The sequence below is a fragment of the Pelagicoccus mobilis genome (genome assembly GCF_016595505.1).
Classification (GTDB): domain Bacteria; phylum Verrucomicrobiota; class Verrucomicrobiia; order Opitutales; family Opitutaceae; genus Pelagicoccus; species Pelagicoccus mobilis.
Genome location: NZ_JAENIL010000059.1, coordinates 1 through 40,599, shown reverse-complemented (window position 1 = coordinate 40,599; position 40,599 = coordinate 1). Strand labels below are relative to the sequence as shown.

Below are 40,599 nucleotides of genomic sequence, written 5' to 3'. Positions count from 1 at the left end.
TCCAGCGATCGCGTGACAAGCACGCTCCCACATTTTTGGGATATCCGCTAGTAGATCAAATTGTAGTTGATAATAGAATACGATGAGCTCTGAGCGGGGTAAGGCTTAACCTTGCTTGTCTCCACCGAACATGGTGGCTGCCATGCGGAGTTGGGAGAGCTGCATGTTGCGCATGCCTTCCAAGGCGTCTACGAGGGCGGCGAGCTGTTCGGGATCGAGCAGCATTTGGGCTTCCTCGGCGATGATGTTGTGCAGTTCGCTGAGGTCGGTCTCGAATTGATCTATGTTCTCGGTGCTGAATCGACCTGGCCCCATGTCGTAGTTTTCCTCGTCGTGGAGATCGCTTCCGAATTTGTAGGCTTCTTTTTGGTCGGCCATGATTTCGAGGAGGCTGCGCTCGGTCTTGGCGGTGATCGGTTTTCCGGCTTGGGCCATGCTCGATTTGAACCCGGAAAGGGACATGCGTTCGGCGATGGTTTTTTCGTAGAACTCGAATTCTCCCATATCGTTCTGATTGTTGAGGAAGGTTTCGATTTCCGCTTTGATCGTTTGGTCGTACTCTTTCATCTCCTCGCCGAGGAGCTTGGCTTCTTCAGGCGAGCTGGCGCCGCCCATCATTTTCATGCTGGTTTCGACTCGGAACATCTGGCGGGCCATGAGGAGATCCATGAGGTGGGTACGTTCTTCGGGTGTGAAGTCGTAGGAGTCGAGCAGGTCCTTGTACATGATCTCGAGGGTCGCTTTCTGGCTGGCCTGCATCATCTCGTTCATTTGAGGGTTGTCCATCATGGCGGAGAAGTCGCGCATGACGCGTTTCCGCTTCGTCGGCTCTGTTGGCTCGGCTTCGACTGGCGCTTCAAGGGGGCTTGCGAGCTGAGGAGGAGTTGGGGCTTGGGCGACCTGTATTGGCTTTTCCGGAGTCTTGGGCTCGGTGGTCTCGCTTTCCTCGGTTTGGAGTTGAGCGACCTGTTCGCGCAGGGCGCCGATTTCGGCGTGTTGTTTGTAGCTGTATGCTGCGAGGGCGAGCATGGCTATGGCGAGCAAGGCGGAGAGGGATTTCGAATTCATGTCACCCAGTCTAAAGAATGGGTGTTACCGCTGTGTTACCTCTAACTGGGAGAGGTGTGCTGGGCTCAGGTTTTGACGACGAGTTTGCCGACTGTCCGTTGTTCTCTGATGCCGAGCAACGCGTCTGCAAGTTCGGCGAAGGAGACGGCCTTTAGGCGTGGTACTCGGATTTTGCCCTGTTCCACCAAGGCGGAAAACGCTTTGCCTGCATTTACTAAGTTGGCTTTGGCCGCGTCTCCGTTTCGATGCCCGGCTCCGAGGCTTAATTGATGAAAGCTAAGGCCTTTCATGAAGCTATCTTTGTATTCACTTGGTCTGACAACATCGACCAGTTCGACCATTTGCCCTTCGAAGGCGAGCGAGTTGGCGACATCGCGGTCGTTGTCTGGGCCTACGGTGTCGAGGCCGATGGATACGCCTTGGCCGTCCGTTATTTGAAGAACTTGGGCCACGACATCTTCTGTTTTGTAGTCGATGGCATGTGTGGCGCCTAGCTCTTTGACGTAGGGGTGGTTGGTCGCCGAGCAGGTGACGATGATGGTCTGCACTTTTAGGTGGGCCGCGATTTGAGTGGCGAATCCTCCGACGCCTCCGGATCCGCCCGTTATGAGGATGGAGTGGTTTTGCGAGGCGTGTAGCTTGTCGACCAGCGCTCTCCAGGCTGTCCAGCCGGCGCAAGGGGTTGCCGCGGCGGTTTCAGCTGAGAGCTCAGGGTGGGGAATGAGTGCTTCGCAGTTTTGAATCGTGTATTCGGCGAATCCTCCGTGCGGCCGAAGCATGTCTCCGTGGCAGAGGACGCGATCGCCGACTCGCCAATTTTCAACCTGGTCCCCGGTGGCGACGATGTGCCCGGAAACGTCTAGTCCTGGTGTCCAGGTCTTGTCCATCTTCGGCGCCATGGATTTCCAGAGATGGATCTTGGCGTCGACTGGGTTGAGCCCGCAGGCGTCCACTTTTATCAGGACGTCGGAATGCTTGGCTTCTGGGACGGGTAGTTCGGCGACGTTGAAGCGATCTGTTTGCGGGTCGAAGGTGAGTGCTTTCATGTGTTCCTGGGGGCAGTGGTTGAGTTTATGGAAGAACGAGAAAAGGGCGAATTTGGTTTTCGAATTCTGGATGGCCAGGGGCTGTGAAAACGCTTGGTAGGGCGTGAGACCCGGCACGCTGCAACGGAAACAGACATGCATTTTGCAATGCGGTCCGCCACGGCGGTCGGACCCTACCTTTTTTTTGAAAAAGGATGTGCCTTATGGAGACCGACTCGAGGAGGGCTGGCCGCAGATGCCTTGGAGTTGACTTGAGGCGGCGGCTGGGGAGAGTGGCGGCTATGGATTCGCAGGATCAAACAGCGCCAAAATCGGTTGTCGCCGTGTACTCGGGGGGAATGGACTCGACGGTTATGCTTTACCGGATGCAGGAGCTAGGGGTGGAGATAAAGGGGGCATTGAGCGTCAACTACGGCCAAAAGCATGCCAAGGAGCTCGATGTGGCGGCGGAGATTTGCAGGGAGCTGGGGATTCGGCATCAGGTGGCTGATTTGACGGCTTTGCAGGTGTTGTTCGGCAAGAGCAGTTTGACCAATTTGGACGAGGACGTGCCGGAGGGTCACTATGAGGAGGACCAGATGAAGTCCACCGTGGTGCCGAATCGGAATATGGTGCTGCTCTCAGTGGCGACGGCTTGGGCTGTGTCTCTGGAGGCGGAAGCGGTGGCCTATGCAGCTCATGGTGGCGATCATGCGATTTATCCGGATTGCCGAGAGGAGTTCGCGGAGGCCTTGGACAAGGCGATCCAGCTGTGCGACTGGAGCAAGGTGAGCTTGTATCGCCCCTTCGTGAAGTCGAACAAAGCGGAGATCGCGGCGGAAGGCGCTCGCTTGGGGGCGAAGTTGGAGCGGACTTGGTCCTGTTATAAGGGCGGGGCGCTGCATTGCGGTCGTTGTGGGACCTGTGTGGAGCGTCGGGAGGCGTTTCACTTAGCGGGAGTGGAGGATCTGACGACTTACGAGGCGACGGCTCCCAGCGTGGAGGAGCTGGTGGCTAGCGGTTGGAAATTGTAGCAGGGCTTTTGATGGAGGCTTGCTCCGGGAGCTATGGACGTTAGGGATAACGGCCGCTACCTGAATTGAAGATGTTTACTTGTACGAAGACTTACCAAGACATTCCTTTTGCTCACCGTCAGCATAGGCACGACGGGCATTGCGCGCAGATTCATGGGCACAATTGGAGCTTTACCTTCACCTTTGGTTGCGAGGAGCTGGATGAGTGCGGGTTTGTGGTCGATTTTGGGAAGCTAAAATGGATGAAGGCCTGGATCGACGAGAATTTTGACCATGCTTGTCTCTTCAACGAGGACGACCCTTTGCTCGATCAAATCCTGGCGATCAATGAGCAAAGTGGCTGCAAGATTTACCAGCCGTATATCGTGGACCTTTGCTCTAGCGAGGGAATCGCTCGGCACCTCTACGATGTGATGGATCCGAAGGTTAAGGAGATGACGGACGGGCGAGCGTTCTTGATTTCGGTAGATGTGGTCGAGGACGCGCACAACAGCGCGAAGTACGAGCCTGCGCGCTCGTAGTTTTATTTTGGATATGGCTGACGGGCTGAAACGGCTCCCTGTTCACGAATGCTTCCATTCTTGGCAAGGAGAGGGAGTGCATTTGGGGCGTTCTGCCTACTTCATTCGATTGTTCGGGTGTCCGGTGCATTGTCCTTGGTGTGACTCGGCGGGAACTTGGCATCCGGATCATGTGCCGGACGAGGTGGCGCGGCAGAGTGCCGTGGAGTTGGCGGATCAGGCTTTGGCGAGCGGAGCGGAGTTTGTGGTCGTGACTGGCGGGGAGCCGGCGATTCACGATTTGTCTTTGCTGACGGAGGAGATTGCCAAACGTGGGATGGGGCGTCACTTGGAGACGAGCGGAGCGTTTGAGATTCGTGGAGATTTCGATTGGATCACCTTGAGCCCGAAGTGGCAGAAGCTGCCGCTTGAAGAGAATTTGGCCAAGACATCTGAGTTTAAGCTGATCGTCGAGGACGAGCAGTCTATAGCGAAGTGGGTGCAGGAGCTCGGCGATTATGTTTCGAAGGCTTCCACGGTTTGGCTTCATCCGGAATGGTCGCAGAGAGCGAACTCCGCGGTGCTTGAGTCGATCACTCGCTGGGTGAAGGAGAAGGGGGACCCGTATCGTGCAGGTTATCAGATGCACAAGTTGTTCAATGCGGATGTACTCGATCCTAATTCTCGCAAGTCCGCGCCTTTGGGTGGAGACGAGGCGAAGGGATACTAGCGAGCGGCGATGAGGTTCAAGACTGTAGCTGTATCCAATTATCGGAACATAAAATTTGCCCGCCTCGATGTAGATGCGGATCGAGTTTTTTTTCTGGGGCGGAACGGGCAGGGGAAGACAAATCTCCTCGAGGCGATTGGGTACGTAACATCACTCCGGGCGTTTCGAGCCAGGGAGAACGAGACGTTGTTGGGGCCAGAAACTGCCCAGGCTGAAATCGTTTACGAAATCGAGCATGAGGATGTGGGGGAAGCGAAGGCTCACGTGCGCATCAAGAAAAAGGGGAAGGAAGTCTCGCTCGATGAAGAACCGGTGCGTCGCGCTTCGGATTTTGTGGGGCGTTTCCCAGCTGTTACTCTTTCTTCTGAAGATCTAAATATTGTGCGTGGCTCGCCGGGGGGGCGTCGTCGTTTCATCGATACGTTTCTGTGTGGCATTGATCGACAGTATTACGTCGCTCTACAGCGGTATCAGAAGTGTATTCAGGAACGGAATGCGCTTTTGAAGAAGGGGGCGTCTGCGGCATTGATGAAGCCTTTTGAGAAGCAGCTAATCGATCCTGCTTTAGAGGTGATCGGCAAGCGACAGAGGGTGATCGCCGAGCTGGGAGGGATGGCGAGTCGTTTTTACGAGACCTTGTCAGGTTCGGCTGAGGAGATTGGAGTGAGCTATAAGCCGAACGCTCTTCCCGAGGACGAGCAAGGCTATTGGGATTTGCTAGAGCGGAACCGGAGGCGCGACGAATTTTTGCAAAACACGGGCAAGGGGCCGCATCGAGACGATTTCGAGTTGAGCTTAAATGGAAGGTCAGCTGCGGATTTCGCCTCTGATGGCCAACAGAGGAGCATCGCCTTGTCTTTGGCGTTCGCGACGATTGCCTATTGGCGAGAGCAGTTCGGGGTGTGTCCGGTGTTGTTGATTGACGATGTGCTCGGTGAATTGGACCCAGCCCGGAGAGAGCGTTTTTGGAATGCTTTGGATTCTGGTATCCAATTGATCGCTACTGGTACGGAACTTCCGGGTGCGGCTGCGGGAAAGGAATGGCTGGTCTACCGCGTAGATGCGGGAGCGTTCGCGCCTGCTGATTAATTCGCGGCGTAGAGCTGGTTCCAGCGCTCTGTCAGGTTGTAAGCGGTTTGGTAGATGTCGCCGATGGTGGTTGGTTTGGGTAGTATCTTGAGCTTCGTGTCTTCGTCGAGTCGCTTGTCTGCCTGAGCTTGGGCTATTTCGGGGAAGCCGGTGACGATCACGAAGTTGATCCGTGGATCGTGCTTGTGGAGGTTTTGTATCGTTTCGACTCCATCCCAGCCGTTCATGCGCATGTCGACGAATGCGATTTGAATCGGGTCTTCTTTTTCCGCCTGCTTAGCGCAGATATCTAGGCCGTACTCTCCGTTGAATGCGTTGTGTACTTCGAAATTGTATACGGGGTTGTCGTCTTCTTTCTGCTTGGAAGCATCGCTTGAATACTCTTCAGGGTGCAGAAAAGTGGTGAAGAGATGGTGTATGGAAGGTTCGTCATCGATGATGAGAACGTTCCTGTGTTGGAATCCAGAAAGGTCTAGGGGCGTTTGCATCGTAGTGGGGTTGCGGCTACGAATATCTTATCGTATTTTAGCCGGCCCATGCAACGGGGAGCGCTTGTTTTGACCAGTGATTAACCTTTGAAGCACGGTTATTAGTCTAGGCGCTTGCGAATATGAGGGGCGCTGTTGGAACTCCGTCAGTTGTCTCCGTGCAGACGGTTCCAGCGTTTGGTCATTGAATAGGCCGATTGGTAGATCTCTTCAAGTTTTGTCGGCTTGGGAAACACTTGTAGTTGGGCTGCTCCGATGCGTTCGGCAACCTGTTCGCGTGTATCGTCGGGGAAACCTGTTATGATAATGAAGGTGATGCGTGGATCGTGCTCCATGATGTTTTTCACGGTTTCGACTCCGTCCCAGCCTTTCATCCGCATGTCGACAAAGGCGAGCTGGATGGGGGCGTTGCGTTTGGCTTGGGCCTTGCAAATTTCAAGTCCTTGCTCACCGGATTCGGCGGTGAAGACGTTGAAGTTGTAGATGGCTTTCCTGGAATCGACCAGGATTTCGCCGTCGTCTGAAAGGGAGTAAGAGTCGTCCTCTATCTCTGGGTGGAGACAGGTGGAGAACATCTGGTGCATCGCTGGTTCGTCATCGACAATGAGGATGTTGCGATGACGGAAAGCCGATAGGTCGTAAGGCGTTTCCATGGGGATAGCTAAAGGGGTGTTTGATCAGGGGGCAGTTACAGGTATCGGATATACGTGAAGACACGTAAGTCGACCTGGTTCGTTTTTACCGAAGTTTAACTGCTTGAAGGGGCTCTTTGTGTGGCGAAGAGGGGCGAGCGCTTTCGCTAGTTTTCCTTTTCTTGAAGCAGGAGTTTGCCGAGGATGATCATGGTCTCGCCTTTTACTACAGCGAACTCCGTGAACTCGCTGGTATTGGCAACCGTCACTTTGTAGGTTCCGGGGGTGAGGCTTGAAGCCATGAAGCGCCCGGCGCCGTTTGTAAATGTATCCACAATCTTGCCACTGTCACTCGTGAGTCGGACTCCTTTGTATTTGACGGGTACTTCGTCGGAGTAGAGGAGGGTTCCGCGAGCGGCGTAGATTGCGTCGTTGCCGAGTTTGAGTTTCGTGCCTCGTTTGTAGTTCGGGAAAAAGTAGTAGTCGTTGCGTTCGAGGAAGAGGTCGCTGTCGACGGTTTGTACGGTGGCTGCTGCTTCTCGGTAAGGTAGGAGCGATGGGAGCACGGCGGAGAAGATGGGGCTGGTGTTGTTTTTTTCGAATCCTCCGACAGTTGGGTTGATGCCGAGGTTTACTTCGGACCAAGCGTCGTGCTTGCTGATGATGGCGAAGCTGTTGCGGATACGGTTGGCGAAACCAAAGGCTCCGTCTGCAAAGGCTATCGCGGAGGTCGCGGTGAGGTTTGTTTGAGTGCCTTTGTTGACGTAATCGTCGATCGCTCCGTAGACTTGGTTGTGGGAGAATGCTGCTGAGTAGAGTCCTGCTTGGTAATCGAAGGAGCCTCCGAGGTTGTATCCAGTGTCGCTGTGGAGAGCGTTGAGGCGAAGGTTGAAATAGTCGTCGGCTCTACGGTTGGCGTAGTCGATGTTGGTGGAGACGGAGGTGGCCCCCGGGATGTTTGACGAACGGACTTGGGAGCGGGTTCTCCATTTTCTAGCAGGATTCCAAGTGCAGGTGAGGTAGGCGTTGTAGTCGGATGAATCGAAGGTTCTGGAGTGCCGTAGGCTCAAGGATGTGTAGATCTTTCCGATGCGGCGTCCTAGGGTGAGGCTGAGGTTGCGAGTGCTTGTTCCGTCGTGCTTGTTTTGTTGTAAGAAAATTGTGGATACGTTGAGTTTCTCGAAAAGGAGTTTGGAGATGTTTAGGGAGTTGCTGGATTTTATGGAGAGCGGGCTTGCTGTTTGGCCTGAGCGGGTCAGGTGGTAGCCCGATTGGGTGTAGAGGGAGTTGAGGGAGAGTTGATAGCCTGCAATGCGGCGGGACCAATTGAGTCGCGTTGATAGAGCTCCTGGCGTGTCGTTTGTTTGGTTGTGGCTAAGGGCGAGGCTGATTGCTCCGAAACGTTCGCTCGCGGCCGAAACACTGGTCCCGAGACGATTCCATTCAGAGGAGCCTTGGGCATCGAGACTGAAGGTGAGTTGGTTTGTGAGGCCGCGCTTGTAGTAGCCGCTGAAGATTGGGGTGCGGGAGGTGTATCGTTGGTACCAGTTTGATGAGCTTATGGTTCGGGCGTCTGTGGCCGAGGCAGAAGTCCGGGGAAGGCCGTAGGAAAAGGAATAAGTGGATACGCCAGCGTCGAGATGGTTGAGGGCTCCGAACTCGCTTACGGAAAGAGTGTCGATGAGTCCGGACTGAGTTTCGATTTGCAGGTCCATTTGATTGGGACCGGCCACGAGTTTGAATTCATCGATGTTGTAGTTTCCCGGATCGAGTTGGAGGGTGCGGGTGGTGGCTCCGTTGACCTTGACGGTGACGGTGGCAGGTTCAGCGATTTCGAAAGCGGCGCTGCCAGTTGGCGTGAAGGTGCGGTAGGGTTGGATGCCGAACTCTTTGGAGAGGTTTGCTCCGAAAATTTGGAATCCCCGCTGCAGTTCAATGACTGGGGTGGATACATCCCCCGCGCTGAGGCGCCATAGGTGTTGCGGGAAGTCCTTCACGAGGCGAAGTTCGCTGGTTTGGAAGCGATCGTTTTCGCTCCACCGGCTTTCGCCCTCGAGGGCATAGCCTTTGAGGTTGAGCACGTGGCTGATGCCGAGCTGGTTTCGCGTTGTCGTTTCCGCTCCCTCACGCGCGCTTATAGTGGAGCGTAAGCGAAAATTGGCGTATCCGCTGAGGGTGGCCTGGCGTGTGTGGGCCTCGTAGTTCGGGGCTTTGTGGTAACCGAGGCTTATGCGCTTGATTCCCTCGTCTAGATAGGCGGCACGCTCTTGTATTTGAAGGGCTACGACGAGGCGTTCGAGATCGAGGGCGATTTCGAGTCCAAGTTCCTGATAGCTTTCTAGCGTATGGAAGCCTTCCGGTAAGGCGGCGACGAGGTCGTTGAGGTCGTCTACGACCTTGCCAGTGAGTAGCTCCTTGAGAATGGAGCCTTCGATTTCAACGATTTGAAGCGAGGCATCCGATCGGATGATAATCTCGCCCTTTGGGGTACCGTTGATTTCGATTTCGAGCGGCAGTGTGACGGCGTATGGATCCTCTGCGAGGAGGGATTCGCCACATGTCGCGGAACGGAAGACCAGCGCTAGGACAATCAGAAAGAATGTCCTGGCTGGCCTGGAAATCACCGGCGACGGATGGTTTTCATGTCTATGCGAGCGATCTCATCGATCCTAGGGAACTCCTCGCTCCAATCGACCTTGAACTCTTTCTCGCTGTGCGGAAAGACGACTTGGCCGGAAACGAATTGGAGGCTGTCCTTACTAAGCTCGAAGCGGCTGCCGTCGTGTTTGACGAGGGCGATCTTGGGATACCTGATGTATCCGTGAGCGGCTCCTGTGTTGGCTACGGTGAAGCGTAGCATTGGCTTTGTGGATACGATTTGATCCTGAGGCGTTTCGTCTGCGGTTGCGACGGTGGGTGATGGTTCCTCGAGCTTGCCAAAGTCTTTGATTGATAGCTCCTCTTTGAGATGTCCTGGGGTGAGCCAGACGCGGGTGTTGTACTGCATGACGATCTGCATGCTAAAAGAGTTTTCTCCTTCGGGGAGGGCTTCTCTCGGGAGCTCGACAGGGAGCTCTTTGAAGATGAAGCGATAGGTGTCTTCCTTTTCGCGGGGATCGCCGACATAGAAGGCTTTGACGGAGCGTTTTGAGTTTGGCGGGAGAACGAACTGTTGGGGAATGATGAGGAATTCGTCTTCGCCGTTTCCAACTTCCATGCTTTCGACGCCGTCTTCGCCGACAGTTGGCTTGGCGACGGTGATCTCGATCGGCTTTTCCTGATCGGATTGGTTGGAGAGAACGAACACTTGCTGGGAGCGGGTGGTGTTCGGGTCGAAGTCAGCGACCATGGGGCTTACGCTGAACGCGTGAGCGATAGCTGGTAGAAGGAAGGAAGTGAGGGTGAGGGCGAGTCGTTTCATGATGATGTTGTTTTGTGGGAGATGTGTGAAAGTGGGATTGGGGTGAAGGGTGCTATTTGGATTGGGACTTCCTATTGTACGATAAAGGTGGATACGCAGTCGTAACGGTCCGCCGCTGGGAAAGGGGGGACGTCGTAGCGGATTTCGAATTCGATTTTGTATTTTCCGACGCCGAAACCTGGGTCTGCCTCGATGCGTTGACCGTCTGGATAAACGGTGATGCCTGCTGCGGAGCCGTTGCCGCCGCTGATCCAGGTGATGGATTTGAAGCTTAGCGCGGCGGGGATCTGTTCTTCGGTGTAGGAGCCGATGAGAGCGTTTTGAGCGATCTCGCCAGTGAGGAGCCAGCCGTTTAGCTCGGACTTGTTGGTAAGGTCTAGGGTTAGGCTTCCGGAGTAAACGGTTTGTTGGGAGTCCTTAACCTCGACTTCTGGCAGGGTAACGCGGCCGGGCCCTTCGACCCTGATGGTATCCGACCCGACCACCGAGACGGAGCCGATGATGAATGTGAAAAGTATGAGGGCGGATGTGGTGGGGCTGGTGAGTCGTGTGGGAGCGGGAAAGATGGTCTGGCTGTAGCACTTCATTGTGCGGTAATAGTGAATACGACGACGCCTGTGTATTCTCCGACATCTGCGAATGCGGGCACGTCGTAGGCGAGTTGGTAGTCGATGGTGAAGTTCGAGGTGCCGAGACCGGAGGTGTAGACGACGCTGTTGGCGGATTCGATGAGTGTATTGTTCTGATCTGAGGGATTGGCGAATCCGGCAACAGAGCCGACAGACAGTGTGGCGGATCCGTTTGAAAGAAGACCCGGGGCGGCGCTTAAACGCCACCCCAGGCCGTCTCCGTTCAGATCGTTGACAACGATGTCTGGGATCTGGAAAGAAACCGCGTCTGCTTGCTTCGCGCTGGTCACGACAACCGCACCACTGGTTGGCGTGAAGGGACCACTGACCGAAGACGGAGCTATTTCCAGAGTTCCAGGATTGACCGTTACCTGGAGTCTGGCCTCCTCAATCGCTCCAGATTTAAGCGAGGAGGAAATCGCAACGCTCAGCGCGCAGACGAGGGACTTTCTTTTAAAGAACATTAAAGAGCGGGGGGCCGCTCTGGGCGATTAAAGTGATGTGATGGCGAAGGCCACGGTGCCGGTGTATGTTCCGGTGTCTACGAGAGCTGGAACGTCGTAGGCGACATCGTAGTCTACTGTGTAACCGACTACGCCGGAACCGCTGCCGTAAGTGATTTGGTTGACGCTATCGACAGTCGTGTTGGGGCTATCGGATGGATTGTTGAAACCACCTGTGGTTCCGAGAGGAAGGTTGTTGCTTCCGTTGACGAGGTTGGCTGCTGGAGTTGCGGTGAGCGTCCAGCCTGTGCCGCTGCCGTCGAGGTCGTTGATTTCAACGCCGTTGATTTCGAAGGCGAGAGCGTCGGACTGTAGGGCGCCGGTGATGGATACCGCTCCGCCTACTGGCGAATAGGTGCCAGAGAGGGATGAGGCTACGATTTCGAGCGTTCCAGCGGAGATGGTGGCTGAGAGAGAAGCGTTCTCGTTAGGGCCGCCAAAGGCTACGGTTGATGCGAGGAGACCGGCTGCACCGGCGAACAGTGTTTTGATATTCTTCATGATGTTAGTTCGGGATGTTTATATCGTGATGTTATGTTCCTATAGTGTGCTTGATGGGCACGGCTCTTAGTTGGCTGGCGAGATTGGTATGGTTGGTGGGATGGATGATTTGGATGTCTTTGCCTCTGAGATTTGAGGTCTCTTTAGCTGTTTGTGCCTCTTTGAAAGGGGTGAAAACCCCTTTTGATTTGGCGATGCTCAAAGATATCGTCTGGGGTAGAAATAGCTTGAGTAAAAAATACCCCATGCAGGAAATCGGAAAAGCCTTATTGGGTATTATGATCAGGATACTATTAATAGTGTAGCAAATGGGTGTAAAATGGAGCTATATGTGGGGTATAAAAATTTTAACGAGGGGCGAATAACCTAAAAACCTTTCAGGAGTTTAAATGGAGTGTAAACGAAAAGAGTAGGTCCTAACCATTACGCGAAATAAACGCCCCATATGGAGTGAGGGGACTAAACCCTAGAAGAGGTTTGTTAGGAAATAAAATGTAGGGTGTTTAATTATGAGAGCGGGTGGTTGTGGTTAGGATAGCTGAAATTTCGGGTTTCGGGGCTCCGTTTTGCTTGCTTGGCTGCACATTTCAGAGGTGAGAGTCGCGTTGGCGGCCCTAGCGAGTTCCGAGGATGAGGTTCAGTCTTTCGTTTGCTTTCGGAAATCTGTTGAGAGCGAGTAGGGCTAGCGGTGGGTATGCTCGATCGTTGGGAACGTTCGCAGGGTGATCCTGAGGATCACTCGCGGATAGCGTTTCCTGCGGCAGAGAAGCCTGTGTCGTGACATGCGTTGGATCTCACATACGGTAACGCGGTGCTTTAGACCGCGTCGCCCTTGCGGGATCAAAACTCTCAGAGTCGCGGGCTAAAGCACCGCGCTACCTTTTATGGATGACGCACTCTAGAGCGCGGCTTCCAGAATTTCGATCAGCTCGAACTTGGTGAGCTCGATCGGGTTGCCCTTCATGCTGCTTGAGCTAGCGGATTTGCGGGCTGCTTCCTCGAACTGTTCTTTGGCGAGACCGAGTTCGCCGAGTGTTTTGAGAGGGAGCGCGTTGGAAAGTGATTCGAACCAGGCAACCGCGTAGGAGGCTTTCGCTTGCGGATTGCCGGTGAGGAGGGTGGCGACGTCGTTCATTTTCGAGCGGCTCGGATTTTGAGGATCTCGGGAGTCGAGAGCTCTTAAGTTCGCCGAATAGCAGGGTACGAGCAGGCTGGCGCAGATGGCCCCGTGGGGCGCGTTGATCATTCCTCCTAGCGGACCGGCAAAGCCGTGGATGGAGCCTAGTTTGGCGTTGGCGAGGGCGATGCCGCCGCAAAGGCTAGCGGCGCAGAGGTCCGCTTTTGCGTGGGTATCCAAGGGAGCCTTGCAGGCGGCTTTGATAGACCTGGCAGCCAGGCGGAGGCCTTCGCGGGCGATGCCGTCAGTGAGAGGATTTGAGTTTTTCGAGAGGTAGGCTTCGAGACATTGGATGAGGGCATCCATGCCGGTGTAGGCCGCGATTTCTGGGGGCAGGTCGTAAGTGAGCTCGGGGTCCACGACGGCCCAGGTGGGGAGCATGCTGGCGGAGCGGAGGCTGACTTTGACTCCGGCTTTAGGGACTCCGATCACGCTATTGCGGGTGACCTCGGATCCTGTACCCGCGGTGGTGGGGATTGCCATGAAGGGCAGGGAGTCCTCGGTGAGGGCTTTGCCTTTTCCGACACCTTCGAGGAAATCAATGAGTTGTCCAGAGTTCGTGGCGAGGGCGGCGACTGCCTTGCCGGTGTCGATGACGCTTCCGCCGCCGATGGCTAGGATGCACTTGGCTCCGGAGTCTCGGGCGGCGTTGGTAGCGAGATTTATCGAATTGAGATCCGGCTCTCCGTGGACGGGATGAATAAACACTTCGAATCCGGCCTGAGTGAGTAGCCCCAGTGTTTGGGCGTGCCGTTTCGAGTCGCTTCCGGTGAGGACGAAGAGGGGGCCGTGTGACTCCTGGAGTAGGCTTGGAATGGTCTTGGCGACGCCTTCTCCGAAGTGGATGCTGTTTGCGGTGGCGAAAGAGAAGGCGGACATGGGGAGCGGCTGTTTAGGAGTCGAGCTTTGCTTTGAGGGCTTCGTTCACGTTTTTCGGCACGAATTTGGAGATGTCGGCTCCGTAGCGGGCGACCTGCTTGACGAGGCTGGAGCTGGTGTAGTTGTTGCCTTCGCCGGTCATGAGCAGGATGGTTTCGATGTCGTGCTCGAGGTGGCGATTCATGAGAGCCATTTGAAACTCGTATTCAAAGTCGGATACGGCGCGCAGGCCGCGGATGATGGCGATGGCTCCTTGTTGTTTGGCGAAGTCGACGAGGAGTCCGTTAAATGATGTGGCGCTCGCGTTGGGGGTGTTGGCGAGGTTGGATTCGACGAGGGCGAGGCGTTCTTGCTGGCTGAAGAAGGGGTTTTTGCCCGCGTTTTCGGCGACGGCGACGATGACCTTGTCGAACATGCGGCAAGCGCGTTCTAGTATATCGAGGTGTCCGTGAGTGATTGGGTCGAAAGTGCCAGGGTAGATGCAGATCCTCATAAGCCGGTAAAAACGAGGACTTTGCGAGCGATGTTGGCGTTTGGCAATGTCTGATTGGGGCTTTGCGGGAACTGGTGGCAAGTATTAGATGGAAAGCAAAGAGGAGGCTGGGCTTTACTTTGGCGAGGGAACGTTCTTGAGTGCGGCCGATGAACTTGCCCAACATTCTGACCCTTTCCCGCATCCCGATGATGTTCGTCATCGTCTGGCTGATGCGTGAATCGTTTACGGGGGCAGCGACGGCGGCCTTTGTGTTGTTTGTGCTCGCGGGGATCACTGACTGGGCGGATGGCTACGCGGCTCGCAAGCTGAATCAGGTCTCGAATTTCGGGATCTTGATGGATGCTTTGACGGACAAGATCCTGGTTTTGGGCTTGATGGTGGCATTGGTGGACAAAGGGCCGGAAGATGGCGGAATCCGGATGTTCCTCTTTTTGCTGATCCTCTGTCGCGAGTTCATGATCACCGGGTTGCGTCTGGTGGCGGCGACGAAGGGGGTGGTCATGGCTGCCGAGAGCGCGGGCAAGCAGAAGACGGTCACTCAGATCATCGCCTTGGGCGGCTTTTTGCTCGCGGTGGTGTTTAGCGTGGATTGCGCCCGCTGGGGTGTTGGCTACGCGGAGGAGATCGCGTTCTACGTGGAGTGGATCGGGCGCGCGTTCTTCTGGATTTGCACGATTATGACCCTGTATTCAGGGGCCAAATACTTCAAGAAGTACGGCGACTTGGTGTTCCGCGATTAGCATTCGTTTTTTTCTGATGATAAAGAATCCGAGATGGGCCCGGTATTGGCCAAACAAGGTGGTGGTGAATTTGGCCACTATTGGCAGTTTGGGGCAGTTTAAGGCTCCTGGAACTTGGGGCTCGCTAATGGGGCTCGTTTTTTACGTGGCGTTCATTTCGCACCTGACCGATTTCGCTGCGGCGTTGCTGCTGGCTGTTTTGAGCTATGTGTCGATTGGGATTTGCGGAGAGGCTGAAAAGCGTCTCCAGAAAGTGGATCCGGGAGAAATCATCTTGGACGAGTTTGTGGCGATGCCGATCTGTTTTATTGGGCTTAGCGCGTATGGCTCGCATCCGATGTTTTTCTGGATTGTCGCTGCTGGGTTCGCTCTGTTCCGCTTTTTCGATATCGTGAAGCCGCTCGGGATTAAGAAGCTGCAGCGTTATCACGGCGGTTTCGGCGTGGTGGCAGACGACGTGGCGGCCGCTTTGATCGTAGCGGTGATCTTGAACGTGGGCGTCCGCTTCTTTGAACATTTTTCTTTTGTTTAGGCGCTGAGAATCGCGGCACAAGGCCGCTTCCCACTTTAAGATGCCTGAAGTGAAGTGCGACTGTTCAAAAGAAAAGTGGTCTAGGGGTGCCGCCTAAAGGCGGGACTAACGGTTGGGGGCTCTTCCAATTCTTTTGGTGAGGATACAATTTAGAGACAGGCCCTGCGAGGGATTCACGCCTTCGCTTTTTTGCGGGCGTAGGCGATTATGGCGAGGCCAGCTGTTCCCATGAGGATGGATAGGATGGCTCCTCGGTTGAGACCCATTAGGGTGTCGATGCCTTGGTCGGGCTCGCGGAAGTGTTCGCCGATGACACGGACGATGGAGTAGCCGAGGAGGAATTCGCCGCCGAGCTGGCCGGGATTGTTCTTGATAACGGGCGAGGTCCAGACGCGAACCTGCGTGTAGATTAGCATGAGCAGGCCTTCGAGTCCGGCTTCGTAGAGCTGGGAGGGATGTCGCGGCGCGGGGCCGGCTCCGGGAAATATGACGCCCCAGCTGCCGTCGGTTGGCTTGCCCCAGAGCTCGCCGTTGATGAAGTTGGCGATCCTGCCGAAGAGGAGGCCTGGTGGGGCGAGAGTCGCAAGGAGGTCTCCGACTTGGAAAAAGGAGAGCTTGAAGCGTCGGGACATGATCCAGCCGGCGATAATGACGCCTAGGAATCCGCCGTGGCTGGCCATACCGCCTTGGTTGAACTTGAAGAAGACCAGCGGGTTTTCGAGAAGGACTTGAGGGCTGTAGAAGGCGAAGTAGCCGAGTCGCCCCCCGATAATGACGCCGGCGATGATGGCGAGAAAGAGGTCGCTCTGCTTGTTCGAGTCGAGGGGGGAGAGACCTTTTTTGTAGTAGATGTGTAGCAGCCATGCTCCGGTCATGAATCCGAGCACATAGGCGAGGCCATACCAGCGAATGGCGAGGGTCTCGGTAAATTGGTAGATGATCGGGTTGAGATCGTGGGTCCAGACTTCAGCGAATGGCATGGGATTTATCCAATGATTGGATACGTGAGGTTCAAGAGTTCGCTCTGTTTTTCGCTTCTTCGGCAGCTACCTCGGCGTCTTCGGTCGCGGCGTCTGGAGTTTTGCCTTTGGCTTCTTCTCGAGCGAGTTCTCTCATGTCGATGGCGACGTCGTCCTTTTCGAAGATCTCCTTGCCGAGAATGTACTCCATGATGTCTTCCATGGTTACGACGCCAGCGGTGGAGCCGAACTCGTCGACGACGACCAGAAGCTGTTGGTGCGTCTTTAGGATGGTTTGGAGGGCGGCCGCAACGGTGACCGTCTCGGGCACGAAGTGGACTTCGTTCATGATCTCGCTGAGGCGAACCCGGTCTTGGTCCTCGGCCACGTATTTTAGGAGGTCGCGGCGTCGGGCGATACCGACGATCTGGTCGATCTCCTCGTCGTAGACGGGCATGCGGGCGAAGGGGATATTTGGATACTCCCGGAAGACGTCTCCGATGGTGAGGACCTTTTCCAGGGCCGTGACAACTACACGAGGCGTCATGATGGAGCTGACGATTACGTCGTCGAGCTTGAGGGCGTTGGTGACCATATCTGACTCGCTCGTGGTGAGCGTGCCGTCTTTAGCTCCTTTTTCGGCCAGTAGGATGATCTCTTCTTCGTTTGAGGCGGAGTCCTCGTTTGGTTGCTCTTCGCTCATTACGAAGCGAACGGAGAAGTTTGTCAGCCAGGTGGCGGGCCAGAGAACGATACGCATCCAGCGGAGGGGGGAGACGACCCAGGGCTGAATTTGGGTTTTGTAGCGAACGCCGAGGTTTTTGGGGATAATCTCGGAGAAGATTAGAATGCTCAGGGTGAGCAGGGCGGCGACGACTCCGAGGTAGGTTTCGCCGAAAATCTGGGACGCGAGGGCGCCGACGAGGGTGGAGCCAGCGGTGTTGGCGATGGTGTTGAGCGTGAGGATCGCTGATATGGTATCGGAGAGCTCGGTCTTGTGCTTCTCGAGCAGGAGCCCTTTTTTCGACTGACGCTTCTTGAGGGCTTCAATGTCGGCGACGGTGGTGCTCAGAATGAGGGCTTCGAGCATCGAGCAGACGAAGGAGACGCCTATTGTGAAGGCGGCGGCGAGGATGAATTGGGTTATCATCGGGCTCGCCGTTGTGGGGTGGCGCGGAGCTCTAGGCTCAGAGGGCCGCGGGGGGCAATTGTGTTATCCTGGCTAGGACTTCGCGAGTCAGGGTCCTCGTCGGTCTCGCCATCAAATTGGAGACTGGTGGAGCCAGGGCTGCTATCGGCGTGAAGGGTGTAGGTCATTGATTTTTTGCTAGGATGGTGGGCGTTTGGGAAAAATCAAGGGGCATATTTGGGCGGTGCTGGCGTGAAATGTAAGGGGGAAAGGGGCATCGGAGGGTTGCAAATTGGGCTGGGGCGAGGCTGATTTTGCGGATGGATCCCTTTGTTTTTGACCAGCGTTTCGCCCGTTTCGTGGGGCAGGTGGGTACGGCGGCTGCATCGAAAGGCACTGAGCTGTACGATTCGGGGGCGGTGAGGGTGGATGCTTTGGGCAAGGGGCGGATTCGCGGAAGCGTGCATGAAAAGCGGGAGGGGAGTTTTCAGGTGACGTTGACGGCGAATGACGACGGTGGCTTAAGCGGGAGTTGCAGTTGTCCGGAGTTTTTCAATTGCGCTCACGCTTATGCGTTGGCGAGGGCGGCTCGGGAGCGGATCGTCGGAGCGGGTTCGGGGGCTTCGAGGAAGGGGGCTGAACCCGAGAAGTCTCTCGAGTCGAAGGAGTGGGAGCGTATCTGGAAACTGTCAAAAGGTTCGGGGCATTTGTTGTATCCAAAGGATTTGTACAAGCTTGTCTCGGATCGGCGGAGTTTGGGTGTTTCTGGGCGGGAGCCGATTCGAGCTTTGAAACGAGCCTTGCAAAAGGAGAATCCGCAGAGCGTCGAGGCCTTCGCGGAGGTGGTTGTGGACTATTTTGAGTTCAAAGGGATCGGGTATCACGAGAGTTATAGGGTGGAGCGTTCTTCGAGCGGGAGCTCGGGGGGATTTGAGGAGGAGACGAAGGAGGGCCGAAACTGGGATCGTCCTGCTCTAAAGTTGAGGGCTCGGATTCGTTTGGAGGAGTCGGCAGATCGGGATTGGTTTCAAGCGAGCGCGGTTTGGGAGATCGAAGGAGGTGGATTTTCAAAGGAGGACATAGAGAAGCTTCGCGAAGCGGGTGGCGGGATGGTGAAGCTAGGCGATAAGGGGTGGTTTCGTCTCGGCTCGAAGTTGCCAGAAAATGAGAGCAGGGCGCTGTCGTCGCTCGGCTTGGATCCTGATCGGGGAAATGCGCAGCGAGTTCATTTGTGCCAAGTCGAGGATTTGCTGCCGAAGGAGATGCTCGAGGAAAAGGCTTGGAGTGAGGTCAAGAGGAAGGCTGAGCGACTGCGTGAGATCGGGGAGCCAGAGGTTCCGGCTGAATTGAGGAAGGTTTTGCGCCCTTATCAGGTGGCTGGTTTTCGCTACTTGGCTCGACTGAGCGAGTTGGGCTTGGGTGGGGTCTTGGCGGATGATATGGGCCTCGGCAAGACGCTTCAGACTCTGGCCTGGATGCTTTGGTTGTCTCGGCAGAAGGGGGTGGGGTTTCGTGCACTGGTGATTTGTCCCAAGTCGGTATGCGACAATTGGGTACAGGAGCCGGGCAAGTTTAAGACCGGATTGCGGGCGAAGCGATTTAGGAATGTGGATGACGATTGGGGTGGGGCGAATATTGTAGTCGCCAACTATGCTCAGCTCAGGATTCGGTCGGATTATTTCCTCGGTGAGGATTGGGATGCGGTGGTCTTGGACGAGGCTCAATATATAAAGTCGCCCACATCTCAGACGAGCAAGGTTGCCTACAAGTTGAAGGGATCGCATCGTATCGCTCTTACGGGTACGCCGATAGAGAATAGTCTGACGGACTTGTGGAGTATTATGCGTTTCGCGATGCCTCGACTCTTTGGTCCGCTGGCAAGCTTCAAGGCGAATTATGAAGGCGGGGAGCGTGCGGAGCGTCTTGGTGATTTGAGGAAGCGGATGCGGCCGTTTTTGCTGAGACGTCTGAAGCTCGAGGTAGCGAAGGAGCTTCCCGAGAGGATTGAGGAGGAGCTGTATTGCGAGCTGGAGGGAGAGCAGCGAAGCCGTTACGAGGCGTCTTTGGCTGAGGCGAGGCAGTTGCTCAAGGGCGCGAAGCGCGGGGCGGGGAACGGAGCGTTCAACGTGTTGCAGGCGTTGTTGAGGCTGCGGCAGATCTGTTGCGACCTTCGTTTGGTAGATGAGGACGAGGAGGGGGAGTCTGCCAAGATGCAGGCGATGCTAGATCTTGTTGAGCCTTTGGTTGAGGAAGGTCATCGGGTTCTGGTCTTTAGTCAGTTTGTTAAGCTTTTGGAGATCGCGGAGCGAACTTTGAGCTCAAAGAAGATCAAGTACCTTAAGTTGACCGGACAGACTGGTAACCGCGGCGAGCTCGTGAAGCGTTTCCAATCTGAGGACGCCGAGGAGCAGGTGTTTCTACTTTCGCTAAAAGCGGCGGGATCCGGGCTTACGCTAACGGCGGCGTCTTATGTGGTTCTGTTGGATCCTTGGTGGAACCCGGCGGTTGAGGCTCAGGCTATTGACCGAGCTCACCGGATTGGGCAGCGGAACCAAGTTATCGCTTACCGTATCCTGACGAAGGATACGGTGGAGGAGAAGATTCGGAAAATCCAGAAAGAGAAGGCGGAGCTAGCTGCCGCTCTGTTTGGTGAGGGGGCAGTTGATGCTAAGGTGAGCCTTGAGGAGCTGGAAGAGGTGCTGGGCTAGGTTGCCTTAGGGATGCATGGGCCGTTGGGGCAACGGCTGCTACCAGTCGTCTGTGCGGAAGGGGGATGCGGGGAAGTCTTCTTCGTTGTAGAGATTGCAGAGGGGGAAATTTGCCCAGGCGTAGCGAACCGCGACCGGGTTGGGGACGGCTTCAGCGCTGACGATGACGAAGCTGCCTTTGATTTTCGCTTCGGCCCAGTGGAATACTTGGTCTTCTCCGGCGATTGTGAAACCTTCCAGCTTGTCGGAACTAAGTGGATACGGGTTTGGGCCGTAGGGGTCCAATGTGATCTCTTTCGCTTGGAGGCCCGAACCAATGTTTTTGAAATCGACTATGACGTTTCCCTTTTTGATCTTGTGGGACTTGTAGGTTGGACCCTGTGAAAGGCCTTTCTTTTTGTAGGCGAGGGAGAGGGCCTGCTTGGCGAGGCGCTTGCCTACTAGGGCCTTGTAGGGCGGGTGGATGTTGTTGGTGAGACCGCCGTCGATGGCGACTGCCATGGCTGTGTTCGGGACGTTCTGGGAGGTGAGTAACTGAGATTCACGCAGATATGCCCACGATGGATCGCTTGGCTCTGGGGATACTTTTTTGTGACCAGCTAGTTGCACGAAAACGAAGGGGAAGTTACCTTGGTCCCAGCGTTCGCGCCAAGTGTCGATCATGAGTTTGAAGGTCGTTTGGTATTCCTTGGAGAGGTTGTTGTTTCCCTCGTTTTCACCTTGGTACCAGATGGCTCCTTTTATGGTGAAGTTATGGAGCGGATACAGCATGGCGTTGTAGAAACCAGCGGGCCGCTTTATGTGATGGGGGCCCATAGGCTCTTGGGGGCGTTTGCCCTCACGGGATACGTTCCATTCTTTGAGGGCCAGTTCGTATTTCGCCTTGGCTGCGGGGTAGCGTTCAACGGCTTTTTCGAAGGAGGCGAGGTAGGCTCTGCTAGCGACTGGGTTTTGCTCCATCGTTTCGCGAGGGAGCCAAGAGCTGACGGCAGTGCCTCCGTAGGCGCTCTTGATGAGTCCTAGCGGAACGCCGATTTCGGGTTGAAGGAACTTGCCGAAGAAAAAGCCAGTGCAGGAAAACGCCAAGGAGCTCTCTGGCGTGCAGGTGGTCCATGCTTGTTCTACCGGCGTATTTCGCTGAGGGGTGTCGCTGGCTTCCGATTTGACGGTGAAGAAGCGGATGTTTTCGTTTTGGTAGTTGCCGGGGATGTCCTTGAATTCCTCGAACATGCCATTCTTGAAGTTCACATAGTTTCCGAGGGTTCCCTGCATGTTTGATTGGCCAGTGCAGAGCCAGACATCGCCGACGAGGACGTCTTGGATGGCAACTTGGTTCGCCTCCCCCGATACGGTCAGCTCTTGGGAGGTGGCGTTGGCTTTCATCGGATCCAGAGACAGGATCCACTCTCCGCTGGCGTTGGCGGTGGTGTTGTGGCTTTGCTCTCCGAATTCAGCTTTTACGATTTCCCCGGGCGAGGCCGTTCCGTAAATTTTAACCGGCGTGCTGCGTTGCAGGACCATGTGGTCCATAAATATGGAGTTCAGCTTTACTTCAGCTGAGCAAAGCGTCGAGACGACAAGTGCGAATAAACAGAGGGGTAAGGGGCGCATCGGGAAGTTATCGTTTGCTTTGTTTTTCGATGATTAGCGACTTTAGTTCTTCGACGATTTGGGGATTCTGTTCGGCTATGTTCTTAGTTTCTTTCTCCGGAGAAGAGTGATTGTAGAGCTCGACGTATCCATCTTTATGAAGCGTCATGCGATAGGATGCGTTGCGAACGGTCTGGGTGTTGCCTTGGTAGGCGAAGGCGATGTGACCCTTGGCGTTCGGCTTTTTAATTTGGGAGACGAGGGAGCGTCCGTGCGTAAACTCAGGGTGATCTAGTTCGGTGAGTTCGCAGAGGGTTGGGAAAATATCGACTGTTTCAACGATGGCGTCGGTCTTTTTGCCGGCCTTTTTCATGTCTGGATCGGAAATGATAAGCGGCGAGCGAAGGGCTTCTTCAAAGAGGCAGTGTTTGCCGAAGATGGCGTGTTCGCCGAGGTGCCAGCCGTGGTCTCCCCAGAGGACGACTATGGTATCTTTGTCTCGACCGGTTTCTTTGAGCGTATCCAGAATGTCGCCTACATGCTTGTCTGCATAGGTGACGCACGCGGCGTAGTGGCGTCGGACTTCGTCGGCGTATTCAGTATCTTCGCGCGGATCTTTTCCGTGGTGGAGGTATTGCTTGAAGAACTCGCCAGAGCCGTGCCAGGTGGTGCGCCAATCGGGCTTTTCGGGGTGGTCGATCGGTGGGAGTTCGCGACCCTCGTAGGGGGCCATGTATTTTTTGGGCGAGCCGAAGGGGAGGTGAGGTTTTATGAGTCCGATGGCGAGGAAGAAGGGCTTGTCGGAGGCTGCTAGGTCTTTGAGTTGCTCGGTGCCTTCGTCAGCGATCAAGCCATCGTGGTAAATCGTGTCGTCGCCTTCCGAGCTCTGCAAGGCTTCGAGCTTGTGCTCCGAGAAGGAGCCGATCGGTTTGATTTCTCCGTGGGCTAGGCCATGCATGGCGCCGCGTGGATGCTTCCATTGCCCGGTGGGCATGATTTGTCGGTCCCATGCTCCGGGCATTTCGAGAGTGTTGTTGTCGTACCAGTCTTCGCCGCCCCAGCCTCCGGGGTGGTGGGACACTTTTCCGACGGAGACAGTGGTGTATCCGTTTTTTCGGAACCACTCGGGCATGCTGGGGGTGACTGCGTTTTCGTCCTGCTCGAGCTTTTGGGCGCGTTGGAAAAGGGCTTGGTTGCCGTTTGGCCCGTAGCGGCCGGTGAGCATCGTATAACGTGAGGCCCCGCAGGTCGGAGCGTTTACGTAGTGGTGGTGAAACGCTCTGCCGGAATCTGCAAGACGGTCTATGTTGGGCGAGTGAATGTAGTCGACGCCGAAGGACTTTAGCTCTGGGCGAAGGTCGTCAATGCAGATGAGAAGCACGTTTTTCTTGCTCTCTTTGGCGGCAGCTTGGGGGCTCGCGGTGAGTCCGACCAAGGCAAGGGAGAGGGAAAGGCTTAAAAGGGGTAGTTTCAGTAGCATAGGCGCATGCTTTAACAGCATCTTTGTGTGTCCAACTTTTTCCTGCGTTTACTTTGTTCAATAATATGAGGTTTAGGCGTAGATGGCGGTATCTAATTGCTAAGGATTCTTAGCCGGGCGGATGTAGGTGTAGTAGACGCCGTATTGCTTTTTGCCTTCGATGAAGTCGTTGGTGAGGATGGTTTTTCCGGTTTCGAGTCTGACTCGGAAAACGACGGCTTCATCGTGCGGACCTATTTCGCTTTCCAGTATTTGATTCGCGATTTGGATACGGGCTTTGTCGGGATTGATCGTCTGGTAGTCGTAGAGGTCTTTGGGGTTCTTTTCAGGTACGCCTAGGATGGGGCCGGTGCACTCTTTGGGCCATCGGCGAAGCTCGATGACGTATTCGCCAGCTCGGTCGATACGGAGGGCGTGCTTGTTGTTGGAGTTTTTCATGCCGGCGGAGACTTGCTCGGGTTTCCAGATCCCGCCTCCTTCTCCAATGGCGTGTTGGATGGTGAGTTTGATCTCATGCTGTGCGGGATTGCCGATCACGTTGACAGGAAGTTCCTTGTATTCAGGGTTCTGTTTCGAGGCTTGGACGAATTGCCGGTTTTCGCGGCGGAGTTGCTTCACTAACTCTGGATATTGGGCGGCGAGATCCTTCTTTTGCATGGGATCCTGGCGGATATCGAAGAGCTTTTGCCCGTTGATGAGGCGCCAGTCTCCGCTCATGACGGCGCTGCCTTGGGTTTCGTGGGGAGGGCGCCAGTCTTGGTTGTTGTGGAGGAAGACGGTTCGCTTGGGGAGCTTTGCGTTTTCTTGTAAGAGCAATGAGGATACATCGACCCCATCGATGGGCATTTCTTGGGGAACGGCGAATCCGCAGAGTTTCGCTAGGGTGGGGAGGAGGTCGACGTGCGCGGCGAGCTCTTCGATGTCTTTCCCTCCTTCGATCTTGCCGTCGGGCCACTGGATGAAGAAGGGGACGCGGTGGCCGCCTTCGAGGTTGTTGCCTTTAATGCCTCGGAATCCGGCGTTGAAGCCGAGCGAACCGTCGGGAGCGTACCCGAAGCGGCTACCGTTGTCGGACATGAAGATGAGGATGGTGTTGTTCTCTAGCTTTTCCTTTTTGAGGAACGTGCGGAACTTGCCGAAATTTTCGTCGATGTTTGCGATCATGCCGTAGAGCTCGGCGCTGATGATCTTGTCTCCTTCGAGATGCCTGTAGGGTGCGGCGTATTTTTCGGCGACGATGAGCGGGTCGTGTGGCGCGTTGGTAGGGATGTAGGCGAAGAAGGGCTTGTTCTTGTTCTTCTTGATGAACTTCATTGCTTCCTCGAAGAAGACGTCGGTGCAGTAGCCTTCGAATTGCTTGGCTTCGTTGTTTACGTAGTAGACGTCGTCGAAGTAGCTGTTGCCCCAATAGTCGGACAATTCGCCCACGCCGCCGGCAAGGTGGTGGACTGCAACGTCGAAGCCGCTGTCGGTGGGGCGGACAGGGTAGTTGTCGCCGAGGTGCCATTTTCCGAAGAGGCCGGTCGTGTATCCGTTTTTCTTAAACAGATCCGCCATCGTTTTCGTGCCTTCGAGAAGAGCGTCGCGTCCTTTGAAGGTCGCCCAGGTTCCGTTGTTTATCGGGTAGCGTCCCGTCATGATGGCGGCACGGGTGGGGGTGCAAAGGGGGCTTACGTGGAAATCCGTTAGGCGGATTGACTCCTCGTAGAATGTATCGAGGTGAGGCGTCTTGAGCCATGGGTTTCCGTGGCAGCCGATATCGCCGATGCCTTGGTCGTCGGTTAGGATGAGTATGACGTTTGGCTGCTTGCCTGCGGCCGCTGCGTGGAGTAGCGAAGAGTAGGCGGCGAGTAGTGAAAGTAGGGCGGTGAGGAGTAGTCTGGTCATTTCGCCTATTTTGAGATTCGAATCCTGGAGGAGATTGGGGCGTTTCTGACGTATTGTATGCAATAAATCCGTGGTTCTCAGGAAGTTCGCTGCCCCTTAAACATCACAGCGGATTTGCCTTGGTGCGGTCGTTTTCTTCAACGGTTTATGATTCTCCATCCTCGGATTCAATCTGTCCTGCTTTTTTCAGGGCGGGTGGGAAAACGGAGCCTGGTGTCGGATTTGTAAGCGTTGTGAGCTTTGGGATGTGGGGACAAAAATATCCATGCGGTAGTCACAACTGTCTATTCTCATTTGGGCGACTAACTGGTATTTTCCCGGCCCCATTGATTTGGGATCTCACTCGTTTAGGTCGCAAATCAACATGTATACAATTTCAGAACTGTGAAAGAACTCACTCCAGAACCAATCTCACTAGCCTTGCCAAAGATCGTCTTTGGCTCCAGCGCGTTGGGTAATTTGTATGAAGCGGTTCCGTACGAGAGGAAGCTAGAGATCGTGCGAAACTGGGTTAGCTACCAGCCGGAGAAGGTTGTGATCGACTCCGCTGGCAAGTATGGTGCCGGCCTTTCGCTCGAGTGCATTGGCAAGTGTCTCAAGGAGTTGGAGGTAGAACCTTCGCGCGTTTTGATTAGTAACAAGCTGGGGTGGAAGCGTATTCCTTTGAGGGCTGAGGAGGTTCAGTTCGAGAAGGGCGTTTGGGTAGGGCTTGAGAACGATGCAGTCCAGGACCTGAGCTACGATGGCATTATGGAATGCTACGAGCAGGGTAACGAGCTTCTTGGCGACTACGACGCGCGTTTGTTGTCAGTGCATGATCCGGACGAATATCTGGAATCGGCGAATACGCCTGAGGAGGTGGAAGGTTGCTATGCCCAGATTTTGGAAAGCTATCGCGCTTTGGCGGATCTACGCCTGGCGGGCAAGGCGAGTGGAATCGGCGTTGGATCGAAGGATTGGAAGACAGTTAAGCGGCTCTACGAGGACGGCGTGCCGCTCGACTGGGTGATGCTAGCGAATAGTTTTACTTTGCTGACTCATTCGCAGGAGGTCATCGACTTCATCGACACGCTTCATCGGGCGGGAGTCGTGGTGATCAATTCTGCGGTTTTCAATGCGGGCTTCTTGATTGGAGGAGACTGGTACAACTACAGGAAGGTGACGCCGGAAGAGCATCCCGGATTGTTCGAGTGGCGTAAGCGTTTCATGGATCTGTGCACGGAGTTCGGAATCAGTCCGGCGGAGGCCTGTTGCCAGTTTGCCTTGTCCCCTCCTGGAATTGTTTCGCTGGCGCTGAATACAAGCAAGCCGGGGCGTGTGGCCGACAATGTTAGCCTTGTGAGCGCGAACGTGCCGTCTGCTTTTTGGCGAGCGCTCAAAGACAATGAGCTTTTGGATCCGGGGTATCCCTATCTTTAGGTCATGAAAATCGATTCGCATCATCATTTTTGGAAGTATGATCCTGTTGAATACGACTGGATCGACGACGACATGTCGCGCATTCGCCGAGATTTTCTGCCAAACGATCTGAAGCAGGAAATCGAGCAAACCGGCATTGAGGGCGTGGTGAGTGTTCAGGCTCGGCAAACGCTTGATGAGACCGATTGGCTTCTGGATCTAGCGGACGCGAGTGATTTTATAAAAGGTGTGGTTGGTTGGGTACCGCTTGCTTCGGAGGAGATCGGCGAAACGCTGGCTCGCTACTCCGGTCGCGAAAAACTAAAGGCTGTACGCCATGTCGTGCAAGGGCAGCCTGAAGGGTTTCTTGATGATGCAGCTTTCAATGACGGTATCCGTGAACTGGTTACGCGAGGTCTCGTTTACGACATTCTCATTTTCGAGAATCAGCTGGAGGAGACGATCCGCTTTGTAGATCGCCATCCAGACCAGGCCTTTGTGCTCGACCATATCGCCAAACCTAAAATTAAGGATGATATCCTAGAGCCTTGGCTGGGTAACTTATCTGAATTGGCGAAACGTGAAAACGTGCTTGGGTGCAAGCTTTCTGGCATGGTCACTGAGGCTGATTTCGAGAAGTGGACGGAGGCTCAGCTTTGCCCGTACCTAGACGGCGTTATGAGTGCTTTCGGGCCTGAGCGTCTTATGTTCGGTAGCGATTGGCCGGTGTGTCTGGTTGCCTGCGGGTTTGGCAAGTGGGTGGATCTCATTGGTCGCTTTATCGAGCCACTATCCGAAAGTGAACAAGCTCTGATTATGGGAGGCACCGCAACCAAGGCCTACAAACTGTAGAGAGTGCGCGAGCGACGAATTTTTTAGATATATCAAAACCTCAAATACATAGATTTAAAATGAAAGCCATTAGCATAACCGAGCCGAACAAGGCGGAGCTGGTTGATATCCCTGAGCCAGCCGCTACAGGAACGGGCGAAGTTCTCCTTCGCGTGAAACAAGTGGGCTACTGCGGTTCTGATCTCACCTCTTATCGTGGGCTCAATCCGATGGTGAGCTATCCGCGGATTCCCGGTCACGAGATCGGAGCGACCATTGAGCAGATCGGCGAAGAGGTTCCCGAGCAGTGGAAGGTTGGTCAAAACGTATTAGTTTCTCCATACACTAGCTGTGGTAAGTGTGCGGCGTGCAAGGCGGGGCGTGTGAACACCTGCCGGTATAACCAGACGATGGGGGTGCAGCGCGATGGCGCTTTGACTGAGCTTGTGGTTGTTCCGTATGAAAAGCTCCTGACCTCTGATAAGCTGAGCCTTGAGGAAATGGCTTTGGTCGAGCCGCTGACGGTTGGCTTCCATGCGGTTGCGCGTGGCGAGGTGACTTCGGATGATACGGTCGTAGTCTTCGGGTGTGGTGCGATTGGCTTGGGTGTGATCGCGGGAGCGTCCGCGAGAAAGGCTCGTGTGGTGGCGGTCGATATCGATGACGAGAAGCTTGAGCTTGCGAAGCGTTGTGGCGCCACGGATACGATTAATTCTATGAACGAGTCCTTGCACGATCGTTTGCAAGAGATGACGGATGGAGATGGGCCGAACGTGATGATCGAGGCCGTTGGTCTGCCGGCGACTTTCCGTGCGTGCGTCGAGGAGGTTTGTTTTGCTGGTCGCGTCGTTTATATTGGATACGCCAAGGCTGCGGTAGAGTATGAGACGAAGTACTTCGTGATGAAGGAACTCGATATTCGCGGCTCCCGCAATGCCATGAAGTCGGATTTCGAGGATGTGATTGCCCATCTTGAGAGCGGCGCTTTTCCGATGGATGCGGTCATCACCAAAACGGTTCCACTTGAAGAAGCGCCCGCGGCGTTGGCGGAGTGGAGCGAGAATCCAGGAGAGATTACTAAGATCCACGTCAAGCTCTAGGCTCCGTCGGATATCGAATCAGAAAATCGAATCGAATTTAGAACATTATGAAATTAAACCGAGAAAACAGCAACTTGCAGTCGGTCTACCCCGAGCGAGTAATTCAATTTGGCGAAGGCAACTTCCTTCGCGCTTTTGTCGACTGGATCATTCAGCGTATGAACGACGAGTTGGAGTTTAATTCATCTGTCGCTGTTGTGCAGCCGATCGCTCAAGGCTTGGCTGACTTGATAAATTCGCAGGATGGTTTGTATCACGTGATACTTGAAGGCGTAAAGGATGGGGAGCCCGTTCGCGAGCGTGAGCTGATTTCATGCATCAATCGCTGCATTAATCCATATAGTGAATACGAGGCCTACGAGAAGCTGATCGATAGCCCGGATGTGCGGTTCGTGGTTTCGAACACCACTGAGGCGGGGATCCAGTGGGCTGATGGCGAAAGCCTGGACATGAAGCCGCAGGCGTCTTTCCCGGGCAAGATGACTGCTTTGCTCCATCAGCGTTACAAGACTTTTGAGGGAGCGGCGGACAAGGGGCTGATCATCATTTGCTGTGAGCTGATCGAGGATAATGCGGATCGCCTCAAGGAGCTTGTTCTCAAGCACGCCGAGAACTGGGGGCTCGAAGCGGGCTTTGTGCAGTGGTTGGAGAACAGCTGCGCGTTTTGCTCGACCTTAGTTGATCGCATCGTTCCCGGTTTCCCGCGCGACAACATCGCGGAGATCCAAGAGGAGCTCGGCTACGAGGATAATCTGGTTGTGGTTGGTGAGCATTACCACAACTGGGTTGTCAAAGCTCCAGAGTGGGTTGCGGAGGAGTTTCCCGCGCACAAGGCTGGGCTTAACGTTAGTTTCGTAAACGAGGAGCAGCAGCGCGAAATCCGTGATCAAAAGGTGCGTATCCTCAATGGCTCGCACACAGGCACGATGGCGGCAGCTTACCTGAGCGGCTTCGACACGGTTCGTGAGGCTATGGAAGATGAAGTTGTGGGCAGCTTCGTTAAGGAAATGGTAGCGCAAGAGATCGTGCCGAACATTCCTGGTGACCAGGAGTACTTGCTGAAGTTTGCGGATAAGATCTTGGAGCGTTTCTACAATCCGTTTATTCGTCACGAGTGGCTGACGATTTCGCTCAACTCTATGTCGAAGTGGGAAACTCGCGTACTTCCTAGCTTGCTTGATGCGGCTAAGAACACTGGCGAGCTGCCGAAGCGCATCACTTTGTCCTTGGCTGCTTTGATCGCGTTTTATCGAGGCAAGCGCGGGGACGCTACTTACGAGTGCAAGGACAACGCGGATATCATCGAGCTCTATGCCAAGGTTTGGGGTGAATACGATGGCACGCCAGAAGGTCTAAGGGCGCTTGTATCCAAAGTGTTGGCATACGAGGTTAACTGGAAGCGCGATCTGAACGAAGTCGAGGGGTTGACTGATGCGGTTACCGCAAACCTTGAGCAGATCCTCAATGATGGTATGCTCGAGACATTGAAGGGGCTTGCTGCTCAGCCATGCTGCTAGTGTTCGCCTAGGCACTTTTTTATACACGCAAGGTAAGCACGATGGGCTTGTTTGGCCTGTCGTGTTTATCTGCGTTATTTTGTTCCCCGATAACTTTCTATTTTTGCAGATCCACAAAACCATGGTGACTCAACTTCAAGACATTGCACGTTTTCCCGTGCTTGGTGACAACGCGGTGATTGCGCTGAGCGATCTCAAAAAGGGTACGCTTTTGCAAAGCGGCGAGCAACAGTTCGAGCTTAAGCATGACGTTCTGACGGGGCACCGCTTCGCGGCGAAGACGATCGCGAAAGGGGAGTTTATCACTTCTTGGCGGTATCCGTTTGGGCGGGCTGCGCGTGACATCGAGGCTGGGGAGTATCTTTGTAATGCGAATGTCTTGTTTCGCCTCTCGATTCAGGAGGATCCGCGTTTCACTTCGTTGCAGTTGCCTAAGGAGCCGAACTTCACTGATGACATTGACGAGTATTGTTTCGACGAGTCGGCGTGGACTGCTCCGGCCGCTGTGGAGCGGTACGGCGATGATCGTACCTTCCTTGGCTTCGATCGTGGTGGGCGAGGAACGGGAACGCGTAACCACTTGGTGATTCTCGGAACGAGCTCCGCGACTGCTCCGTTGGTGGAGCGGTTGGAAGCGAAGTTTAAGGAACGAACCAAAGTTTTGGATACAGTGGATGCGGTCGTGGGATTGCGGCATACGGAAGGTACCGAGGCGGATCCAGAAGAGCGAGACCGTACGCTTCGCACTTTGGCGGGCTTGATTAGCAATCCGAATGTTGGGGGGCTTGTTTCGATTGAAAGCGGGCTCGAAGGTGAATTGAGCAACCAAGAACTCGAAGCTTGGATGCGGGCGAATGGAATCCCTGTGGATGATATGCGTATTCACTGGATCACTTCGACGCAGTCTTTTTCGAAGGATCTGAATGCGGCCTCCGTGGAGGTGGAGGCGTTGCTGGAGCGGATGAGTTTGGATACGCGTACGGAGCGTTCTGTGGGCGAGTTGCGAATTGGTCTGCAATGTGGCGCGTCCGACGCGTTTTCTGGCGTTTGTGGCAATGTGCTTTCGGGAGCGATTGCTCGTGAGGTGATTCGCTATGGCGGTAGCGCGAATTTAACTGAGACGCCCGAGTTGTCGGGAGCGGAGGACTACACGCTTTCGTCGATTGTGGAGCCGGGGATTGCGACGCGTTTCCTCTCGATGTTGTCCCGTTTCAAAGAGCATCTCGGTTGGCATGGGGGCAAGGTCGACAAGAACCCGTCGGAGGGGAACTTGCTGGGCGGCTTGTACAATATTACTTTGAAGTCTCTCGGAGCGGCGGTGAAGCGTGATCCCGAGATTCCGATTCGTCACATCATCGAATACTCCGAGCGGATGGACGAGCCGGGCTATTATTTCATGGACGGGATGGGGGGCGATATCGCCAGCTACACCGGGCAGGCCGCGTCGGGGTGTAATGTGATTCTTTTTGTGACAGGGCGTGGTTCGCCCACGAATTCCTCGATTGTTCCTACGGTGAAGATCGTCAACACGACTGAACGCTACAAGTTGATGGCGGACGATATCGATATAAATGCCGGTCGTTATCTCGATGGGTTGCCGATGGATGAGTTGACGGCTCTGTCGATCGATCAGGTGGTGGAGATCGCTTCGGGCGAGCGTACGCTTGGCGAGAAGCGAAACCAGAACATCGATTTGATTTGGCGGAAGCGTTTCTTCGGTGCGAAGCCGGAGAAAGAGGCGGAGTCGTATCCTTCGCAATTGGAAGGGCGAGCGATCTCGGTTGATTGCAGTGCCGCAGAGCCGATCGAGATCGTGTTCGATGGCGTGCAGGGGGCGGATCGTGTCTTGCCGAGGGAGCGTATTGGCCTGATCCTGCCGACGGTTGGTTGCTCAGTGGCGACGGCGGAACAGGCAGCGGCTAAGTTGAACGCTGGCGAGTTGGTTCGATCGGGGCGTATTGATCGTTTCGTTACACTGACGAATACCGAAGGTTGCGGGACTACGACGGGAGCGGAGATTTTGAACTTCATCTTGAGTTACGCCGACCATTCCAAAGTGGACGCGGCTGCGTTTGTGTCGCTCGGTTGCGAGATGGTTTCTCCCGGTTTTATCAAATCGACGATGCGGGGCGGCGATGTGGGATTTCCAGAGGTTTCCTTAAGCGCCAAAGCGCGAGGTTACGATCCGAGCAACTATGGTTGGCTGACGATCCAGGAGTGCGGCGGAACGGAAGGTACCGTCGATTCTGTAGGCGAGTGGTTTGGCGAGACGTTGGAGAGGAGAGGCGCGCTTGCGGCTGCGGAAGGCGGAAGCAAGGACTTCACTCTTGGTGTTACGGCAATCGGCCCGGTGGATGATGGAGCGGCGAAGCGTTTTGCTTCGTTTATCAAGGGATTGCTGGCAGCCGGTGGTACGGTGGTTATTGCCGAGTCGAGTTCCCTGCTGCGAAGCGAGGTCTTTTGTTCGGAGCTCGGCCTAGGGGGCGTTGGAGCAAATTTGACGTTCGCTCAGCGCCCGAGCGCTCGGGGGTTGCACGTCATGCAATGCATTACTGAAAACGCGATTGAAACGGTGACGGGACTGGGAGCCGTGAGCGACGTGATTTTGAACTTCTCGGCGAGTCGGGTAAGTCCAGCCCACTCCTTGGTTCCGACTTTGAACGTGACCGATGTGGAGGCTGGGGAAGACTTTGACGGGACTCTCGAGAGCGACTTGGGCGAGTTGCTAGCGGCAGTGCTGTCGAATCGATTGCTGCCGAAGCAAAACGAGATTGGGCATACCGGCAATCAGATCCCAAGAGGCGCGAGGGCTCATGCAATCTAAGTTTTCTGCTCCAGTTTTTGGGTGAAGCTATCGCGTGTTGGGCGTTGATTAAGGCGATCTTTAGACGCACTCCGCTCATTGTCCGATAGGTCAGGTTTCTGGCTGCATTGAAGGACGGAGCGCAGTCTATTGTATGCAAAGAAGCTTTTGACTCCTAGTAGAGCGACTGTTTTTTGGGAAAAGTTTGTTCCGAAGCTGCCATTTTTGGCGAAATGAGTTTTTTGGTAAACTGCTTCAATGATTAAGAAAGATTTTCCACGACTCATTGCGGTCGATTTGCTTTAGCTTGCTTCATGTCGATTCGATATGCCTATCACGTGTTAGTTGGTTGTTTGGGGTTAGCCTTCATGAACCTCTTATCTGCCGCTCCTGCGGGGGAGCGGATCTATTTGTCGGGGAAGAGCCACGTGGACGCGGTCGATTGGGACTTTTATTGTTCCGCGGGTCGCAAAAGCGGGGAGTGGACGAAAATACCGGTACCGTCTAATTGGGAGCAGCAAGGCTTTGGCGGTTACAATTACGGGCATGACGATCCTGACACTAAGCACGCGGAAGAAGGGACGTATAAGACGAGTTTCTTCGTGCCAAAGGAGTGGAAGGACAAACACGTTCGTCTCGTGTTTGAGGGAGCGATGACCGAGACCTCGATTAAGATCAACGGGAAGCCAGTCGGTGCTCCTAACCAAGGTGGATACAACCCGTTTCGTTTCATCTTGGACAAGCACAGCGTCGAGTACGGCAAGGAGAACTCGCTTGAGGTGCTGGTTAAGAAGAAACCGAGCAACAATAGTCTGGATTGGGCTGAGCGTAAGGCTGACTACTGGGTTTTCGGAGGTATCTATCGGCCTGTTTATTTGGAGGTGCTTCCGGCGGCGTTCGTTAATCGTGTCGCGATCGATGCAAAGGCGGATGGTTCATTCAACATGGATGTTTTTCCGGAAGCTCATACCTTGAGGTCTTTCAGGGAAGAGTTGGTTTGGCCAATGGACTCGGTGAAGGCGCGGATCGAAACCTTGGATGGGGAGGTTATCGGAGAGTTGGACTCTCAAGCGATCGTTGGTGGAAGTCCGCGGGTTCGAATGAATACTAAGGTGAAGCAGCCCGCTCTCTGGTCGCCGGAGTATCCAAATCTCTATAACGTTCGTGTTAGCCTCTTGAAGAATGGTGAAGTCGTTTCCGAGTTGGTGGAGCGTTTTGGGTTCCGTACGTTCGAGCGGCGTCTTGAGGACGGTTTATATCTGAACGGCAAGAAGATCAAGATTCGCGGGATTAATCGAAATATGTTTGATCCGAAGCACGGTCGTGTGATCAGCGCTGAGAAGGCCTGGAAGGATGCCCGTGCGATTAAGTCGATGAATGTGAACTTGGTACGTTCGCACCTGGCTCCGACGACCGAGTTCATGAAGGCCTGTGATGAGTTGGGGCTGATGGTGATCACTGAACTTTGTAATTGGCACGATCCAGTTATGGCGACGCCGATTGCTCGCAACATCGCGTTCGAGTTAGTTACTAAATACCAGAATCATCCCTCGGTTGTTTTATGGGCCAACGGAAACGAAAATGGGTTCAATTTCGAGATGGACCAATTGTATCGTTTCTACGACCTGCAGGAGCGTCCAGTCATTCACCCGTGGGGATTTTTCGACGGGATCGATACCTTCCACTATCCGAAGTACGTTGAACTCATGAGGCGTCTTGAGAATCCACATGTGTATCTGCCGACCGAATTCTTGCACGGTCTTTACGACGGCGGGCATGGCGCAGGGCTGGAGGATTACTGGAATGCGATCATGGCTGCGCCGCAGGCGGCAGGTGGGGTCTTGTGGTGTTGGGCTGATGCTGCGCTTGAGCGTACGGATCTGAATGGAAAAATGGATACGTATGGAAATCGTTCCGCCGATGGTCTTGTAGGACCGAATGGAGAGAAGGAGGCGAGTTTCTTTACGGTCCGTGAAATCTGGTCGCCAGTGCAGATTCCGCTCGAAGCGTTGACGAAGGACTTCAATGGAGTGCTACCGATCGAAAACGGTTTCTACGAAACTAATCTAAAGGAGTGCCAAGTGACTTGGAGCCTTCTGAACTTTTCCGCTCCATTCAGCACCGGAGCAAAGACAACTGTGGCGGCACAAGGAAAGTTAAAGGGACCAGCAATTTCTCCAGGAAAATCCGGTAAGCTCAAGCTGCCTTTGCCCAGTGATTGGGAATCGTCCGATGCTCTCGAGGTAGTGGTTCATAGCAAGAGCGGGACAGAGATCATGAAGTGGTCTTGGGCACTCCCAAAATTTGAAACGCCAAAGAAGAAAATTTCTGGTAAGCTTGTTCAGAAGAAGGGTGATCCGTTCCATGTGAGCTTAGGCAATACGAGCTGGTCCTTTTCGCCTGAGACGGGGCAGCTGCTTGAAGCCTCTATTGATGGTAAGGATGCCGGGATCGGTCGTGGCCCAATTTTGTATGCGGAAAGTGAAGACGGAATTGTTGAAGATTCCGGGAGTTGGGTGGCAAGAGTGAAAAAGAATGGCGATCAAATCGTTATCACATCGGAAAACAAAGATGCGGTCGCCTCTTTTTACTGGACGATCTCAGCGGATGGAAGCCTACGCCTAGATTACGATTACGGAGAGATCGAAGAAACCTTGGTCTATTGTGCAGTTGGCTTTGATTTGAAAGACGAAGCTGTTGCGGCCAAGCGTTGGCTCGGAAAGGGACCGCATCGGGTTTGGGCGAATCGTATGAAAGGACCGCAGCACGGGTTGTGGGAAAGTGAATACAATGATTTTCTTAGTGGGGAAGACTGGGGTAAGCTTGAATTTAAAGGCGTTTTTGGTGAGGTCGATTGGATGCGGATCGACTTGAAGTCAGGTGCGTCTCTATTGGTCGATCCTAAGTCTGAATCAGAAATTGGCGTTTTGAACCCAAGGAATGCGGAAGGGCAGCGCGACAAAAATGGTAAGTACGGTCCGGTTCGTGCATGGTGGCACTATCCGCAAGAAGGCGGTTTGTATTTATTCCATAAGACACCGGCGATTGGTTCGAAGTTCGCGAATGCGAATCAACTAGGACCACAGTCCGAACCGGCAAGGGTTAGCGGTCCGATCAGTGGACAAGTAACCTTTGAAATAAAATAGACAGCATTAAGCTGAGTTCGCTCAGCTCCTCGCTCACTCACTCTTTTACCTCCTGAGATGAAACATCGATACACTCGCATAGCATCGGCTATTTTTGCCGTGATAGCTGCAATTACCCCTTCCTTTGCTGGTGAAACAGCGGAGCGAATCTACCTATCGGGCAAAGGCCCGTCGGATGCGGTTGAATGGGACTTCTTTTGCTCAAAAGGGATGAACAGTGGCGAGTGGACTAAGATCCCTGTACCATCAAATTGGGAGCAGCATGGGTTTGGTGGTTACGACTACGGCCGTGATAAGGGTGAGAAGAGTGATGAAACGGGGACTTATCGTACGAAGTTTTTCCTGCCTGAGGAATGGAAGGACAAGCATGTGCGTCTCGTTTTCGAAGGCTCGATGACTGAGACATCGATAAAGATCAATGGCCAGCCAGTTGGTGCGACCAACTACGGTGGATACGTTCCCTTCCGCTTTCTTCTCAATAAGTTCAGTAACGTAGAGTACGGAAAAGAGAATGAACTAGAGGTCTTTGTGAGGAAGAAACCGACAAATTTCAGCTTGGATGAAGCAGAACGCCGAGCGGATTACTGGATCTTTGGCGGTATCTATCGTCCGGTGTATTTGGAGGTGCTCCCGAAGGCTTTCGTTAACCGCGTGTCAATCGATGCCAAAGCGGATGGCTCGTTCAAGATGGATGTTTTTCCTCAGGTTCAGCAAGAGACTACTTTTCGTGGGACAGCACCAGTGCATATCGATGAAGTTGTTGCCCAGATCCAGACGCGGGAAGGCGCAAATGTTGGGAAGCCGATGGTAGCTCCTATATATACCGGAGCCGGACGCGTTCGCTTCGAGACGGAAATTAATAATCCAAAGCTTTGGTCACCCGAGTATCCGAATCTCTATCAAGTCAGAGTTGCCCTCAAATTGGAAGGCGAAGAGGTATCGCACTATACTCAGACATTTGGTTTCCGTAGCTTCGAGCTGCGTGTTGAAGACGGGCTCTACCTAAATGGTAAGAAAATCCTGATACAGGGTGTGAACCGAAATGTATTCGATCCTCAGCATGGGCGTGCGATCGATCCTGAAGAAGCTTGGAACGAAGCTCGCATGATTAAGGCGATGAATGTGAACCTTGTCCGATCTCACATGCCCCCGACGTTTGAGTTCATGCGAGCCTGTGATGAGCTCGGAATGATGGTCATCACTGAGCTGACCAACTGGCACGATCCGTACATCGACACTCCAATCGCTCGCAACATCGCCTACGAAATTGTTACTTCCTATCAAAACTATCCTTCAGTCGTTTTCTGGGCGAATGGGAACGAGAGCGGTTTCAATCTGGAGATCGATGAGCTGTATCATCTGTACGATTTGCAGGACCGAACGGTCATCCATCCATGGACGCACTTCGAGGGGATCGATACGCAGCACTATCCGAATTGGGAGAAGTTGCAGGAGAAGCTCGCTTCGAAGAGAGTTTATCTTCCCACTGAATTCCTGCACGGGCTCTACGACGGTGGTCACGGAGCAGGTATGGAAGATTATTGGAATGCGATTCGCGCTTCCAATAACGGCGCGGGGGGCGTGCTTTGGTGTTGGGCGGATGCGGCGATCGCTCGTTCTGATCAAGGCGGAACCTTGGATCCATCGGGTAACCGTTCGGCAGACGGAATTGTTGGCCCAAATGGTGAAAAGGAAGGGAGCTATTACACTGTTCGTGAAATCTGGTCGCCGATTCAGATTGCGATGGAGTCATTGCCTTCTGAGTTCAACGGACTGATTCCAGTCGAGAATCGTTACTATGAAACCCCACTTAATGAGTGTACGTTTTCTTGGAAATTGGTCGATGTGCCTTCGGAGTTCGATCGCGCGGGAAAAGCGGTTGTTAAGACGGAGGCGACGATTGATGGGCCGAAGGTCAAGCCAGGTAAATCAGGAAGATTGAAACTCTCTTTGCCGAGCGACTGGAAGCAACGCGATATTCTCGAGTTGAGTGCCGTCGGAAACAACGGAGTTGAGGTCATGCGATGGTCATGGCCGATCGACGGGCAGGATGAGGAAGTCATCGGTGATGAGTATCCAAAATTCAAGGATGGTAGCCGATTTAAGGTGGAAGTCGGGGAGGCTGTTTGGCATTTCTCTCCGAAAACGGGCCAGCTCGTCAGCACAACGGTGAATGGTAAGGATACTGGCTTGTCCGGAGGACCAAACCTGTATGTCGGTAATGTTGAGGGTGCTGTCGACGTATCTGAAACTTGGAAAGCGACTGTTGCGAAGGATGGGAAGTCGGTTGTAATTGATTCAAAAGGCGACCGCGGATCCTCTTTCCGTTGGACAATTGCGTCTGGGGGGAGGGTAACTCTCGACTACTCTTTCGAACCATCGAACGACGCCGTTCATTACGGGGCGGTAGGCTTTGGTCTAGAGGAAGAACTCGTCGAGTCTAAGCGTTGGCTGGGCAAGGGGCCTCACCGAGTTTGGGGGAACCGAATGAAAGGGCCGCAGCACGGGCTATGGGAAAATGAATACAACGATGTTTCCACAGGGCAAGAGTGGGGAGAGATCGAGTTTAAAGGGATTTTTAGCGATATCGATTGGATGTCTCTGGCCCTCAAAACAGGTGCCTCGATTGTCCTCGACGCGGGAGGAGAGGCTGAGGTTGGTGTGCTGAGCCCGAAGATAGCGGAGGGTGTTCGAGATAAGAATAGTTTCGGAGGTCCTGTGCGTGCCTACTGGCGTTACCCGCAAGAAGGAGGGCTCTATCTCTTCCACAAGCTTCCAGGGGTTGGAACCAAGTTCGCCCATGCGCAGGATAATGGACCTCAAGGGCAGCCCAGCGTATTGACTGAGCCTCTGGAAGGAAGTGTAGTTTTCACGGTTCGTTAATGTATATTACAGCACAGTCAATGTACAGATGTCGCAAGTGGTAGCGCGGTGCTTTAGCCCGCGGCCGTCAGAAATTGATCTTGCAATGCGGTCGCAGGCTGAAGCACCGCGCTACGTTTTATAACCAATTATATTTGGTGCATGTATAAATAAACACCCCGAATCAAAATCAGAATTATGAATACCCTTACAAAGCCTCTTGTTGTTGGGGCCGCTCTGCTTGTTGGAGCGGTAAGCCTTGAAGCTGGAAAAAAGAAATACCAACCCAATTGGGATTCGTTGTCTAAGCACGAAGCCGCCCCGGAATGGTTTCAGGATGCGAAGCTTGGCATGTACTTTCACTGGGGGCCGTATAGCGTCCCAGCATTTGGTACTGCTTGGTATTCAGCGAACATGTACAAGCCCGGCAACTCCATGAATAAACATCACGTGGAGAACTACGGGCCACCTGAGGAGTTTGGATACGAGGACTTCATTCCAATGTTCACCGCCGAGCACTTTGATCCAGCAGACTGGGCAGAGCTATTCGAGATGGCCGGTGCGAAGTTTGCAGGCCCAGTTGCTCAGCATCACGACGGGTTCGCCATGTGGGATAGCGAGGTAAATCCTTGGAACGCTGCGGATATGGGACCGAAACGTGATATCCTTGGTGACTTGTTCGTGGAACTGAAAAAGCGTGACCTCAAAACGATTGCGACCTTTCACCATGCTCGGAATGGTCAACGGAATAGAGATGTACCCGAAAATTGGATAAAGGGGTTTAACAGTCACTATCCGTATCATCCTGACCTTCCGACCGCTACGACGGATCCGAAGCTGCGAAAGCTGTTTGGCAACTTCGAATACATTGATGAGTTTAACCAATACTGGCTCGATCAGGTCGATGAGGTGGTTGAGAAGTACTCGCCAGACATCATTTGGTATGACTCATGGCTGAATATGATCCCGGAATCGTATCGCCTCGAAATGGCATCGAATTTCTTTAACCACGCCCAAAAGACCGGGCAGGAAGTTGTCACCTGTCACAAACACAATGACATGCCGCTTTCCATGAGTGTCTTAGATTACGAGCAGGGTGGTCGAATGGATACACATCCTCTTCCTTGGATGACGGATATCACCTTGAGCGAAAGTCGTTGGATGTACGTTGAAGGGCATCCTTACAAGAAGGCTGATTTGGTCGTTCGCAACATGATCGATGTTTGGAGTAAGAATGGGATCGTGCTGTTAAACGTTTCCCCTCGTGCGGATGGTGTGATCAATCAGGAGCAGCGTGATCTTTTAAAGGAGATCGGTGGATGGCTGAAGGCGCATGGAGAGGCCGTATACGGAACCCGCCCTTACGATACTTTTGGTTTTGGCACAGCGGGTAATGATGCGAGTAGCCATGATGGTCAGTCTGCGAAAATCAAGTATACAGCGGATGATGTGCGTTTCACGATTTCGAAGGATAGAAAAACGATCTATGTCTTCTTCTTGGGTGAACCGAAAGCAGGTAAGAAAGTCCGCTTTCGGGCCCTTGGTCGCCATCGTTGGGCACCGCCAACACCGGTGAAGAACGTAACTCTCATCGGATCGGATGCGAAAGTGAAGTGGGAGGACGATACCGCTCATTTCTATATCACAATTCCGGATACGGAAATGAACGAGATCGCTAACGTCTTTAGGTTGGAGCTGGAGTAGAGGGAAACGTGGTAACGTGAGTGCAGAAGAGTAGCGCGGTG

31 protein-coding genes are annotated in these 40,599 nt (G+C 54.1%); 15 read left to right on the top strand and 16 right to left on the bottom strand.

Translation table 11 applies throughout. The features are described 5' to 3' along the window. Positions 1-105: 105 nt before the first annotated feature. On the bottom strand, positions 106-1,068 hold the full coding sequence (locus JIN87_RS23335) for a hypothetical protein (RefSeq protein ID WP_200358093.1): 963 nt from the start codon (positions 1,066-1,068) through the stop codon (positions 106-108). Between the two features lie 65 nt (positions 1,069-1,133). Beyond that, positions 1,134-2,114 (bottom strand): zinc-binding dehydrogenase, encoded by a 981-nt coding sequence (locus JIN87_RS23330; RefSeq protein ID WP_200358091.1) that lies wholly within the window; start codon positions 2,112-2,114, stop codon positions 1,134-1,136. Between the two features lie 281 nt (positions 2,115-2,395). Here JIN87_RS23330 and queC point away from each other — a divergent pair, with 281 nt between their 5' ends. The 4 genes from queC (at position 2,396) to recF (ending at position 5,446) form a co-directional block, all read left to right on the top strand. Further along, positions 2,396-3,127: a 7-cyano-7-deazaguanine synthase QueC gene (gene queC, locus JIN87_RS23325; protein ID WP_200358089.1), complete on the top strand. Its 732-nt coding sequence runs from the start codon at positions 2,396-2,398 to the stop codon at positions 3,125-3,127. 71 nt (positions 3,128-3,198) lie between these two features. Then, complete coding sequence (locus JIN87_RS23320; RefSeq protein WP_200358087.1) at positions 3,199-3,648, top strand: 6-pyruvoyl trahydropterin synthase family protein; 450 nt, start codon at positions 3,199-3,201, stop codon at positions 3,646-3,648. 13 nt (positions 3,649-3,661) lie between these two features. Further along, positions 3,662-4,357 carry a 7-carboxy-7-deazaguanine synthase QueE gene (locus JIN87_RS23315; protein WP_200358085.1) on the top strand — a complete coding sequence of 232 codons (696 nt, stop codon included), beginning with the start codon at positions 3,662-3,664 and terminating at the stop codon, positions 4,355-4,357. 9 nt (positions 4,358-4,366) lie between these two features. Next, positions 4,367-5,446: a DNA replication/repair protein RecF gene (gene recF, locus JIN87_RS23310; RefSeq protein WP_200358083.1), complete on the top strand. Its 1,080-nt coding sequence runs from the start codon at positions 4,367-4,369 to the stop codon at positions 5,444-5,446. On the opposite strand, the gene JIN87_RS23305 is transcribed toward recF, so the two are convergent. The 9 genes from JIN87_RS23305 to coaD form a co-directional block, all read right to left on the bottom strand. Beyond that, positions 5,443-5,934: a response regulator transcription factor gene (locus JIN87_RS23305; RefSeq protein WP_200358081.1), complete on the bottom strand. Its 492-nt coding sequence runs from the start codon at positions 5,932-5,934 to the stop codon at positions 5,443-5,445. The two genes, recF and JIN87_RS23305, sit on opposite strands and share 4 nt — an antisense overlap. 146 nt (positions 5,935-6,080) lie before the next feature. Beyond that, positions 6,081-6,587: a response regulator transcription factor gene (locus JIN87_RS23300; protein WP_200358078.1), complete on the bottom strand. Its 507-nt coding sequence runs from the start codon at positions 6,585-6,587 to the stop codon at positions 6,081-6,083. Positions 6,588-6,733: 146 nt separating this feature from the next. Then, positions 6,734-9,190, bottom strand: coding sequence for a fimbria/pilus outer membrane usher protein (locus JIN87_RS23295; protein WP_200358076.1), 2,457 nt, complete (start codon positions 9,188-9,190; stop codon positions 6,734-6,736). After that, positions 9,187-9,987 (bottom strand): fimbrial biogenesis chaperone, encoded by an 801-nt coding sequence (locus JIN87_RS23290; protein WP_200358074.1) that lies wholly within the window; start codon positions 9,985-9,987, stop codon positions 9,187-9,189. The genes JIN87_RS23295 and JIN87_RS23290 overlap by 4 nt, the downstream gene beginning before the upstream one ends. A 71-nt stretch (positions 9,988-10,058) precedes the next feature. Then, on the bottom strand, positions 10,059-10,574 hold the full coding sequence (locus tag JIN87_RS23285; RefSeq protein WP_200358072.1) for a hypothetical protein: 516 nt from the start codon (positions 10,572-10,574) through the stop codon (positions 10,059-10,061). Continuing rightward, positions 10,571-11,080 carry a hypothetical protein gene (locus JIN87_RS23280; protein WP_200358070.1) on the bottom strand — a complete coding sequence of 170 codons (510 nt, stop codon included), beginning with the start codon at positions 11,078-11,080 and terminating at the stop codon, positions 10,571-10,573. The genes JIN87_RS23285 and JIN87_RS23280 overlap by 4 nt, the downstream gene beginning before the upstream one ends. 27 nt (positions 11,081-11,107) lie before the next feature. Beyond that, complete coding sequence (locus JIN87_RS23275) at positions 11,108-11,620, bottom strand: hypothetical protein (protein ID WP_200358069.1); 513 nt, start codon at positions 11,618-11,620, stop codon at positions 11,108-11,110. Positions 11,621-12,518: 898 nt separating this feature from the next. Further along, complete coding sequence (locus JIN87_RS23270) at positions 12,519-13,676, bottom strand: iron-containing alcohol dehydrogenase (protein WP_200358067.1); 1,158 nt, start codon at positions 13,674-13,676, stop codon at positions 12,519-12,521. 13 nt (positions 13,677-13,689) lie between these two features. Then, positions 13,690-14,169 carry a pantetheine-phosphate adenylyltransferase gene (gene coaD, locus JIN87_RS23265; RefSeq protein ID WP_200358065.1) on the bottom strand — a complete coding sequence of 160 codons (480 nt, stop codon included), beginning with the start codon at positions 14,167-14,169 and terminating at the stop codon, positions 13,690-13,692. A 149-nt stretch (positions 14,170-14,318) separates the two neighbouring features. On the opposite strand from coaD, the gene pgsA reads away from it, so the two are divergent. Then, the gene (pgsA, locus tag JIN87_RS23260) at positions 14,319-14,912 is read left to right on the top strand and encodes a CDP-diacylglycerol--glycerol-3-phosphate 3-phosphatidyltransferase (RefSeq protein WP_200358063.1); all 594 of its coding nucleotides are present in this window, start codon (positions 14,319-14,321) and stop codon (positions 14,910-14,912) included. Positions 14,913-14,928: 16 nt separating this feature from the next. Continuing rightward, on the top strand, positions 14,929-15,444 hold the full coding sequence (locus JIN87_RS23255) for a phosphatidylglycerophosphatase A family protein (protein ID WP_200358061.1): 516 nt from the start codon (positions 14,929-14,931) through the stop codon (positions 15,442-15,444). Positions 15,445-15,617: 173 nt separating this feature from the next. Here the strand turns inward: JIN87_RS23255 and lgt are convergent, their stop codons facing one another. Both lgt and JIN87_RS23245 read right to left on the bottom strand, forming a co-directional pair. Next, positions 15,618-16,424, bottom strand: a complete 807-nt coding sequence (lgt, locus tag JIN87_RS23250; RefSeq protein ID WP_200358059.1) for a prolipoprotein diacylglyceryl transferase — start codon at positions 16,422-16,424, stop codon at positions 15,618-15,620. Positions 16,425-16,455: 31 nt separating this feature from the next. After that, positions 16,456-17,553, bottom strand: a complete 1,098-nt coding sequence (locus JIN87_RS23245) for a hemolysin family protein (RefSeq protein ID WP_200358057.1) — start codon at positions 17,551-17,553, stop codon at positions 16,456-16,458. 299 nt (positions 17,554-17,852) lie between these two features. Between JIN87_RS23245 and JIN87_RS23240 the strand changes: the two genes are divergently transcribed. Beyond that, positions 17,853-20,240 (top strand): DEAD/DEAH box helicase, encoded by a 2,388-nt coding sequence (locus JIN87_RS23240; protein ID WP_200358055.1) that lies wholly within the window; start codon positions 17,853-17,855, stop codon positions 20,238-20,240. 39 nt (positions 20,241-20,279) lie between these two features. On the opposite strand, the gene JIN87_RS23235 is transcribed toward JIN87_RS23240, so the two are convergent. The 3 genes from JIN87_RS23235 to JIN87_RS23225 all read right to left on the bottom strand — a co-directional run bounded on the left by JIN87_RS23235 (position 20,280) and on the right by JIN87_RS23225 (position 25,197). Then, positions 20,280-21,851, bottom strand: a complete 1,572-nt coding sequence (locus tag JIN87_RS23235) for a sialate O-acetylesterase (protein WP_200358053.1) — start codon at positions 21,849-21,851, stop codon at positions 20,280-20,282. Positions 21,852-21,858: 7 nt separating this feature from the next. After that, positions 21,859-23,310, bottom strand: a complete 1,452-nt coding sequence (locus tag JIN87_RS23230; protein WP_200358051.1) for a sulfatase — start codon at positions 23,308-23,310, stop codon at positions 21,859-21,861. Positions 23,311-23,409: 99 nt separating this feature from the next. Continuing rightward, positions 23,410-25,197 carry an arylsulfatase gene (locus JIN87_RS23225; protein ID WP_200358049.1) on the bottom strand — a complete coding sequence of 596 codons (1,788 nt, stop codon included), beginning with the start codon at positions 25,195-25,197 and terminating at the stop codon, positions 23,410-23,412. Positions 25,198-25,581: 384 nt separating this feature from the next. Between JIN87_RS23225 and JIN87_RS23220 the strand changes: the two genes are divergently transcribed. The 8 genes from JIN87_RS23220 (at position 25,582) to JIN87_RS23185 (ending at position 40,558) form a co-directional block, all read left to right on the top strand. Then, a complete protein-coding gene (locus tag JIN87_RS23220; protein WP_325176407.1) occupies positions 25,582-26,616 on the top strand; it encodes an aldo/keto reductase in 1,035 nt (344 codons plus the stop codon). A 3-nt stretch (positions 26,617-26,619) separates the two neighbouring features. Next, a complete protein-coding gene (locus JIN87_RS23215; protein ID WP_200358046.1) occupies positions 26,620-27,447 on the top strand; it encodes an amidohydrolase family protein in 828 nt (275 codons plus the stop codon). Between the two features lie 59 nt (positions 27,448-27,506). Continuing rightward, a complete protein-coding gene (locus tag JIN87_RS23210; RefSeq protein ID WP_200358044.1) occupies positions 27,507-28,526 on the top strand; it encodes a zinc-binding alcohol dehydrogenase family protein in 1,020 nt (339 codons plus the stop codon). 47 nt (positions 28,527-28,573) lie between these two features. After that, positions 28,574-30,043: a tagaturonate reductase gene (locus JIN87_RS23205; RefSeq protein WP_200358042.1), complete on the top strand. Its 1,470-nt coding sequence runs from the start codon at positions 28,574-28,576 to the stop codon at positions 30,041-30,043. 121 nt (positions 30,044-30,164) lie between these two features. After that, positions 30,165-32,867 (top strand): UxaA family hydrolase, encoded by a 2,703-nt coding sequence (locus JIN87_RS23200; RefSeq protein ID WP_200358040.1) that lies wholly within the window; start codon positions 30,165-30,167, stop codon positions 32,865-32,867. A 347-nt stretch (positions 32,868-33,214) separates the two neighbouring features. Next, the gene (locus JIN87_RS23195; RefSeq protein ID WP_200358038.1) at positions 33,215-35,992 is read left to right on the top strand and encodes a glycoside hydrolase family 2 protein; all 2,778 of its coding nucleotides are present in this window, start codon (positions 33,215-33,217) and stop codon (positions 35,990-35,992) included. Between the two features lie 57 nt (positions 35,993-36,049). Next, positions 36,050-38,875: a glycoside hydrolase family 2 TIM barrel-domain containing protein gene (locus JIN87_RS23190; protein ID WP_200358035.1), complete on the top strand. Its 2,826-nt coding sequence runs from the start codon at positions 36,050-36,052 to the stop codon at positions 38,873-38,875. 177 nt (positions 38,876-39,052) lie between these two features. Continuing rightward, positions 39,053-40,558 carry an alpha-L-fucosidase gene (locus JIN87_RS23185; protein WP_200358033.1) on the top strand — a complete coding sequence of 502 codons (1,506 nt, stop codon included), beginning with the start codon at positions 39,053-39,055 and terminating at the stop codon, positions 40,556-40,558. The last annotated feature ends 41 nt before the right edge of the window (positions 40,559-40,599 follow it).

What these genes read in the sequence shown, in the direction of transcription:
- JIN87_RS23335 (WP_200358093.1), bottom strand. Translation starts at nt 1,068, where the DNA reads ATGAATTCGAAATCCCTCTCCGCCTTGCTCGCCATAGCCATGCTCGCC.
- JIN87_RS23330 (WP_200358091.1), bottom strand. Translation starts at nt 2,114, where the DNA reads ATGAAAGCACTCACCTTCGACCCGCAAACAGATCGCTTCAACGTCGCC.
- queC (WP_200358089.1), top strand. Translation starts at nt 2,396, where the DNA reads ATGGATTCGCAGGATCAAACAGCGCCAAAATCGGTTGTCGCCGTGTAC.
- JIN87_RS23320 (WP_200358087.1), top strand. Translation starts at nt 3,199, where the DNA reads ATGTTTACTTGTACGAAGACTTACCAAGACATTCCTTTTGCTCACCGT.
- JIN87_RS23315 (WP_200358085.1), top strand. Translation starts at nt 3,662, where the DNA reads ATGGCTGACGGGCTGAAACGGCTCCCTGTTCACGAATGCTTCCATTCT.
- recF (WP_200358083.1), top strand. Translation starts at nt 4,367, where the DNA reads ATGAGGTTCAAGACTGTAGCTGTATCCAATTATCGGAACATAAAATTT.
- JIN87_RS23305 (WP_200358081.1), bottom strand. Translation starts at nt 5,934, where the DNA reads ATGCAAACGCCCCTAGACCTTTCTGGATTCCAACACAGGAACGTTCTC.
- JIN87_RS23300 (WP_200358078.1), bottom strand. Translation starts at nt 6,587, where the DNA reads ATGGAAACGCCTTACGACCTATCGGCTTTCCGTCATCGCAACATCCTC.
- JIN87_RS23290 (WP_200358074.1), bottom strand. Translation starts at nt 9,987, where the DNA reads ATGAAACGACTCGCCCTCACCCTCACTTCCTTCCTTCTACCAGCTATC.
- JIN87_RS23285 (WP_200358072.1), bottom strand. Translation starts at nt 10,574, where the DNA reads ATGAAGTGCTACAGCCAGACCATCTTTCCCGCTCCCACACGACTCACC.
- JIN87_RS23280 (WP_200358070.1), bottom strand. Translation starts at nt 11,080, where the DNA reads ATGTTCTTTAAAAGAAAGTCCCTCGTCTGCGCGCTGAGCGTTGCGATT.
- JIN87_RS23275 (WP_200358069.1), bottom strand. Translation starts at nt 11,620, where the DNA reads ATGAAGAATATCAAAACACTGTTCGCCGGTGCAGCCGGTCTCCTCGCA.
- JIN87_RS23270 (WP_200358067.1), bottom strand. Translation starts at nt 13,676, where the DNA reads ATGTCCGCCTTCTCTTTCGCCACCGCAAACAGCATCCACTTCGGAGAA.
- coaD (WP_200358065.1), bottom strand. Translation starts at nt 14,169, where the DNA reads ATGAGGATCTGCATCTACCCTGGCACTTTCGACCCAATCACTCACGGA.
- pgsA (WP_200358063.1), top strand. Translation starts at nt 14,319, where the DNA reads ATGAACTTGCCCAACATTCTGACCCTTTCCCGCATCCCGATGATGTTC.
- JIN87_RS23255 (WP_200358061.1), top strand. Translation starts at nt 14,929, where the DNA reads ATGATAAAGAATCCGAGATGGGCCCGGTATTGGCCAAACAAGGTGGTG.
- lgt (WP_200358059.1), bottom strand. Translation starts at nt 16,424, where the DNA reads ATGCCATTCGCTGAAGTCTGGACCCACGATCTCAACCCGATCATCTAC.
- JIN87_RS23245 (WP_200358057.1), bottom strand. Translation starts at nt 17,553, where the DNA reads ATGATAACCCAATTCATCCTCGCCGCCGCCTTCACAATAGGCGTCTCC.
- JIN87_RS23240 (WP_200358055.1), top strand. Translation starts at nt 17,853, where the DNA reads ATGGATCCCTTTGTTTTTGACCAGCGTTTCGCCCGTTTCGTGGGGCAG.
- JIN87_RS23235 (WP_200358053.1), bottom strand. Translation starts at nt 21,851, where the DNA reads ATGCGCCCCTTACCCCTCTGTTTATTCGCACTTGTCGTCTCGACGCTT.
- JIN87_RS23230 (WP_200358051.1), bottom strand. Translation starts at nt 23,310, where the DNA reads ATGCTACTGAAACTACCCCTTTTAAGCCTTTCCCTCTCCCTTGCCTTG.
- JIN87_RS23225 (WP_200358049.1), bottom strand. Translation starts at nt 25,197, where the DNA reads ATGACCAGACTACTCCTCACCGCCCTACTTTCACTACTCGCCGCCTAC.
- JIN87_RS23215 (WP_200358046.1), top strand. Translation starts at nt 26,620, where the DNA reads ATGAAAATCGATTCGCATCATCATTTTTGGAAGTATGATCCTGTTGAA.
- JIN87_RS23210 (WP_200358044.1), top strand. Translation starts at nt 27,507, where the DNA reads ATGAAAGCCATTAGCATAACCGAGCCGAACAAGGCGGAGCTGGTTGAT.
- JIN87_RS23205 (WP_200358042.1), top strand. Translation starts at nt 28,574, where the DNA reads ATGAAATTAAACCGAGAAAACAGCAACTTGCAGTCGGTCTACCCCGAG.
- JIN87_RS23200 (WP_200358040.1), top strand. Translation starts at nt 30,165, where the DNA reads ATGGTGACTCAACTTCAAGACATTGCACGTTTTCCCGTGCTTGGTGAC.
- JIN87_RS23195 (WP_200358038.1), top strand. Translation starts at nt 33,215, where the DNA reads ATGAACCTCTTATCTGCCGCTCCTGCGGGGGAGCGGATCTATTTGTCG.
- JIN87_RS23190 (WP_200358035.1), top strand. Translation starts at nt 36,050, where the DNA reads ATGAAACATCGATACACTCGCATAGCATCGGCTATTTTTGCCGTGATA.
- JIN87_RS23185 (WP_200358033.1), top strand. Translation starts at nt 39,053, where the DNA reads ATGAATACCCTTACAAAGCCTCTTGTTGTTGGGGCCGCTCTGCTTGTT.